Source organism: Thalassotalea agarivorans (genome assembly GCF_030295955.1).
GTDB lineage: Bacteria > Pseudomonadota > Gammaproteobacteria > Enterobacterales > Alteromonadaceae > Thalassotalea_D > Thalassotalea_D agarivorans.
The window spans coordinates 57672-115342 of sequence record NZ_AP027363.1; the positions used below are offsets into that span (position 1 = coordinate 57672).

49 protein-coding genes (1 of these 49 only partly in view) are annotated in these 57671 nt (G+C 42.7%); 28 read left to right on the top strand and 21 right to left on the bottom strand.

From position 1 onward, the window contains the following. The 5 genes in view from tatB to hemB are tightly spaced (at most 9 nt apart) and all read left to right on the top strand, a layout consistent with a single transcriptional unit that may run on beyond the window. Positions 1-89, top strand: partial view of a Sec-independent protein translocase protein TatB gene (gene tatB / locus QUD85_RS00300; RefSeq protein WP_093329392.1) — the 3' end only. It extends 265 nt beyond the left edge of the window; 89 of the gene's 354 nt are visible here — the last part of the coding sequence; the start codon falls outside the window, past its left edge; the stop codon is at positions 87-89. After that, positions 70-828, top strand: a complete 759-nt coding sequence (gene tatC, locus QUD85_RS00305; RefSeq protein ID WP_093329391.1) for a twin-arginine translocase subunit TatC — start codon at positions 70-72, stop codon at positions 826-828. Before tatB ends, tatC begins: the two co-directional genes overlap by 20 nt. 5 nt (positions 829-833) lie before the next feature. After that, positions 834-1625, top strand: a complete 792-nt coding sequence (locus tag QUD85_RS00310) for a TatD family hydrolase (protein WP_093329390.1) — start codon at positions 834-836, stop codon at positions 1623-1625. Then, the gene (locus tag QUD85_RS00315) at positions 1622-3454 is read left to right on the top strand and encodes a sensor domain-containing diguanylate cyclase (RefSeq protein WP_093329388.1); all 1833 of its coding nucleotides are present in this window, start codon (positions 1622-1624) and stop codon (positions 3452-3454) included. The genes QUD85_RS00310 and QUD85_RS00315 overlap by 4 nt, the downstream gene beginning before the upstream one ends. Positions 3455-3463: 9 nt before the next feature. Beyond that, the gene (gene hemB, locus QUD85_RS00320) at positions 3464-4474 is read left to right on the top strand and encodes a porphobilinogen synthase (protein ID WP_093329386.1); all 1011 of its coding nucleotides are present in this window, start codon (positions 3464-3466) and stop codon (positions 4472-4474) included. Positions 4475-4527: 53 nt separating this feature from the next. Here hemB and QUD85_RS00325 read toward each other — a convergent pair whose 3' ends face one another. Together QUD85_RS00325 and rhlB are read right to left on the bottom strand one after the other, a co-directional pair. Next, positions 4528-6012, bottom strand: a complete 1485-nt coding sequence (locus QUD85_RS00325; RefSeq protein WP_093329384.1) for a Ppx/GppA phosphatase family protein — start codon at positions 6010-6012, stop codon at positions 4528-4530. 6 nt (positions 6013-6018) lie between these two features. Further along, positions 6019-7272: an ATP-dependent RNA helicase RhlB gene (gene rhlB, locus QUD85_RS00330; RefSeq protein WP_093329383.1), complete on the bottom strand. Its 1254-nt coding sequence runs from the start codon at positions 7270-7272 to the stop codon at positions 6019-6021. 231 nt (positions 7273-7503) lie between these two features. Here rhlB and trxA point away from each other — a divergent pair, with 231 nt between their 5' ends. From trxA to fre, 4 genes are all read left to right on the top strand, one after another. Next, a complete protein-coding gene (trxA, locus tag QUD85_RS00335) occupies positions 7504-7830 on the top strand; it encodes a thioredoxin TrxA (RefSeq protein ID WP_093329381.1) in 327 nt (108 codons plus the stop codon). 165 nt (positions 7831-7995) lie between these two features. Beyond that, positions 7996-9255 (top strand): transcription termination factor Rho, encoded by a 1260-nt coding sequence (rho, locus tag QUD85_RS00340; RefSeq protein ID WP_093329379.1) that lies wholly within the window; start codon positions 7996-7998, stop codon positions 9253-9255. A gap of 59 nt (positions 9256-9314) precedes the next feature. After that, positions 9315-10790 (top strand): 4-hydroxy-3-polyprenylbenzoate decarboxylase, encoded by a 1476-nt coding sequence (gene ubiD, locus QUD85_RS00345; RefSeq protein WP_093329377.1) that lies wholly within the window; start codon positions 9315-9317, stop codon positions 10788-10790. 134 nt (positions 10791-10924) lie between these two features. Next, positions 10925-11620, top strand: coding sequence for an NAD(P)H-flavin reductase (gene fre, locus QUD85_RS00350; protein ID WP_093329376.1), 696 nt, complete (start codon positions 10925-10927; stop codon positions 11618-11620). A gap of 56 nt (positions 11621-11676) precedes the next feature. Here fre and QUD85_RS00355 read toward each other — a convergent pair whose 3' ends face one another. Next, positions 11677-12519, bottom strand: coding sequence for a peptidylprolyl isomerase (locus QUD85_RS00355; RefSeq protein WP_093329374.1), 843 nt, complete (start codon positions 12517-12519; stop codon positions 11677-11679). A 105-nt stretch (positions 12520-12624) separates the two neighbouring features. On the opposite strand from QUD85_RS00355, the gene QUD85_RS00360 reads away from it, so the two are divergent. The 8 genes from QUD85_RS00360 (at position 12625) to recG (ending at position 21384) form a co-directional block, all read left to right on the top strand. Next, positions 12625-13335, top strand: a complete 711-nt coding sequence (locus QUD85_RS00360; RefSeq protein ID WP_093329372.1) for a DUF445 family protein — start codon at positions 12625-12627, stop codon at positions 13333-13335. 194 nt (positions 13336-13529) lie between these two features. Next, complete coding sequence (locus QUD85_RS00365; protein WP_093329370.1) at positions 13530-14720, top strand: amino acid aminotransferase; 1191 nt, start codon at positions 13530-13532, stop codon at positions 14718-14720. Between the two features lie 153 nt (positions 14721-14873). Beyond that, positions 14874-15497 carry a guanylate kinase gene (gene gmk, locus QUD85_RS00370; protein WP_093329368.1) on the top strand — a complete coding sequence of 208 codons (624 nt, stop codon included), beginning with the start codon at positions 14874-14876 and terminating at the stop codon, positions 15495-15497. A gap of 63 nt (positions 15498-15560) precedes the next feature. After that, positions 15561-15836, top strand: coding sequence for a DNA-directed RNA polymerase subunit omega (rpoZ, locus tag QUD85_RS00375; protein ID WP_093329367.1), 276 nt, complete (start codon positions 15561-15563; stop codon positions 15834-15836). Positions 15837-16008: 172 nt separating this feature from the next. Continuing rightward, a complete protein-coding gene (spoT, locus tag QUD85_RS00380) occupies positions 16009-18114 on the top strand; it encodes a bifunctional GTP diphosphokinase/guanosine-3',5'-bis pyrophosphate 3'-pyrophosphohydrolase (protein WP_093329365.1) in 2106 nt (701 codons plus the stop codon). A 32-nt stretch (positions 18115-18146) separates the two neighbouring features. After that, the gene (locus tag QUD85_RS00385; RefSeq protein ID WP_093329363.1) at positions 18147-18536 is read left to right on the top strand and encodes a RidA family protein; all 390 of its coding nucleotides are present in this window, start codon (positions 18147-18149) and stop codon (positions 18534-18536) included. 16 nt (positions 18537-18552) lie between these two features. After that, on the top strand, positions 18553-19260 hold the full coding sequence (gene trmH, locus QUD85_RS00390) for a tRNA (guanosine(18)-2'-O)-methyltransferase TrmH (RefSeq protein WP_093329361.1): 708 nt from the start codon (positions 18553-18555) through the stop codon (positions 19258-19260). A gap of 36 nt (positions 19261-19296) precedes the next feature. Next, positions 19297-21384 (top strand): ATP-dependent DNA helicase RecG, encoded by a 2088-nt coding sequence (gene recG, locus QUD85_RS00395; protein WP_407705091.1) that lies wholly within the window; start codon positions 19297-19299, stop codon positions 21382-21384. Here the strand turns inward: recG and QUD85_RS00400 are convergent. Continuing rightward, the gene (locus tag QUD85_RS00400; RefSeq protein WP_177168889.1) at positions 21374-23380 is read right to left on the bottom strand and encodes an acyltransferase family protein; all 2007 of its coding nucleotides are present in this window, start codon (positions 23378-23380) and stop codon (positions 21374-21376) included. The genes recG and QUD85_RS00400 overlap by 11 nt on opposite strands. A 141-nt stretch (positions 23381-23521) precedes the next feature. Between QUD85_RS00400 and wecB the strand changes: the two genes are divergently transcribed. Further along, positions 23522-24637: a non-hydrolyzing UDP-N-acetylglucosamine 2-epimerase gene (wecB, locus tag QUD85_RS00405; protein ID WP_218139594.1), complete on the top strand. Its 1116-nt coding sequence runs from the start codon at positions 23522-23524 to the stop codon at positions 24635-24637. Positions 24638-24666: 29 nt separating this feature from the next. On the opposite strand, the gene QUD85_RS00410 is transcribed toward wecB, so the two are convergent. From QUD85_RS00410 to QUD85_RS00430, 5 genes are all read right to left on the bottom strand, one after another. Beyond that, the gene (locus tag QUD85_RS00410; RefSeq protein WP_093329354.1) at positions 24667-26250 is read right to left on the bottom strand and encodes a hypothetical protein; all 1584 of its coding nucleotides are present in this window, start codon (positions 26248-26250) and stop codon (positions 24667-24669) included. Positions 26251-26437: 187 nt separating this feature from the next. Continuing rightward, a complete protein-coding gene (locus QUD85_RS00415; RefSeq protein WP_093329352.1) occupies positions 26438-27253 on the bottom strand; it encodes a GT-D fold domain-containing protein in 816 nt (271 codons plus the stop codon). Between the two features lie 20 nt (positions 27254-27273). Further along, a complete protein-coding gene (locus tag QUD85_RS00420) occupies positions 27274-28185 on the bottom strand; it encodes a glycosyltransferase family 2 protein (RefSeq protein ID WP_093329351.1) in 912 nt (303 codons plus the stop codon). Between the two features lie 28 nt (positions 28186-28213). After that, positions 28214-30169, bottom strand: coding sequence for an acyltransferase family protein (locus QUD85_RS00425; protein ID WP_093329349.1), 1956 nt, complete (start codon positions 30167-30169; stop codon positions 28214-28216). Positions 30170-30184: 15 nt separating this feature from the next. Then, positions 30185-31078: a glycosyltransferase family 2 protein gene (locus QUD85_RS00430; RefSeq protein WP_093329347.1), complete on the bottom strand. Its 894-nt coding sequence runs from the start codon at positions 31076-31078 to the stop codon at positions 30185-30187. Positions 31079-31212: 134 nt separating this feature from the next. Here QUD85_RS00430 and ubiE point away from each other — a divergent pair, with 134 nt between their 5' ends. The 3 genes from ubiE to ubiB are packed head-to-tail and all read left to right on the top strand — an operon-like array spanning position 31213 to position 34283. Beyond that, positions 31213-31995 carry a bifunctional demethylmenaquinone methyltransferase/2-methoxy-6-polyprenyl-1,4-benzoquinol methylase UbiE gene (gene ubiE, locus QUD85_RS00435; RefSeq protein WP_093329345.1) on the top strand — a complete coding sequence of 261 codons (783 nt, stop codon included), beginning with the start codon at positions 31213-31215 and terminating at the stop codon, positions 31993-31995. A gap of 3 nt (positions 31996-31998) precedes the next feature. After that, a complete protein-coding gene (locus QUD85_RS00440; RefSeq protein ID WP_093329343.1) occupies positions 31999-32631 on the top strand; it encodes a ubiquinone biosynthesis accessory factor UbiJ in 633 nt (210 codons plus the stop codon). Positions 32632-32633: 2 nt separating this feature from the next. Continuing rightward, the gene (gene ubiB / locus QUD85_RS00445) at positions 32634-34283 is read left to right on the top strand and encodes a ubiquinone biosynthesis regulatory protein kinase UbiB (RefSeq protein WP_093329341.1); all 1650 of its coding nucleotides are present in this window, start codon (positions 32634-32636) and stop codon (positions 34281-34283) included. Here the strand turns inward: ubiB and QUD85_RS00450 are convergent. Next, positions 34252-34866, bottom strand: a complete 615-nt coding sequence (locus QUD85_RS00450; RefSeq protein ID WP_093329339.1) for a GNAT family N-acetyltransferase — start codon at positions 34864-34866, stop codon at positions 34252-34254. The genes ubiB and QUD85_RS00450 overlap by 32 nt on opposite strands. A 160-nt stretch (positions 34867-35026) precedes the next feature. Here QUD85_RS00450 and QUD85_RS00455 point away from each other — a divergent pair, with 160 nt between their 5' ends. Beyond that, the gene (locus tag QUD85_RS00455) at positions 35027-35593 is read left to right on the top strand and encodes a hypothetical protein (RefSeq protein ID WP_093329337.1); all 567 of its coding nucleotides are present in this window, start codon (positions 35027-35029) and stop codon (positions 35591-35593) included. 125 nt (positions 35594-35718) lie between these two features. Then, complete coding sequence (locus QUD85_RS00460) at positions 35719-36762, top strand: bifunctional transcriptional activator/DNA repair enzyme AdaA (RefSeq protein ID WP_093329335.1); 1044 nt, start codon at positions 35719-35721, stop codon at positions 36760-36762. A gap of 15 nt (positions 36763-36777) precedes the next feature. Here the strand turns inward: QUD85_RS00460 and QUD85_RS00465 are convergent, their stop codons facing one another. After that, on the bottom strand, positions 36778-37206 hold the full coding sequence (locus QUD85_RS00465; RefSeq protein ID WP_093329333.1) for a hypothetical protein: 429 nt from the start codon (positions 37204-37206) through the stop codon (positions 36778-36780). After that, entirely contained in the window at positions 37206-37796 is a 591-nt protein-coding gene (locus QUD85_RS00470) for a CPBP family intramembrane glutamic endopeptidase (protein ID WP_093329332.1), read from the bottom strand. Before QUD85_RS00470 ends, QUD85_RS00465 begins: the two co-directional genes overlap by 1 nt. Before the next feature lie 135 nt (positions 37797-37931). Here QUD85_RS00470 and QUD85_RS00475 point away from each other — a divergent pair, with 135 nt between their 5' ends. Both QUD85_RS00475 and QUD85_RS00480 read left to right on the top strand, forming a co-directional pair. Further along, positions 37932-38855, top strand: a complete 924-nt coding sequence (locus tag QUD85_RS00475; RefSeq protein WP_093329330.1) for a DUF808 domain-containing protein — start codon at positions 37932-37934, stop codon at positions 38853-38855. Positions 38856-38883: 28 nt separating this feature from the next. Next, positions 38884-39930, top strand: coding sequence for a DUF2235 domain-containing protein (locus QUD85_RS00480; RefSeq protein WP_093329329.1), 1047 nt, complete (start codon positions 38884-38886; stop codon positions 39928-39930). Here QUD85_RS00480 and QUD85_RS00485 read toward each other — a convergent pair. After that, positions 39922-40914: a 2-hydroxyacid dehydrogenase gene (locus tag QUD85_RS00485; protein WP_093329327.1), complete on the bottom strand. Its 993-nt coding sequence runs from the start codon at positions 40912-40914 to the stop codon at positions 39922-39924. The two genes, QUD85_RS00480 and QUD85_RS00485, sit on opposite strands and share 9 nt — an antisense overlap. A 586-nt stretch (positions 40915-41500) precedes the next feature. On the opposite strand from QUD85_RS00485, the gene QUD85_RS00490 reads away from it, so the two are divergent. Beyond that, a complete protein-coding gene (locus QUD85_RS00490; protein ID WP_143047946.1) occupies positions 41501-42256 on the top strand; it encodes a hypothetical protein in 756 nt (251 codons plus the stop codon). A gap of 93 nt (positions 42257-42349) precedes the next feature. Here the strand turns inward: QUD85_RS00490 and QUD85_RS00495 are convergent, their stop codons facing one another. Together QUD85_RS00495 and QUD85_RS00500 are read right to left on the bottom strand one after the other, a co-directional pair. Next, complete coding sequence (locus tag QUD85_RS00495) at positions 42350-42748, bottom strand: hypothetical protein (RefSeq protein ID WP_093329324.1); 399 nt, start codon at positions 42746-42748, stop codon at positions 42350-42352. A gap of 140 nt (positions 42749-42888) precedes the next feature. Next, positions 42889-45165: a S9 family peptidase gene (locus QUD85_RS00500; protein WP_218139593.1), complete on the bottom strand. Its 2277-nt coding sequence runs from the start codon at positions 45163-45165 to the stop codon at positions 42889-42891. A 286-nt stretch (positions 45166-45451) separates the two neighbouring features. Between QUD85_RS00500 and QUD85_RS00505 the strand changes: the two genes are divergently transcribed. Together QUD85_RS00505 and QUD85_RS00510 are read left to right on the top strand one after the other, a co-directional pair. Beyond that, entirely contained in the window at positions 45452-47614 is a 2163-nt protein-coding gene (locus tag QUD85_RS00505) for a prolyl oligopeptidase family serine peptidase (RefSeq protein WP_093329323.1), read from the top strand. 91 nt (positions 47615-47705) lie between these two features. Beyond that, entirely contained in the window at positions 47706-50555 is a 2850-nt protein-coding gene (locus tag QUD85_RS00510) for a M16 family metallopeptidase (protein WP_093329321.1), read from the top strand. 280 nt (positions 50556-50835) lie between these two features. Here QUD85_RS00510 and QUD85_RS00515 read toward each other — a convergent pair whose 3' ends face one another. The 6 genes from QUD85_RS00515 to ilvG form a co-directional block, all read right to left on the bottom strand. Then, positions 50836-51105: a hypothetical protein gene (locus QUD85_RS00515; RefSeq protein ID WP_093329320.1), complete on the bottom strand. Its 270-nt coding sequence runs from the start codon at positions 51103-51105 to the stop codon at positions 50836-50838. 7 nt (positions 51106-51112) lie between these two features. After that, the gene (gene ilvA, locus QUD85_RS00520; RefSeq protein ID WP_093329318.1) at positions 51113-52672 is read right to left on the bottom strand and encodes a threonine ammonia-lyase, biosynthetic; all 1560 of its coding nucleotides are present in this window, start codon (positions 52670-52672) and stop codon (positions 51113-51115) included. Then, positions 52672-54525 (bottom strand): dihydroxy-acid dehydratase, encoded by a 1854-nt coding sequence (gene ilvD / locus QUD85_RS00525; protein WP_093329316.1) that lies wholly within the window; start codon positions 54523-54525, stop codon positions 52672-52674. Before ilvD ends, ilvA begins: the two co-directional genes overlap by 1 nt. A 49-nt stretch (positions 54526-54574) precedes the next feature. After that, entirely contained in the window at positions 54575-55504 is a 930-nt protein-coding gene (locus tag QUD85_RS00530; protein ID WP_093329315.1) for a branched-chain amino acid transaminase, read from the bottom strand. Between the two features lie 109 nt (positions 55505-55613). Continuing rightward, positions 55614-55838, bottom strand: coding sequence for an acetolactate synthase 2 small subunit (ilvM, locus tag QUD85_RS00535; protein WP_093329313.1), 225 nt, complete (start codon positions 55836-55838; stop codon positions 55614-55616). Beyond that, positions 55838-57493 (bottom strand): acetolactate synthase 2 catalytic subunit, encoded by a 1656-nt coding sequence (gene ilvG / locus QUD85_RS00540; RefSeq protein ID WP_322787119.1) that lies wholly within the window; start codon positions 57491-57493, stop codon positions 55838-55840. The genes ilvM and ilvG overlap by 1 nt, the downstream gene beginning before the upstream one ends. Between the last annotated feature and the right edge of the window lie 178 nt (positions 57494-57671).

The window sequence follows — 57671 nt, forward strand, 5'->3', positions numbered from 1 at the left end:
CCCAGATGGTCAATCAGCCTTACGCCAAAAAACCTGCTAGCGATAGCAGTGACAATTCAGAATCCAGCGATGACAAACCAGCAAAATAACGGCCACTATACCTTATTTGATCACTTACTCGAGTTGCGTAATCGTTTACTCAAAGCGATTCTATGTGTGCTCATTCTGTTTTTGCCACTGGCTTATTTTTCTGAACCTTTATATTTGTTTCTTTCACAGCCTTTAGTGGCTGTTCTGCCAGAAGGAACGCAAATGATTGCAACGGATGTTGCATCACCGTTCTTCACTCAAATTAAATTGGCAATAGTGGCCGCTATCTTTTTAGCGATACCTTATATTCTGTATCAAGTGTGGGCGTTTATCGCACCTGGTTTGTATCAGAATGAGAAGAAGCTTATTGCGCCATTGATGTTTGGTAGTTCGTTATTGTTCTATTTTGGCGTCGCTTTTGCTTACTACGTGGTGTTTCCCTTAGCGTTCAATTTCTTTACCAACGCAGCACCAGAAGGCGTAGCAATTGCTACTGATATCAGTAATTACCTTGATTTTGTACTTAAACTCTTTTTTGCTTTTGGCTTTGCCTTTGAGATCCCGATTATCATCATTTTGATGGTGTGGACAGGCGCCACTACTGTTGAAAGCCTTAAAATAAAGCGCCCATATATTATTGTTACCGCATTTGTGGTCGGCATGTTGTTAACACCACCAGATCCAATTTCTCAAACCATGTTAGCGGTGCCTATGTTGCTACTCTTTGAGTTAGGTCTGTTAATCGCTGGCTTGTATCAAGCTAAAGATGAATCACAAGAGACTGAGGAAGGTAGCTAACTCACGTGATAGATATTGGCGTTAACCTGACTAACAACCGCTTTCTTAAAGACTTACCAGATGTTGTTGCTCGAGCACAATCTTCGGGCGTTAAAGCACAACTTGTTACTGGCACCAATGAAGCAGAAAGTACGGCAGCATTGTCACTTTGTCAGCAGTATCCAACCTATTTATATTCTACTGCCGGCGTTCACCCCCATGACGCTGACAATGTTTCTCAACAGTTTGAACAAGTGCTTAAAGGACTTGCGCAAAATACCTGTGTGAAAGCGATAGGTGAGTGCGGTTTAGATTATAATCGAAACTTTTCGACGCCAGAAAACCAGCGCCGCGTGTTTGAATGCCAAGTTAATTTGGCGGCAGACTTAAGCATGCCGTTATTTTTGCATCAAAGAGATGCCTTTGATGACTGGATGTCGATATTGCAACCTTATTTAAATAAAGTACCCAATATGGTGTCTCATTGTTTTACAGATGATACCGCTACATTGGAAAAAGTGCTTGATGCAGGCATGTTTGTAGGCATAACTGGTTGGGTTTGTGACGATAAGCGTGGGCAAGCGCTACAAGATGCAGTAAAGTATCTACCTTTAGACCGATTACTTATTGAAACGGATGCGCCTTATTTAACACCTAAGACCATTCGACCAAGACCAAAAAGTAGTCGAAATGAACCAGCTTATTTACCCTATGTTGTTGAAAAGATAGCGCAAATCAAGCAATGTTCAGTAGAAGAAATAATAACAAGAAGCACTGAAAACGCAGTACGGGTTTTCGGCCTGGAGGATGTAGGTTGAAAAATGTAGTCTTTTTCTTTTTGTTGGTTATGTCGGCGCTTTCAGGACACACATATGCCGCCAAGCCGCAACAATCAGAAAATAAGTTGTTTGATATTGAGCAAGCGAAATCTCGTGGTGAACAGGTTTTTGACCTGGGTATTGTTGAGTGGCAGGGATACAAAAATCGTCGTCAAAGTTTGTTTATTCCTGAAGGGCGCAATTGGATCTATATGGATATGCGTTCTATCGCTACACGTGATATGTCACTTGAACTTGCCATAGAAAGTAGTGTGCAAATATCTAGTGCGACGGTCTATATCAAAGACGGTACGGGCAGTTGGCAGGAAATGCCTGTACAGGTGTATAAGAATAACGTTCAATCTGCACAATTGGTGCTGCTTCGTGATCAAAGTTTAGAAATCTTCCTTAATGTTAATGCCATTACTGATGCTAGGCTACCGATTAACATTATGCCATCTAGCCAATTTTTTGATTGGATAAATCAAGACCTTTATTACCATGGTGTTGCCCTTGGCGGCATGGTGTTTTTGTCGTTTAGTGTCTTCCTTTTATTTTTTGCTAGTCGTCAAAAAAGCGTCATTTTGCTGTTTGGTTACATTGCAACGCGCACCTTGCTACTGTCGGTGTTAATTGGCGGTAGTCTTACATATTATTTTCCAGAAGCAACCGGCTTAAGAGGCTCTGATTTCCCTATCTTTGGCGCATTATCGGCGGCATTCCTTACTTGGTTTACCATGGAGTTTTTCTCGATGCGTAAGCAGCACTATAGCTTGTATGTTTGGATGCGCTGGTTCGCTATTACACTTTTGTTTTACATTCCGTGCAGTTTGTTTTTAACGATCAACGAAAACTACGCGATCAGCTATGGCGTGCATGCCGCTACAGCGATGGTGCTATTTGTGACGGGTATACATTTAGTTAAGCGCGATGTGCGTTTGTCACGCATGTTCACCCTGATTATCGCGTTGCAATTCCTGCTGGGCTTTGTCAATTTGGTATTTACCTACTGGGGTGGTATGGGCACCTTTAAGAATGATGCGTTTATGTATAGTGCAGCGTTCTGGCTTAATGGCTTTTTAATTATCTTCTTAGTCTCGCGTCAATATTACTACCAGGTAAAAGACAGACAAGAAGCGCAGCAGCAATCGCTAGAAAGCATTCGCCAAATGAAAAAAGCGCAAGAAGAGTTAATGGACTTACAGCAAGTGACTCAAGCCAAACTTGAAGCACGTGTAGAAGAAAGAACTACCGACTTAAACAATGCGCTAGAAGCCCTTGAAACGTTAAACAGAGAATTAGAAGCTAAGTCGACGATTGATGAATTGTCAGGCTTGTATAACCGCCGTTCTTATGACGAGCATATCGCTTCAGAATTTAGACGCGCACAACGTAATGCAAGTCCACTTAGTGTGATCATTATTGATATCGATCACTTTAAGAACATTAATGATACCTACGGACATTTAGTGGGTGATTTTTGTATTACCTGGATGGCAGATCGTCTGTTAAAATACTTACGCCGTAGCGCCGATAAAGGCTTTAGGTACGGTGGTGAAGAATTTTGTATGATTCTACCTGAAACAGATGAAGAAGGTGCTTACGCCATTGCTAATGAATTGAGAGCTGGCGTAGAACAAGCCTTTTTAGAAGTTCACGGCCATAGACTCAAAATTACAGTGAGTTGTGGTGTGACAACTTACCATCAACATCCAAATGTACGGGTAGAAGATATTTTTGCCACAGCAGACAAAGCGCTTTATGTTGCTAAGCAAAGCGGCAGAAATCAAGTACAAGCGAAAAGCTTGTACAATATAGAACGTACATAGAGGCAAACTATGAATAGTGGTTTTGGACAATTTCCAGGACGTCGCTTGCGCCGCATGCGCAAAGACGATTTTTCACGTCGTCTAATGGCTGAAAATCAGCTGACAGTAAACGATCTTATCTATCCTGTTTTTGTACTCGAAGGAGAAAAACAGCGTGAAGCTGTGCCTTCTATGCCAGGCGTTGAACGCAAAAGCATTGATTTGTTATTAGAAGAAGCAGAAGAATTAGTTGCCCTTGGGATACCAGCTGTAGCTCTGTTCCCGGTAACACCTGCAGAAAGCAAATCATTAATGGCGGAAGAAGCCTACAACCCAGATGGTCTAGCACAACGTGCCGTTCGCGCACTTAAGGCTGCCTTTCCAGAGCTTGGCGTTATTACCGACGTTGCATTAGATCCATTTACTACGCATGGCCAAGACGGCATTATCGATGAAGATGGTTACGTGCTTAATGATGTTACCAAAGACATTTTAGTCAAGCAGGCGTTGTCTCATGCTGAGGCCGGTGCAGATGTTGTTGCGCCATCTGATATGATGGACGGCCGTATTGGTGCTATTCGAGAAGCGCTAGAGCAAGCAGGGCACATTAATACCAGAATTTTGGCTTATTCGGCAAAATATGCATCCAATTACTATGGCCCATTTAGGGATGCTGTTGGTAGCGCAGGCAATTTGAAAGGCGGTAATAAGTTTACTTATCAAATGGACCCTGCAAACAGTGATGAAGCCATGCAAGAGATAGCACAAGATCTTGGCGAAGGTGCTGATATGGTGATGGTGAAGCCAGGAATGCCGTATTTAGACATTGTACGCCGCGTTAAAGATACCTTTGCTGTGCCAACATATGCTTATCAAGTAAGCGGTGAATATGCCATGCATATGGCAGCGATTCAAAATGGTTGGTTAGCGGAAAAGCCTTGTGTAATGGAAGGGCTACTTGCTTTTAAACGGGCAGGGGCCGATGGCATTTTAACGTATTTTGCCAAATCAGTGGCACGTTGGTTGAAAGAAGAACAATAAAAAAAGCCTTGGTTTTCCAAGGCTTTTTCTTTTTATATCATCGCTAAATTTTCTTATTCTTGTTCGAGTAGTTGCAAAGAAATTCCCATAGGCGATATTTGCTGTTGCTCAGTCTCGATCTGTGCTTTTATCAATGGCGACACATTTTCTATCGCAATCGCAAGGTTTGCATCATCTTCAGCATATAGCTTAACTTTAGGTAGCAGCATGTTGTCTCGATGAACACTTAATTTGATCGCTAGTCTTAACAACACGGTAAGCAGTTTTGCTTGCGCAAGTGGTAGTTCGACTTGCTCGGTTAAAAGCTTTTCGTTAATTTTGCCACTTTGATTGGCAAGCAGGGCGCACAGCAACTGACGTTGGCTTACATTGAAACCTGCTAGCTCCATATGGTTAAGCAAATAGTAGGCATGGCGTTCATGATTCTTAAAGCCAATGCTTTTGCCTATTTCATGCATTTTACAGGCAGCAGACAATATCTCTCTAATATCATTGTCAGCCAGAATTTGCGTATATTGCTCACTCGAAGCAAGCTGCTGCACCAGCATTTCTACTCGTTGGCTTTGTTGAAGATCTAATGAAAAGCGAGCGGTGATTTGATTGCACGTTTTCATGCGCACCGGCATTGGCTTTTCGCCATTAATCATTTGATACAACAAGCCTTCGCGTATTGCGCCAGAAGACAACTGTATTTGTTCAAAGCCAAAGCTTTCAAAAGCCGCTGCTAAAATAGCTAATCCACTAACAAATACCGGTACGCGTTCGACCTGCAGCCCTGCAATATCTATATCTTCAAAATTATCGAATGACAAAACTTGCTGTTTCATCTCTTCGATAAAAGATTTATTGATAAATGCATTGTGGCCGCGATGTGCGAGAATTTCTGCTAGCGCTTGCATGGTGCCTGAGCCACCAAGGACACATTGCCAGCCAATGGTTTTGTAGCTATCGACAAATACAGTCAACTGTTTTTTGGCTGCTGCTACAGCATCATTGAAACGTTGTTCAGTGATACCACCGTCTTCAAAAAATTGTTTATTAAAGGTGACACACCCTAATGCAAGACTGGTTGCTTTAAGAACAGAATATTTATGCCCGATCACAAGTTCGGTGCTGGCACCACCAATATCAATGACAAACCTTTGGTCGGCACTACTGTTAGTGCGAGCGACGCCCTGATAAATATATTCGGCTTCTTTCTCACCAGAGAGCAGGGTAATTTCTCTGCCTAATATCGCTTCAGCTTGTTCAATAAAGTCTGGTGCATTTTTAGCTAGCCTTAATGTCGCTGTAGCGACAATTCTGACTTTATCAGCGGAGATAGTGGTGAGCCTGTCAGCAAATAAGGCGATGCAATCGAGCCCGCGTTGCATCGACTCTTGTGACAAGTTGTTGTTTTCGTCTAAGCCGGAAGCTAGTCGGACTTTACGTTTTATTTTGTCAACAACCTGCATGCCAGATAGTGTATTGCGGACAATGAGCATGTGAAAGCTGTTAGAACCTAAATCTATAATGGCAAACAAGGGTTGTTGGGACATAATACGTTAACGTCTTCTTCTCGATTGATTGTTATTGTTTTTATTAGTCGAATGAGGTTTATGTCGACGAGTTCTTGGTTTCGGTTTTGGTAAATCGTTTAACAGTGACGATGGGTCGTATTTGCTTACTGGTAACGAATGACCGATGTAGTCTTCTATCGCTGGTAAGTTAAATACATACTGTTCACACGCAAGGCTAATAGCATGACCCGTCGCGCCGGCTCTACCCGTGCGGCCAATACGATGGACATAATCTTCACAATCGTCAGGCAAATCATAATTAAACACGTGTGTTACCGCTGGTATATGTAAACCTCTAGCCGCAACATCGGTTGCAACTAACACATCCAACTGGCCTTTAGAAAACTGCTCTAATATTTTTAGTCGCTTATTCTGTGCAACATCGCCGGTTAATAAACCTACACGAATCTTGTCGGCACGTAAATGGGCGTAAATGTTTTCACAGGTATGCTTAGTATTGGCAAATACGATGGCTTTATCTGGCCACTCTTCTTCAAGTAAGGTTTGAAAAAGCGCCATTTTGTCATCGTTTGATGGGTAGAATAATTCCTCGGTGATGCGCACATTAGTTTTTTGTTCTGGCTCAACTTCTACACTAACTGGGCTATTCATATGCTCAAAAGCGAGCTCTTTAACGCGTAGTGACAAGGTGGCAGAAAACAGCATGCTAATACGCTTTTCCGCAGGAGGCATACGCTTGAACATATATCGAATGTCTTTGATAAAACCTAAATCAAACATTCTGTCTGCTTCATCTAGTACGACAACTTCAATATTATCAAGGCGATACACACCTTGTTTGTAGTAATCAATTAAACGACCGCAGGTACCTATTAAGATATCGACGCCTTTTTCTAGGGTCTGACGTTGACTTTCATAGCCTTCGCCCCCATATACAACAGCAAGACGCAATCCTGTGCTTTTCGCCATTTCGATGGCGTCGCGTTGAATTTGAATCGCAAGTTCACGCGTAGGTGCCATGATAATCGCTCTAGGCTGATTATGTTCTGGCGTTGGATTGTTTAATAATTGATGAAAGGTAGCGGCTAAAAAAGCGATTGTTTTGCCTTCACCAGTTTGCGCTTGACCCGCGATATCTTTACCTAGTAATAGTACTGGTAGAGACTTTGCTTGAATATTAGTACAGTTTTCAAAGCCTTTTGCAGCAAGCCCTGCAAGGACTTTTTCATCAAGTCCTAGCGCTGAGAATTTAATATCTGTTAAGTGTGTTTTGTTCATGGGGACTTAGCTTAACAGGTTCTATGTGCAATAAGAATGTTTAGTTTTTGGAAATTTTTATTATCTTGTAACGGTTTATAGCATTGATATAAAAAATATCGGCTATATATCAGCCAACACTAGCAAGGAATAAATAGTTATTTTCATTGCGAAAAAGTTACGTTTATAATGGCACTCGAAATCATTGCCATTGTTTAGATGGCCTATGGCCTAAATGTTTTGGAGAAAAAAATGAGCGATAAAATTGTTCAATTAACCGATGCTGGTTTTGACGCGGATGTTTTGAATGCGTCTGGTCCTGTTTTAGTAGACTTTTGGGCAGAGTGGTGTGGACCGTGTAAGATGATTGCACCGATCCTTAATGACGTTGCTGAAGAGTACGCTGGTCAGGTAACAATTGGTAAATTAAACATTGACCAAAACCCAGATACAGCACCTAAATACGGTGTGCGCGGCATCCCAACTTTAATCTTGTTTAAAGATGGCGCTGTTGTAGACACTAAGGTTGGCGCATTATCGAAGACTCAACTTAAAGAGTTTTTAGACGCGAATATTTAGTATTCTAAATAAGGCCTGCAAATTTGCAGGCCTTTATTTTAATTGACCTTTACCCAGCATATTTTTAGTGCTAAATTTACTACTCATATAATATACACATCAGAAGCGAACTTCTTTCGTATCTTTGCCAACAGGCATTAAACAATAACTTTTAGAATCCTCACTATGAATCTTACCGAACTTAAAGATAAATCAATCAATGAATTACTTGCTCTAGCAGAATCTATGAAGCTTGAGCATTTAGGGCGTAGCCGCAAGCAAGACATCATTTTTGCCATCTTAAAAGCACATGCTAAAAGTGGTGAAGATATCTTCGGCGGTGGCGTATTAGAAATACTACAAGATGGCTTTGGGTTCTTACGTTCTTCCGACTCCTCCTATTTGGCAGGTCCTGACGATATCTATGTATCGCCAAGCCAAATTCGCCGATTCAGTATGCGAACGGGTGATACGATTCAAGGTAAAATTCGTCCGCCAAAAGATGGTGAACGCTATTTTGCTTTGCTAAAAGTAAATGAAGTTAACTTCGACAAACCAGAAAATTCTCGCAATAAAGTCCTTTTTGAAAACTTAACACCGATCCATGCCAACAATCGTATCGTAATGGAACGTGGTAATGGCTCTACTGAAGACATTACTGCTCGTGTGTTAGATTTAGCTTCACCTATTGGTAAAGGTCAGCGTGGTTTGATAGTTGCACCGCCGAAAGCCGGTAAAACCTTGCTTCTGCAAAACATCGCACAAAGCATCGCGCACAACCATCCAGAGTGTGAGTTAATGGTGTTGTTAATCGATGAGCGTCCAGAAGAAGTTACTGAGATGCAGCGATTAGTTAAAGGTGAAGTCGTTGCTTCTACCTTCGACGAACCAGCAAGCCGTCACGTTCAGGTTGCTGAAATGGTGATTGAAAAAGCCAAGCGCTTAGTTGAACACAAGAAAGATGTGGTCATTCTATTAGATTCAATCACTCGTTTAGCACGTGCGTATAACACGGTTATACCTTCATCAGGTAAAATCCTAACCGGTGGTGTTGATGCGAATGCATTGCATCGTCCGAAACGCTTCTTTGGTGCAGCTCGTAATATTGAAGAAGGCGGTAGCTTAACGATTATTGCGACAGCATTGATTGAAACCGGCTCGAAAATGGATGAAGTTATCTATGAGGAGTTTAAAGGTACAGGTAACATGGAATTACACCTGTCTCGTAAGATAGCAGAAAAACGAGTTTTCCCTGCAATCCACTTTAACCGCAGTGGTACGCGTCGTGAAGAGCTACTGACAAAAGCGGATGAGCTACAGAAAATGTGGATATTGCGTAAGATTGTCCATGAAATGGGCGAAATCGACGCAATGGAGTTTATGATAGATAAACTGGCAATGACAAAGACCAATGATGAGTTCTTTGATGCAATGAAACGCAAATAGCGCTTCAAGATTTTCAAAAGCCAGCAATTTGCTGGCTTTTTATTACCTCAAAAGAAACGATGAAATATAAAGACTTAAGAGATTTTATTGATCAGCTAGAAAAGCTTGGTCAGTTAAAAAGAATCAAGCAACCGATTTCAACGCATTTGGCGATGACAGAAATCAGTGATCGTACTTTGCGTGCGCAAGGGCCAGCGTTGTTGTTTGAAAACCCTGAAGGTTTTGACACACCTGTACTGGCGAACTTGTTTGGCACACCCGAACGAGTTGCATTGGCAATGGGGCAAACCGAAGTAAGCGCGCTTCGAGATGTTGGTAAGCTGCTGGCGACGCTAAAAGAGCCTGAGCCACCAAAGGGTTTTAAAGACGCCATCGATAAACTGCCTTTGTTCAAACAAGTGTTGAACATGCCGGTAAAAACGGTACGTAAAGCGCCTTGCCAAAAAGTGGTATTAACAGGTGATGACGTTGATTTAACTAAGCTGCCAATTCAAACGTGTTGGCCTGGCGATGTTGCGCCGCTGATTACGTGGGGATTAACGATTACTAAAGGCCCTCACAAAAAGCGTCAGAACTTAGGTATTTATCGTCAGCAATTATTAGGTAAAAACAAAGTCATTATGCGCTGGCTATCGCATCGTGGTGGCGCTATCGACTTTTTCGAATTTAAAAAGCAATTTCCAGGCGAAAAATTTCCAGTATCTGTTGCGTTAGGCGCTGATCCGGCAACTATTTTAGGAGCAGTAACGCCAGTGCCAGACACCTTGTCTGAATACGCCTTTGCAGGTTTGTTGCGCGGTAGTAAAACAGAAGTGACTAAATGTGTAAGTAACGATCTGGAAGTGCCAGCTTCTGCTGAAATCGTGCTTGAAGGCTATATTGATCCAGATGAATTGGCGCCTGAAGGCCCGTATGGCGATCACACCGGTTACTACAACGAAGTGGATAACTTCCCAGTATTTACCGTGACTCACATGACCATGCGTGAAAACCCAATTTATCACAGTACTTATACCGGCAGGCCACCTGATGAACCTGCTATCTTAGGTGTTGCGCTAAATGAAGTATTTGTGCCTATTCTTCAAAAGCAGTTTCCTGAAATTGTCGACTTTTATCTGCCGCCAGAGGGCTGTTCTTATCGCTTAGCTGTGGTCACAATTAAGAAGCAATATCCGGGGCATGCCAAGCGCGTTATGCTCGGGGTATGGTCTTTCCTAAGGCAGTTCATGTACACCAAATTCGTTATTGTCTGTGACGATGATATCAATGCACGTGATTGGCAAGATGTGATTTGGGCTATGACCACGCGTATGGATCCGGCGCGTGATACTACGATGATTGAACATACGCCAATCGATTACCTCGACTTCGCCTCGCCAGTATCTGGTTTGGGCAGCAAGATGGGGATGGATGCCACCAATAAATGGCCGGGTGAAACCGACCGCGAATGGGGCGAACCTATCGTTATGGATGAATCGATTAAACGTTATGTTGATGATATCTGGGATGAGCTTGATATCTTCGGTGAACAATAAACCTATCGACTAAGTCGCTTTTACAGTTCATTTGCATAGTTTTATTAGCTGACTAAAAAAAAATCGGTTACAATGTCGCCCTTTTTGTGTCCGGGCTCAATGTAGCCGATTTAATTGAAGGTGATGGATAGGTCATGCAAGCGGTAAAGTGTCAGGTTGAATCGTTAAGCAATTTAACAGCTCATGTGTTCAAAGTGATGTTAAAGCCAAGTGAGAAAGTAAACTTTCTTGCTGGGCAGTATCTTAATTTTGTCATGAGTGAAGACGACAAACGTCCATTCTCTATTGCCAGCTCTCCAAACAGCGATCTAATCGAACTTCAAATTGGTGCATTTGGCGAAGACAGCTATGCGATGCAAGTGATTGACCGTATCCGTGAAAGTGACACTGTGACTGTTGAAGTAGCCAATGGTAATGCTTATTTACGTGAGGAAAGTGAGCGCCCACTTATACTTTTGGCCGGTGGGACAGGCTTCTCTTTCATTAAATCTATATTTGAATACTTAGTAGACACAAATTCATCACGCCCAGTAAAAGTGTATTGGGGCCTGCGTGACGAAAGTGCCGTATACGAATTGTCAGAAACTAAAACTGCGATAGAGTCACTTCCCAATGGTTCATTTGTGCCAGTGGTTGAGAACGCTTCAACACAGTGGCAAGGTAAAACAGGTTTAGTGCACAAAGCGGCAATGGCAGATTTTGATACTCTTGCTGGTTACGACATCTATCTTGCCGGTCGTTTTGATATGATCGGTGTGTTACGAGATGATTTTGTTGCACATGGCGCAGATATCGACCATATGTATGCCGATGCTTTTGCGTTTATCTAACGCAGCAATATCACAATATTGATAAAAAAAGGGCTGACGCCCTTTTTTTGTGCTCGCTATTTGCTTACCGGCGCTACTCTAGAATGCACTTGCACTTGGCATACATCCAATACCGCTGGTGGCGTGTGATAGAAGAATGGGTGTGTTCTGTTCGCGCGATTAAATAAACGCTTTGCGAAGGCATCAGTATCTGTGCGTTCAACTTCTATCGTTAGTTGTTTCTTTTGGGGCAAATCAGCCATTACGTCGAAAGATACAATGTCGGTAAAACCTTTTTCAGCAATAATATCATCACCTTTATAGTCTTTAGTTCTGGCAATACCTTGCACATTGTCCATGCCATAAATAACACGACCGAATATCGCCATGTTACGATCTAAATAGCGCGGCGCTTGACCGATGACAAAATAAAAGTGATGTGTGCCACTGTCTTTATCGGTCTCCCTTGCCAGTGCGATTGTTCCAGGGCAATGAGTTAACCAAGCTGATGATTTGTCCGCATCAAGTGCCACAGCAAAGCCGTCTTTAAAGCCTGTTTCAGCGGCGAACATATCTGTTTTTGATACAGAAGTGTATGGCCATTGCTTATCGATCTTAATGCTGTCTTCCATGGCAATAGTTTTACTTTCCGTTGGGTCTTCAAGAGGACCCGCCTGCGCAACAAAGCCATCTACAACACGATAGAACTTGCTTTGGTGATAGAACCCAGCACGCACTAGCGATTTAATATGGGCTACGTGATTTGGTGCGAACTCTGGGGCAAGCTCGATGACTACTAATCCATTAGCGAGGTTTAACAGCAACGTATTTTCTTTGTCTGGCGTGCGCCATAACGACTCACTTTCTGCGCTTTGGCTAGAAAAGGTCAGTAAAGTTAACAACACTAGCGTTAGTTTCATCTGTTTTTTCTATGTTTTGGTTTTACTGTATCGAACCATTTATTGGAGCGAATGGCAAGGGACTGGTATTATGCGGTCAAAAATATCGTCGAAAAGGATTGTCCCTTGAACAAAAGCTTAGCCACAAATCTTATTGCCTTGGCCGCGCTACTTGCAGGCTTTTTGCTAGAACAACACATTGTATTCACCGTTGGCTTATTCGCCCTTTCCGGGGCTGTGACTAATTGGATAGCCGTGCATATGCTATTTGAAAAAGTTCCGTTTTTGTATGGCTCTGGTGTCGTGCCAGCGCGCTTTGAAGAGTTTAAAGCCGGTATCAAACATTTGATGATGACCCAGTTCTTTACCGAGCAAAACATTGATCGATTCCTCTCTACAAAAAGTGGTGATGCCGCTGCTATTGACCTGCAAGGGATTATCCAAAAAGTAGACTTGTCGCCGGCTTTTGACAAACTGGTGGAGGTTATCGAAAACAGTAGCTTTGGCGGAATGTTAGCAATGTTTGGTGGTAGTGAAGCCTTGCAACCTATGCGTGAACCTTTTGTAGAAAAAATGCAACAGGCATTGGCTGAGATAACAGAAAAAGACGACTTTGCTGAACTTGTAAGAGCCGAATTAGAACAGCCTAATATACTTGATAATATGCAGCAAAAAGTCGCTGATATTATTGAGCAACGGTTAAACGAATTAACGCCGCAAATAGTGAAAGACATTGTGCAGGATATGATACGAAAACACTTAGGTTGGCTCGTTGTTTGGGGCGGCGTGTTTGGCGGTTTGATTGGCTTAATAGCGGCATTAACCACAGGCTTTTAATTGGTTTTTTTTATGGCTTAAAGACGTGTAAAGATCGAAGCGAGCTAAGTCATTTTAAAAAAGCATGAATAACTCGAAAAATTATCTGTTTCGGTATTACTTGTTACTCTGATTTGGGGTATGCTTTCGCTTTACGTCACACCGCAAGGCGTGGCCTTTTTTGAACACTTAATAAATGCAACAGGAAAACAATCATGTTTGGTAGTTTACAAGCGTTACCAGCAGACCCTATTTTAGGACTTTTGGCAAAATATCGTGAAGATACAAATCCGCAAAAAATCGACTTAGGTGTTGGTGTATATAAGGATGAATCTGGACACACAGCGATATTAGACTGCGTTAAAAAAGCAGAACAACATCGCTTGGAAACTGAAGACACTAAAGTTTACATTGGCCCAACAGGATCGCCATTGTTTAACCAAACAATGAGTGAGCTTATTTTTGGTGCAAGCCACCCTGTGCTTTTATCAAACCGTGCACGTACAGTTTCGGCGCCAGGTGGCACCGGTGCTTTGCGCGTAGCGGGTGAATTTATTAACAACGTAAAGTCTGGTGCAACGATTTGGGTGAGCAACCCAACGTGGGCAAACCACACAGGTTTGTTTGAAGCGGCTGGCTTAGAAGTTAAAACATACCCGTACTATGATTACGAGAACAAGTGTTTAGACTTCGACGGCATGCTGGCGCAATTGAAGCAGTTAAGCAGTGACGACGTTGTTTTATTACATGCATGTTGTCACAACCCTAGTGGCATGGATTTATCGCAAGAACAATGGCAACAAGTCGTTGAAGTAGCGAAATCAGTTGGTTTCTTACCTGTTATCGATATGGCATATCAAGGTTTTGGTGACGGCTTAGACGCTGACGCTTATGGCCTTCGTTTAATGGCTGAGTCTGTGGATGAACTCGTGATTTGTAGTTCTTGTTCGAAAAACTTCGGTTTGTACCGCGAACGTATTGGTGCGTGTACTGTTATTGCAGCAAGTGCAAGCGCAGCTGATGTTGCAAATTCTGTGCTGTTATCGACGGTACGTTGTATCTACTCTATGCCACCAGCGCATGGTGCAGCGATTGTAGAAACGATTCTAAGCAGCGAAGAATTAACGGCACAATGGCATCAAGAACTTGCTGAAATGCGTGATCGCATTAATGGCAATCGTAAGCTAATTGTAGACAAGCTTGTTGAAAACGGTGTAACACGCGACTTCTCATTTATTACGCGTCAAAAAGGGATGTTTTCATTCCTAGGTATTACCCCAGAGCAAGTACAGCAGCTACAAGACGAGTACTCAATTTATATGGTGGGTTCTAGCCGTATGAGTATTGCAGGTATCGCCAATAGCAATGTTGATTACCTAGCAGCGTCAATTGCCAAAGTATTGTAATCAACCAATAAGCTAAGTAAACGCCGGCGCTATTTAGTGCTGGCGTTTTTGTTTGTAGCCGTTAGCGTATACGCAACAAACCTAGAAATACCCAGTAAAATTGGGTATAGTGCGCGGCTATATTTACGTCCAAAATGTTTTTAGGAGCTCAACGTGACGGACAGTGGTAATTTATTTGTTTTGTCGGCACCAAGCGGTGCAGGTAAATCGAGTTTAATCGCAGCATTGCTGAAACAAGGTTCAAGCCGCCCTCTTCAGGTGTCGGTTTCAACAACAACGCGCGACGCTCGTCCGGGTGAAAATGATGGTGAGCACTATCATTTCGTATCAAAGCAGCAATTTGAGCAACAAATTGAAGACGGCGTGTTTTACGAATGGGCAGAAGTCTTTGGTAACTATTACGGCACTTCAGCTGCTGCGATAGATGAACAACTAGGGAAAGGCATCGATGTTTTTCTTGATATCGATTGGCAAGGCGCGCAGCAAGTGCGCATGAAAAAGCCAAATGTTACTACTATCTTTATAACACCACCGTCGAAGCAAATATTGGAAAAACGATTGCGTGATCGCGGACAAGACAGCGAAGAAGTGATCCTTGATCGTATGTCGAAAGCGCAAGCGGAAATATCGCACTATAATGAGTTCGATTACATCATTGTTAATGAAGACTTCGATACCGCCTTGTCAGAATTAACGACAATTGTTGAAAACCAGCGTTTAAAAAGAAGCCAGCAAGTACAAAAACATAAAGATCTCTTTGATCAATTACTTGCTTAAAACATAGGCTAAACGTAAAATAGCCTACTATTTTGTCATTTTTACTATATTTGGAGAAACCAAATGGCTCGCGTAACCGTACAAGGTGCAGTAGATAAAATCGGTAACCGTTTTGATTTAGTTCTGATATCAGCACGTCGTGCTCGTCAGATCGCAACAGGTGGTAAAGACCCATTGGTTGAAGTTGAAAACGACAAGCCAACAGTATTAGCGCTTCGTGAAATTGAAGAAGGTTTAATTACCACTGAAATCATGGACGAAACAGATCGCAACGAACAAGTTCAGCAAGAATCAGCTGAATTAGCAGCGGTTGCAGCCATTGTTGGTGGTCAAGGCTAATAAAACGTTAACGTTTTTATTCAAATTTTAAGAACGCGTAATAATTTTTTGTTATTACGCGTTTTTTCTATCCAAAATTTAGTATTATTCAGGTATAGCAAGATTTGACGCTATGATTCCTTGCCAAATAGTTGGCAGTAGTTGTACATCAGCGAAAATAAAGAGGTTATAGGTGTATCTATTTGAACCCCTAAAAGAACAGGTTTCGACTTATTTATCTAAAGTTCAAATTGATCTGTTAAAACAAGCATATGTGGTTGCACGCGATGCCCATGAAGGACAGATGCGCTCTTCAGGTGATCCTTATATCACCCACCCTGTTGCTGTTGCACAGAATCTTGCCAAAATGCACCTCGATCACGAAACTTTGATGGCCGCCCTACTCCATGATGTTATCGAAGACACCGAGGTCACCAAAGAAGATCTCGCTAATTTATTTGGTGATACCGTTGCTGAGCTTGTCGAAGGCGTAAGTAAACTCGACAAAATCAAATTTAATAGCAAAGAAGAAATGCAGGCGGAAAACTTCCGCAAGATGGTCCTTGCCATGGTGCAAGACATTCGCGTTATTTTAATCAAACTTGCTGATAGAACGCACAATATGCGCACGTTAGAATCATTACGCCCAGATAAAAGGCGACGTATTGCGCGAGAAACACTAGAGATTTATGCATCGATAGCTAACCGCTTGGGTATTCATGATATTAAGAATGAGCTAGAGGTTTTGGGTTTTGAAGCCCTGCATCCAATGCGAGCACGTGCACTTAAAAGTGCTGTTAAGCAAGCGCGCGGTAACCGCAAAGAAATCATCAATAATATTCAAACAGAGATTATTCAGCGCCTTGAAGAATCTTCTATTTCGGCGCAAGTTAACGGTCGTGAAAAGCATTTGTATTCTATCTACCGCAAGATGAAGAACAAAGAGCTAGTGTTCAATGAAGTCATGGACATCTATGCCTTTAGAATCATTGTCGATAACAAGCTTGACGACTGTTATCGTGCCTTGGGTGCAGTACATAACTTGTTTAAGCCCATTGAAACGCGCTTTAAAGACTATATCGCCATTCCAAAAACCAATGGTTATCAATCATTACATACCTCACTTATTGGTCCGCACGGTATTCCTGTAGAGATTCAAATTCGTACCAATGACATGGATCAAATGGCAGATAAAGGTGTTGCGGCGCACTGGTTATACAAACAAAGCGGTGACGACGGCGGAACAACCGCGCAAATGAAAGCACGTCGCTGGATGCAAAGTTTATTGGAACTGCAGCAAAGTGCCGGTAGCTCATTTGAGTTTATCGAAAACGTTAAAACAGAGCTGTTTCCAGACGAAATCTATGTGTTTACTCCCGATGGTAAAATTATCGAATTGCCAATGGGCGCTACCGCAGTAGATTTTGCTTATGCCGTACATACTGATGTAGGTAATTCTTGCGTGGGAGTGCGCGTTGATCGCAAACCTTATCCACTTAGTCAACCCCTTGATTCAGGGCAAACCATAGAGGTTGTTACCTCGTCTGCGGCAAGACCAAACGCTACTTGGTTGAACTTTGTTGTGACCGGTAAGGCGCGAATGCAGATTCGTTCTTACTTGCGCTCTCAAGAGCAAAATGAATCACTTGCGCTGGGTAAACGCTTGTTAAGCCACGCACTTGGTGACAAATCGCTGGAAGATATTGGCGAAGAGAAGATACAAGACGTATTGGTCAAAAGCGGTTATCAATCAAAAGACGAAATGTTCGTCAATATTGGTTTAGGTAATACATTGGCATTGGGTATCGCCAAGCTTTTAACTGACGAGTTTACCGAAGAAGAAGCATTTGAGCATAGCAAGAAAGCGAATATTGCTATCAAAGGCACTGAAGGCATGGTGGTTAATTTTGGTAAATGTTGCCGCCCTATTCCGGGCGATCATATCGTTGCCTACTTAAACCCAGGCAAAGGCATGATGGTGCATCAACAAGACTGCCGTAATATTAAGAATCATGAACAAGGCAGTGTTTTCCCGGTACGTTGGGATAATGATATCGATAGAGAGTTTATCGCTCGTCTGCGTATTGAGATCATCAACCACCAAGGTGCCTTAGCTGCACTAACCAACGTTGTGGCAAAAAGTGATTCCAATGTACATTCTTTGAATTCTGGTGAAAAAGAACCAGGTATTTACGCGATTGACGTTGAAATTGGCGTTCGCGACCGTATTCATTTAGCAGATATCATTAGAAAGATAAAAGTAATGGTAGATGTTCAAAAAGTATCAAGAAATAAGTAAAACAAACGATTACAACAAGGATTTACACTAGCATGAAATCAATCATCTCTACAGAACATGCGCCAAGTGCCATAGGCACTTATAGTCAGGCAGTTAAGGTTAACAACACCGTCTACTTGTCTGGTCAAATACCGCTTGTACCGGAAACCATGGAAGTGGTTAGTGATGACTTCGAGCAACAAGCTCATCAGGTGTTTAAAAATCTGTCTGCCGTATGTGAGGCAGCCGGTGGCAATATCAATGATATGGTCAAGGTTAATATTTTCATGATTGACTTATCTAACTTCGCGACAGTTAACGAAGTAATGAGTCAGTATTTCCAAGAACCTTATCCAGCTAGAGCCGCTATTCAAGTGTCGCGTTTACCTAAAGACGTAGCAATTGAAATAGATGGCGTCATGGAACTGCCAAACGTTTCTTAATTTTAAAGGTAATAGTATGACCCCAGAACGTTTTCAACGTATTAATGAAATGTTAGATCAGCGCCAACCTGATCTGACGGTCTGCATGGAAGGCGTGCACAAAAATCACAATCTTGCCGCTGTGGTAAGAACATGTGATGCCATTGGGGTTAGTGACGTGCATGCCGTTTGGAAAAACGAGCAAATGCGTGTTTCTGGTGGCAGTGCTGCGGGTAGCCAAAATTGGATTGACGTGCACAACTACTCATCGACAAAAGATGCAATATCTAAGCTAAAAGAACAAAACATGCAGGTATTAGTCACGAACTTGTCTGATACTGCTGTAGATTTTAGAGAAGTTGATTACACCAAACCTACTGCCATTATTTTAGGGCAAGAAAAATTCGGTGCATCTGAAACAGCGCTAGAGATGGCTGATCAAGATATCATTATCCCGATGGTCGGCATGGTGCAATCACTTAACGTTTCTGTTGCATGCGCGGTTGTACTGTACGAAGCGCAACGCCAGAGACAGCTAGCGGGCATGTACGATACACCGTCAATTGATGAAGAGCGTCGTCAACGTTTTCTGTTTGAAGGTGGTCATCCGATATTCGCTAAAGCGTGTAAACGCAAAGGACTACCTTACCCCGCTATAGACGAAGAGGGACATATTGTTGCATCTGATCAGTGGTGGCAAAAGATGCAAATGACACAAGAGTCTTGGGAAGAACTCGACCAATAGCATTAATATCACGTATTTTAAGGACATATTATCAACATATCTGCGCTTGAGAATTTAGCCAATACTAAAATTTCTGTGCTCAAAGGTGTGGGTCCTAGCATGGAGCAGAAGTTAGCCAAACTTGGATTATATAGTTTGCAGGACTTACTGTTTCACTTACCAACTCGGTATGAAGATCGCACGCGCATAACAGCGATTCGTGATCTTCAACCCAAAATATATACCAATGTCATAGGCGAGGTCGTCGCCAGTAATATCGTACATGGTCGCAAACGCATGATGTTAGTGACTATTAATGACGGCAGCGGTGTGCTTACCTTACGCTTTTTTCATTTTTCAGCGGCGCAAAAAAATAATCTATCACCTGGTACCGAAATTCGTTGTTATGGCGAAGTTAATCGTGGCCCGAAAGGTTATGAAATGGTGCATCCGGAGTACAAGGCTTTAGATAATGACCACGCATTAACGCCAGTGGAAGAAACTTTAACACCAGTGTACGCCACAACCGATGGACTAAGACAACTCACCCTACGACAGTTAACACAGCAGGCGCTTATTCGATTGCAACGTGGACAAGTACAAGATCTGTTGCCCGCGGATTTTGTCAATGAGCCTTTTACTCTAGCCGAAGCGCTTGCGTTTATTCATCGGCCAACGCCAGATACATCTACCGCAATGCTAGAAGAAGGTAAACATCCGGCGCAGCTGCGTCTGATAAAAGAAGAGCTACTAGCTTATAATTTGAGTATGTTAAAGCTGCGTCAAAGCGCTGATAAACACAACGCGGTGTCACTTGAGGTTACGCCAAGTTTGGAGCAAGCCTTTTTATCGCAATTACCGTTCTCGCCCACCAATGCACAGCAACGTGTTGTTAAAGAACTTAGGCAAGATATGTCTAAAAATGTGCCAATGATGCGGTTAGTGCAAGGGGATGTTGGTTCAGGTAAAACATTAGTTGCCGCGCTAGCTGCGCTAACCGCCATTAGCCAAGGATATCAAGTGGCGTTGATGGCGCCGACTGAAATATTGGCAGAGCAACATGCCATTAATTTTGATCGCTGGCTAAGTCCTTTGTCGATTAAAGTGGGTTGGCTTGCAGGTAAATCAAAGGCAAAGGAACGCAGAGAAGCATTAGCGGGTATGGAAAGTGGCGACTTGCAAATGCTTGTTGGCACACATGCGCTGTTTCAAGATGATGTTGTATTCAAAAAGCTAGCGTTAATCATCATTGATGAACAACATCGATTTGGCGTCCACCAAAGACTTACTTTACGAGAAAAAGGCGCCTTTGAGGGCAATTACCCGCATCAACTTATTATGACGGCTACGCCTATTCCGCGCACGTTAGCAATGACGGCGTACGCAGATCTAGACACCTCTGTGATTGACGAATTACCACCAGGGCGAACACCAATCACAACAGTAGCATTACCCGATTTACGCAGAGACGAAGTAATCGCCCGTATTGAACAAGCGTGCCAACAGGAAAACAGGCAGGCCTATTGGGTATGTACGCTGATTGAAGAATCAGAAGTGCTGCAGTGTCAGGCTGCAGAAGATACTGCGCTGTATCTGCAACAGCAATTGCCGGCGCTAAGCATAGGATTAGTGCATGGGCGCATGAAGGCGGCAGAAAAACAACAAGTGATGGATGCCTTCAAACAAGGTGAAGTAGACTTGTTAGTTGCTACCACAGTGATAGAAGTTGGCGTTGACGTTCCTAATGCCAGTTTAATGGTTATTGAGAATCCCGAACGCCTAGGTTTGGCGCAACTACATCAATTGCGCGGACGTGTTGGTAGAGGCAGTGTCGCATCACATTGTGTGCTGATGTATAAAACACCACTGTCGAAAACGGCTACTAAACGTTTAGCCGTGCTAAGAGACAGTAACGATGGATTTGTTATTGCACAAAAAGACCTAGAAATTAGAGGCCCTGGTGAAATGCTAGGCACTAAACAAACAGGTTTAGCAGAACTTAAAATAGCCGATTTAGTTAGAGATGGCGCGCTTGTACCGGAAGTGCAGCAGCACGCCTATTTGCTTTGGCAGAAATATCCAGATGCTGCACAAGCATTAATAAATCGTTGGCTTGGCAACAAAGAGGCATATTCTAATGCTTAAGCGAGCTAAGATATCGATCTAACGCTAACATCTCTGCGATTTTGATGTTAGTAGCAGGCATGAGGTTTCTTCTTAGATGGTGCTCATCTCGATATATCAGTTGATTGTTGATAATTGTTTTACATTGCCCTTCTGCACACAAGTGTTGCGAGGGAACGATCACTGAGACACGCGAGAAAGTATCAGCAACACTTATCAGCGCATTGTCGGTAATTTTGTGCCATTTGAGGACAGTATCGTAGTCTAAGTAATGATAATTTTGCTGGCATTGTTGCCTAAACAAAGACTGCTCCTCTGCAAATCTACATTCATTTAGATCCCTATTAGGTCTTGGTACGTCAGACAGCAGTAAAATAGGTAACTTTTTTATTTTTTGAATGGTTGCCGTCAACCCTTGAACGGTTAAATGAGCACCAATAGCTTGATCTTTGAGTTCATCAGCTATGTCTTGTTTGTTATTCGGAAATTCCTCGTTGTACAGCTTTAACGTTTGAATAGACCAAGCTGAGGCAAATATTACTGCGTCAATATCATCCGATTGATTTATCCATTCAATCGTATGCGTGTTACGCGTTTTACAGTCTTCATTAAACCTAGGGTATTTAGGGTAGTATGAGCGAACTAGCTGATTGTCGATATATGCGGGACATTTTCTAGGGGCTATAGCGATAGCTATGCTTTTTCCTGACGATACGCTATGTAAAATAGAAGCCCAGTGCTGAGAATGACTATCGCCCCAAATGACCACTCTTAAATCCGATGAATGCCAATCATCGCCAACCGTGCAAAATGTTTCATCAATTTGATCGATAAGTTTGAGTTGATTAGTGCAACTTATTTTTCTCATTTCACGCTTATCTGTGAAGCCTGCAACTCGGTCACTAAACCTTTCAGGTAAGCCTTTAGTAGAGAGTATTACTACACAAATAGACAATAAGCCGACATAGGCAAAGCCAGCATTTTTGTACACGGTTTTAACGCTGTATTGAGGTCGTCTAAAGCGCTCCTCTATGTATTTCCAAGATAAAAATGCGACTATCAAAGTAACACATGTCAAAGCTACTACTTCGTATACATTAAAAGCTCTTTGATTAATATAAATGCGATAAAAAACCACAATTGGCCAATGCCATAGATAGGCTGAATAGGATATTTTTCCAACAAATACCAGCGCCTTAAGCGATAGCAATCTTTTGATAATGTTTTCTTGGTGGCATGCTTGAATCAACAAAAACGTTGAAGCGGTAGGCAACAAAGCCAAATATCCAGGGTAAATATTGTTGTGATGAATAATAAAAAAACTTGTAACTAAAGTTATGGCAGATAGAGCTGCGACCCCGGTAGCTGTTTTCTTAGTTAACGTTAATGGATAAAAAACAATAAGGGCACCTAATGCTAATTCCCACGCTCTTGTGGGCAACATGTAAAACGCGAAATCAGGATAAAATTCAGACAACGCTACACTTGCAACAAATGACGTAGCAAACAGGGTCAAGAGAGCTAATTTCGCTTTGTTAATGCCAAAGCAGCGAGTCAAACATACGATAATAAACGGATGTATTATGTAAAATTGCTCTTCAATTGCTAAAGACCACATGTGCACTAATGGTGCTATTTGAGTCGATGTATCAAAGTAACCTGCGTTTTCCATAAACCAAAAATTGGCAATGAAAAAAATCGATGCGACGGCGCTTTTTGCTAATTCATAGTAGCTTGCAGGAGACAATATGAGCGAAAAGCTGGCTAGCGTCACCAATATTACAACTAGCGCAGCGGGCATCAGCCTTTTGATACGTCGCAAATAAAATTCAGAAAACGAAAAAGTCCCTTTTTCAGTATCCGATACTAGTATGCGGGTAATTAAATAGCCTGATATTACGTAAAAAACATCAACGCCAACAAAGCCACCTGAGAGGCTTTCCAAGCCAGCATGAAAAATGATGACACTGAGTACAGCTATTGCTCTCAATCCGTCTATTTCAGCTCTATACTGCAAATGATTTCCCTTTTGTTTTATGAACAGGCTTATCTTGTTTGTGTAAAGTATTGTTCGACCTAGAATAAGTTTGTCGACATAGCTTTATCCATCCGATTACTGGACGTATAATGATGTTAACTTGAATTAATGCGATATTCTATGAAAGTTCTTACGGTTTTTGGCACGCGGCCAGAAGCGATAAAAATGGCACCTTTGGTGCACGCATTGGCAAACAACCCAGCGATAGACGCTAAAGTGTGTGTAACAGCGCAGCATCGCGATATGTTGGACCAAGTGCTTGCATTGTTTGATATTACACCTGACTTTGACTTGAACGTAATGAAGCCGGGCCAAAGCTTAACCGACGTTACAACCAATATTATAACTGGTCTTGCGCCGGTGTTGGCCGACGTTAAACCTGACGTGGTGTTGGTGCATGGCGATACAGCAACAACCTTTGCCACTAGCCTAGCTGCCTATTACCAGCAAATAGATGTTGGTCATGTAGAAGCCGGGCTAAGAACAGGTAACATCTACTCACCATGGCCGGAAGAAGCAAACCGTAAACTGACAGGTGTATTGACCAAATATCACTTTGCGCCAACAGAACAATCGAAGCAAAATTTACTTGCTGAAGGCATTGCGGCGAGTGATGTAATTGTGACAGGCAATACCGTGATTGATGCCTTGTTTATGATGCGGGAGAAAATCAGCGCTAATCCTGCCCTTGCAGATGAACTAAGTGCACAGTTTCCGATGCTAGATGCAGACAAACGCCTCATACTAGTGACAGGGCATCGTCGAGAGAATTTTGGTGCAGGCTTTGAATCTATTTGTCAGTCATTAGTTGATATTGCAAAGAAGTACCCAGACTGCCAGATACTCTATCCGGTGCATTTAAACCCTAACGTTCGCGAGCCAGTAAATCGTTTGTTGCAGGGAATAGACAATGTGCTTCTGATTGAACCACAGCAATATTTGCCGTTTATTTACTTGATGAATCAGGCTCATATTATTTTGACTGATTCGGGTGGCATTCAAGAAGAAGCGCCGTCACTAGGAAAACCAGTGCTGGTGATGCGTGATACTACAGAGCGGCCAGAAGCAGTTAGTGCGGGCACGGTACAACTTGTCGGTACTGATCGCGATAAGATTTTAGCTGAAGTTAGCAAATTAATGGACGATAAAGCTGCCTATGAGCAAATGAGTTTTGCCCATAATCCATATGGAGATGGCACCGCTTGCCAACAAATTGTGGCGCATTTACTAGCATAAAAAAAGGAGCGTTTAAGATCCTTTTTTTATTACCAAACACAGCTGTGTTCTATTTGTTTGCTGTTACCTTTTAGATATCTTCTGGTTTTACCTAACGAAAAATACACGTCAAATACCGACCCTACATCTAGATAGGTATTGTTAGGAAAACGCTCGGTTAAGGTGCAAATTAGCATGTTACTAAGCGCACCCGAGCAAAAGATAAAGACTTCATTTTCCACTTGATTGGTTTCGATATAGTCAGCCATTTCAGCGATGGTTTTGTCGTAATCGTCAGCCCATGCATTCATGCCAACGCGAAAGTCTTTTTTGATGGGGAACGGCAAGTGTTCCAAGCGTGCTTTTTCGAAGCAAATCATGTTAAGTATGCGCCCTTGTAACGCTTTTAAGGTAACTTCCATAAAAGGTTTATAGTTAGCATTAATAAACACCGACGCCCAGGTTAACTGCGCTTGAGGAATACCCGCCGCTTCGATAATAGCATCACAATAATCATCACCAACACAGCAACGCCCCGGCACACCTACAAAATAGTTGGGGTTATCAAAGGTTAATGATTTATTTAAAATTATGCGATTACGCTCATGTTTCTCGTCACCAGGATTGTAGAAAAAGCGGGATGTTTTAATGGTTTCGCCTTTCACAATCTTCATTTCGCCGTCACCCACACGGATAACAGAAAAATTCTCATGATTAAGTAGTTTATCGGTAAAAAAGTATAGCTCTTCACGAAAGCTTCTACGCTCTTTTGATGCGGGTAATAGCGTTTTGATACGTGGCCAGTCAGCGCTGGTTTTGTCGGCTATCGAACGCAGTTCGCGTTGCCTGTATGTTTGGTTAAACTGAAGACGACTATGGTATAGGCTGTGTTCTACATCAGTAGCGGCTGAATGCACAAAAGGTGTGGCTAACACATCAATATTAATTTGCTGGGCAAATACGCCAAGTAGCACATCGGGGCTATATTGTTCTTTGTCAGACGCTGTCACGCTCGCCAAAAACGCAGAGGCTGTTTTGGTTGGCAATAAGGTTGCGTGTCTAACATAATCAACTGCTTCAAAGTTTGCTGTTTTTATACCATCCCAACCAACTATTTGATGTTCATCTTGCTGGGCTATAACGCCGCTGGCACCAAAAATAGCGGTTTTTTTATTGAGCTGATTAATGGTCGCACTGAGCCAACCTTTTTGAGGTAGCATGAAATGATCTAACCACAGTACTAAGTCTGTGCGCGCAAGGCCTGACAATGCAACTTTTTGCCACTGCGCGAAATCGGCATTAACCACAAAAGCAACGTCAACTTCATTTGATAAGTCGTAAAATGCTTTATCTTCGTTACTTTGGCAGATAACCCAAATGGTAGACGCTACCGTCGTTTGATGCTTGATGTTGTCAATAAGTGCCAATGTTGAGTCTTCATAAACAGTCGCATCGACAATAACAGTTACAACAGCATCGTCTTGCACAGATGACACTTTTCCTTGTGCATCTATATGCTTCAAACGCTTACTTTGCTTTTGAGTAGTTGTTTTTCTTGCAAGCACAAAGCGAAAAAATCGGACAATGTTGGTTTGATACCAGGTCTTAATAGATTGTTTTAAATTTTGTTTCATATAACTGCTTTAACTTGTTTTATGTAAGCTTTTACTTTTTTAGTATTGCCTACTAATTTACTGACAATATTGATTTCATATTGCTGTGTTTGCAGGCAACGATTAACCAATATTGTACTCGTGTTAAATATATAATTGAGTTTGCATCAAAACGGTTTTTAGAATGCAATTGCACCATGCATACAGTTTACCAGATACACACTTTCCTTAATCTTTTTCTGCTTCCTTTTAAGTACTTTCGCGTTTTCCCTAATTTCATCATTTCGTCAAAAACTGAACCAACGTCAATATACGTATTATTAGGGAAAGACTCAGTAAGCTTATAAATAAGCATATTGCTTAATACGCCAGCGCAAAAGATAAATACCTCGCCTTCAATATTGTTTTCATTTAAATAGTTAGTCATTTGAAGTAACAATTCGTCATAATCATCGACCCAAGCGTTAGCGCCTACACGGAAATCTTGATTGACAGAAAATGGCAGCCCAGACAGATCAGATTTTTCGTGACAAACCATATTAACTTTTTTGTCTTTTAGAATAGTTACTGTGTTAGACAAAAATCTGGGGTAATTGGAATTGACGAAAATATTGGCCCAGGTTAATTGCTGCTCGTCCTGCTTAGATTGCTCTCTAAGCTCGTTACAATGCTCATTGCCAACACAGCACCTGCAAGGTAGGCCTACGAAATATTGTGGGTGTTTAAACAATAAAGAAGACTCTAAAATATCGCGATAATGCTCATCTTTAGTGTTGTCAGGGGAATATTTGTGCTCGCCGTTATGCTTTGAAGATAAATCTATTGCCTGACCATTAATCACCATCATTTCTCCATCACCAAAGCGCACCAAAGAGAAGGGTTCATTGGTCTGAAGTTTTTTGTTGAAATCGTCTAGCTCACGATTAAATTGCTTACCATCGCCGCTGTCTGCAGTGAAACCAATGTAAGGAACAATATTGTTTCTGTACCATGATTTAACTGACTGCACTAGATTCTGTTTCATAAGGCCTGTTTACTTTTAGGTTATGGTTTAGTGTCTTGTTTAGCTACAACTTCCCAGCCATCTTCAGTATACGTATCAACAATCATAGAGCGCGTGTCTTTATGATCGACCGTTTTATACGTAGCTACTTTTAATCGGCCTACGGCCTTACCAAAGTCAGGTCGGCAGCTCCAGCCGCTCATGTCATCTTCAACATGCGGCGGCACATATGTTTTGATACCGCCATGCTTAAGCGCCATATAACTTAAATGAATGTCTTCACCGTTGTCCCAAGACGCAGGTTCTTCTCGCCACATGTAGTTGACGTATTCCTTGCGCATAAACCAAGCATGACCAACAAGGTCGACCGCAATGGGTTGTTCGCTGTGAACACCATTCCAGCCAGCTTTTGTTTTACTCGAATAACCACCTGTGGTCGGCAAGATAACACCAGAACCACCTAAAATACCATCATGGCCATTGGCTATGGTATTGAGACAATTCTCAAACCATTTAGGTTGCGGCAAAATATCATCGTCAAAAAAGGCGACATAACCTGTTCTAGCTAAGTTCGCTAGGGCAAATCGGCCCCAGAATAAATAGTTGGTGTTGGACACGACAACTCTATCGGCAAGATCAGAAACGTCGAGTAGCTCTTCTTCACTGCGGTTTGACCAAACCCAAATTTCTTTTGGTGGCACCGTTTGAGCGCGTAAAGCTTTGATTTGCTCTGCCAAATATTCAGCACGTCGATAGGCTGTCAGAATGACGGTAATGCCGTCATCTGTTGGTGCGGGCATCGGCTTAGCATCCTGATTAAATGAAACCGTGTCGGTATTCTTATTGACTGCGCGCTCTACGTGCCCTTTAACTTTGATGCGCCAAAAGCCAACTACGCGGGTATTCCACCACCATTTGATTGCTTGAGTTATTGTTTTCTTTTTCTTAACCATAAGTAATATTTCGTGTGATTAGACGTGCTTAATGTAATGGTATCAATGAAATGACAGCCTTTGCACCATCTAAGCTTAGATGATTATTGTCAAAGTACATCGATTTGTTTTTTAGTACCGCTGCGCAATGTGATTGCGAGCATAAAGCCTTGGTAGGCTTTAACGGTTTTAATTGCTCATCAAAGGGCAACGCTCTTAGCTTGGACAAAACAAAGGCATTTCTCTGTTCATAATAGCTTAGCGGCGTGGTTTTTGTGAGATCATAACTATAACTTCCACCAAAAATAGAAAATGGCGTTAGTATCGTATTAATGTCATCCGGGATTTCAGGCACGGGAAACAACACATAAACTTGTTTGCCGCTATCTAGCAATTTTTGTAGCGCTTTAACATAATCTTGCCAGTACATTTCTGCGGCTTGCTCGCTGGACAACTGGTGAAATTCATTTGTTAATCTGTGATTGGCATTTTCTGCAGGGATATGTGGATAGACTTTGTCGTGTTCTCCATATAAAAAACTGCTAGTTCTAAAGCCAAACAGCACGTGCTTGATTTGCTTGTTATTAACTAAAAACTCCAGAGATTCTCTAAACCAGCGATGGCAACCGGGTTTAATGACTTCAAATGATAGCGCTGGTGCACAGCCACTAAAGGTTAGGTGCAGCAGGCTTTGATCTTGCTCGTTAAGTCTATCGGCTAGGGCAAACCCAAGTTCAACTAAATGGCTATCGCCAAACAAGGCCCAGGTTGTTGTTCCTTGATTGTATTGGCAGGCCTTTTGGGCCGGAAGGTAATCTTCACTGAAGGTATGGCATTGTTTACGCATCGGGCTGGCAACAATTGAATCTTGATAGGCATTCTCAAAGCGCTGCGGGAAGCCTTTCCCAGCTAAAATAATGCCGGCAAGTATCATAACGCTTAGCAGTGCGACACCTGAACCTTTTAATATTGATAGCGACCCGACAGAGGTTTTACGACGAAAAGGTGTTTCCACGTATCGATAGCTTAAATAAGCCAATAAACCACTTAGTGCAATTGCAAAAACAAAGGCTTCAACACTTGGTTCTCCAAACGTTTTCATCCGCAAGAACGCAAAAATAGGTTGGTGCCAAAGGTACAAGGAATACGATAATAGCCCGACGTAAACGATGGCTTTGATGGAAAGCACTTTGCCAACAATATTGTTTTTATCTGCACAGCAGATAACAAGGCAAGTGCCCAAAACTGGCAAAATCGTGTAAATACTAGGAAATGGAGTGGCGTGATCAAACAAGACATAAGAGCCAATAATCATCACCAATCCCACTATAGCTAGCACTGACTTAACTGCTTTATGTGTTGAGGTTTTATCTAGGTGCCAGTAGGCAATGAGCGCACCAAAGAACAATTCCCAAGCGCGCGAAAAAATAAGATAAAAGTTGGCATCTACATAGTGTAATGTTGCTAACGTTTGTGCAAACAATAAAGAGCAAAGTGTTAAGCCTACCAGTACCCAACCAAGTTTACGTTTTTTGCTATACAAGGCGGCGAGTAAGAGAGGGAAGAACAAATAGTATTGTTCTTCAACAGCAAGGCTCCACGTGTGTAACAAAGGTTTTTGTTCAGCAGCTGTTGAAAAATAATCGCTAACGGCAAAAAAGTGAAAATTAGAGGTAAAAGTGAGAACAGCTAACACACTGTTCGCGTATGACTTAAGCAACTCTGTCGGCATTATGGCTAATGCAACTAGCGTCGTTACAATGACCATAGCTAAGAGTGCAGGTAATATTCTTCTGGCGCGGCGTTCGTAAAAGTTCACAAGACTATAACGACCCGCGTCCAAATCCTTTAGCAGGATAGAAGTAATTAAGTAACCGCTAATAACAAAGAAAACGTCAACGCCTGCGTAGCCGCCGCTAACGCCTAATAAACCGGCATGAAACAACACTACAGGGATTACAGCAAATGCACGTAATCCATCGATTTCAGGTCGATACGTTAACACCTATAAAGTCTCTTACTATTCTTGCATCCTACGGATTTTACTTCTTACCTTTGAAATACTTGAATCTTGCGCATAACGGCCTTTAGTGACATGGCGGATTTGATAAACGCCATCAACATCAATAGGAATACCTTCGCTACCAATCAGCCATTTAAACGCGGTATCTTCATAGGTTTTGCGCCAGCGTGTATCTTCTGTTTGAAACATTTTAAGCTTTTCACAGTATCCAATAGCGCGCGCAACATCAGCATGCACAATTTGAAAAGCGCCTTTGGCTTTATCACGAGAATGTTGAGAGAAATTCTCGGTAGAAATATCGACCACTTGAGGCTCACTTTCTTTACGGAGCATTGGGTCGTCATCCGTTAGCATCTCTGTCGTACATTCTGTGCGCGGGTAATACAAAATTTCTTGCTTACCTTGCAGTGCATCTGCCAGAGAGTCTATACAGTTTTCGTGGAAAATAATGTCGCAATCTGTAAACCAGAGCCAATCAGCGTTAGTAGACCGAGCCGCCATATTGCGACCAATACCACGTCGGAACAATTTCTCTTTAGAAATAGCGGTAAAATTCCATACCACGTTTTCAACAGCAATGTTATTGAAAAACTCGACCACGGCTTTTGTTTTTTCATCTTCTTCTGAATAAAACACAGTGACCGTCACTGTTGCTTTTGTCGGTGGGTTGTTCACAAATGAACTGAGCTGATAGGTCAGCATGTTACCGTAGCCCCAGCAATGACTGACAATTTCTAGATTTAAATGTCCGTCTAGCGCCTTTCTGTCTTCTTTTTTAGGAATCGCTTCTCTAAACCAAGAAGGTGGCAATATTTTTTCCATCACCAGTCGAAAAAACTGGATGGCATGCTGGTTGTAACGTCGAGGTGGGTATGTTTTTGTTATTTTCATGCTCAGGTCACATTAAGCTTAGGGAGTAAACACATAGAATAATACCATAGAGGTTGCATTTATTGGTATAAGCCTAGTTAATTATTTACAGAATTGGTATACACTAAGCGCAGAGATATTCACAGTAAACTGTTATGACATCAGCAAAAGATCAAAAGCCGGAGCAATCGGCATCAGATTCAACCACTCACTTTGGTTTTCAAACGGTAGATAAAGGCGATAAAGCGTCTATGGTTGCCGGCGTTTTTCATTCTGTCGCAAAACAATATGACATTATGAACGACCTTATGTCACTAGGTATTCACCGCTTATGGAAGCGTTTTACGATAGATGCTAGTGGTGTAAGGCCAGGTAATAAGGTGTTAGACCTTGCGGGTGGTACCGGAGATTTAACGGCAAAGTTTTCTAAAATTGTTGGCCAAGAAGGTAAAGTTATTCTAGCCGACATTAACAGTTCTATGCTCAATGTTGGCCGCGATAAACTGCGTGATAAAGGCCTAGTGCAAAATATCGAGTACGTGCAAGCTAATGCTGAAGCTTTGCCCTTTGAAGACAACTCATTTGATATCGTGACGATCGCTTTTGGCTTAAGAAACGTAACAGATAAAGATAAAGCGCTACGTTCTATTTACCGTGTACTAAAACCAGGTGGTCGTTTGTTGGTGTTAGAGTTTTCAAAACCTGAACACGAGATTTTAAACAAAGTATACGACTTTTATAGTTTCAATATACTGCCGAAAATGGGCGAGTTTGTTGCGAAAGACAGCGAAAGTTACCAATATTTAGCGGAATCTATTCGTATGCATCCAGATCAGGATACGTTAAAAGCGATGATGGACGACGCAGGTTTTGAACAAACGACCTATCACAATTTAACCGGTGGTATCGTTGCATTACATAAAGGCTTTAAGTTTTAAGCAATGGCGCAAACAATGTTCGTTCAGGGAATAACGCTTTTAATCGAAAAGGCGATAGCCAAAGTATTGGTGATGAATACAGCGGGCTATCCATTTGCGCAGCTAAAGGGTAAACAACTCGGGCTTGCGTTCAATGAACTTGAGCAATGCTTCTTGCTGTCCTTCAGCGAAAACGATGTTTCAGTGCACGCAGTTGATGCAACACAATTTGCGCAAACAGACTGCGCGGTGAAAACAAGCATTTCTGGTTTAAGTGAACTTAAGCAAGGGGCGCAAATTACCGATTTAATCAAGTCTGAACAAATTGTTGTTACTGGCGACATTAAAATCGCGCAGCAGTTAACCAGCGAAATCGATAAACTTAATATCGATTGGCAATCAGAAGTAGCCAAGCATATTGGTGATGTTGCAATGTATAAGCTGTGGCGAGGCAACAAGTTTATTGCCCAAAAGATTGGCTTTTTTGGTAAAACTGTAGCCGCTGACGCGTCTGAATATCTGCTACATGAGCAAAAGCTAGTGGTGTCTAGTTCAGAACTAACAGCGTTTAATGAACAAGTGGATTATACCGTCAAGCTACTTCAAGACATTGAACAACGCATTGTCGCGATAGATCAAAAAATTAAGGGACAGTAACAGTGAGTTTTGCTCGTTTGTTTCGCATTTTTAGCACGTTTTTGCAGTTTGGTTTAGACAAACTCATTCCTGCACGATTTTTACCTTGGTATGCCAAGGTGTTTCGCATGTGTTTCTTTTGGATAGGTAACAAACACAAAGATAAAACGCCCGCCCAACGCTTTCGTTTAGCTATTGAATCACTTGGCCCTGTATTTATTAAATTTGGTCAAATGCTCTCTACTCGCCGTGATCTATTGCCAGAAGACTTCGCCAACGAACTAGCTTTGCTACAAGATCAAGTTGAGCCCTTTTCAGGTGAACAAGCAGAAAAAATCGTTAGAAAGGCGATTGGAGAAAGTCTGTATAACGAACATTTCGCAGAATTTGATACCAACCCATTGGCATCTGCGTCTATTGCGCAAGTACATGCCGCCTCGATGACTTTAGATGGTGAAACACATCAAATCGTCGTTAAAGTGCTTAGGCCTGGCATCGAAAAAATTATTCGCGCTGATATTAAACTGATGTCGGTTATTGCATCGCTAGTTGCTAAATGGTTGCCAGACGGTAAACGTTTGCGCCCTGTTGAGGTAGTTAAAGAATATGAAAGAACTATCATCGACGAACTAGATTTAATGCGTGAAGGCGCCAATGCCATTCAACTAAAACGCAATTTTTCACAAGGTGATGCCAGCGACAAGATTCTTTATGTGCCAGAAGTGTACAGCAAGTTTTGCCACAAAAATGTGCTGGTAATGGAACGTATTTATGGCATTGGCGTGGGTGAGGTTGAAAAACTGAAAAGCCTTAACGTCAACATGAAAGTGCTTGCTGATAGGGGCGTGGAAGTCTTTTTTACTCAGGTTTTTCGAGATAGCTTTTTTCATGCGGACATGCATCCAGGCAACGTCTTTGTGGATGTGACCAACCCTGACGATCCAACGTGGATAGCGATAGACTGCGGTATCGTAGGTACGCTAAACCGCGAAGATAAACGCTACTTAGCAGAAAACTTTGTCGCCTTTTTCAATCGTGATTATCGAAAAGTCGCGGAGCTTCATGTAGATTCAGGTTGGGTGCCTGCCAATACCAGCGTAGATGAGTTCGAGTTTGCTATTCGCACGGTTTGCGAGCCCATTTTCAATAAACCACTAGCCGAAATTTCATTTGGCCAAGTATTGGTGAATCTGTTCAATACCGCCCGTCGATTTAATATGGAAGTGCAGCCGCAACTGGTGTTGTTGCAAAAAACCTTACTTTATATCGAAGGTCTGGGTCGTCAGTTGTATCCACAACTGGATTTATGGCAAACAGCTAAGCCTTACCTAGAATCATGGGTCAAAGAGCAAATGGGTGTGAAGGCGGTGTTTGAAAAAATCAAAGATAACCTGCCGTTTTGGAACGAAAAACTGCCTGAAATACCAGATCTTGTTTACGATTACTTGCGCGTAGGTAAACAGGCGCATGAAACGCAAAAAGAGCTCATCAACCAAGCGTTGGCCAAGCAAGACAGCCAACATAAACAACTGCTTAATAGTGTTATTGGAGCAGGCTTTGTTGTTAGTGCAGCGCTGCTGGCGGTGGCTAAACTACCGATTATTGCGGCAATTACCGGTGTTGTCGGTGGTGTTTTTGTGATTAAAGCTTTAACTGCATCAACTCGTGACTAACACCACGGCCAAAACGATTTTGTAAACGCCCTGTTTTAGCATCAATGACCTGATAGCCTTGCCTCAAATACAAAGCTTTCGCTTTTGGGTTTGTCTCTGCAACATCTAACACCACAGCGCTGTAACCTTGTTGTTTCGCTTTTTCAGCGACCATAGTCATCATGCGCGCACCTATACCTTGGCCACGGACGCTATTGCTTACCCCAAAGTTATGCAAGCACGCTGTATTTTTAGGTGGTGGCGGTACAATTTTTTCAAATGCTAGTCCACGTTTAATAACCTTGAGGCCGCTTAAAAGGCCGTAATAGACAAAAATACGTTTGATAGCAGATAGTGTGTATCGCAAGTTGTCCTGGGCGGGTCGATAGCCTACTAGCCCAACAACTTCACCGTTAATTTCAGCAACGAAATGATCCTGATAACCGAACTCACCGTCACCTTTTTTATAGGCATAACTTAAAAACTCTATCGATTGACTCTCATGGGTCACAGAAAACACATAGTTAAATGCTTCAGGGCCAGATGAGTACATTAAGGGGATTGCTTGTTTTATGTCGTCAGGTGTCGCAGGGCGAATAAGCATCTAAAAATTCCGTTGTGTAAGTCCATGATTAAGTGTAACTTTAGTTTGTATTGTCTCAATCATAAATCGATACGAATTCTTTAAAATACCGATGTATTTTAAAAATAAAGCGCTCATCTAGATGAAGTGCGTATTAACAATAAATATTAGGGAAAATTTGATGAAGTCTATTTTAACAGGGTTGGCGCTCACTGCGCTTTTATTCTCGTTTCAATCCTCTGCAGAAGAATACGAAGATGCCGTATTTGGTAAACACGCCACTTTAGGTGCAGGTTATTATGTGCTTGAAGTTAATGCAGATAGTGAAGATTTTGGCGACGACCAATTCACCGGCTACGTGTTGTCGGGTGGTTACGCATTTAGCAACGAAGTTGGCGTTCGCGTTAATTACTATATGACCGAGCATTCGGATTTAAGCAGTCTTGAAAATGACGGTTTTGATCTGCTTGGTTTATGGGGTTCAGGCCTAACAGAAGAAGGTTTTAAAGCTTACATTGGCGGTGGTTTCTATAGTGAAAAGTGGGAATTATCTGAGTTGAGCTTCAGCGAATCATTTTCTGGCTTGCAGCTTGCTGGCGGTTTAGGTTATTCGTGGGAAGCGTTCACGCTTGATGGTATTTTAACATTGCGTGAAACCAGCAAATATGAAGATTTCTTTGAAGATGCAGGTATTAATGCTGATGCATCTGCTGTGACCTTTGCTTTGGTAGCGTCTATTCGTTTCTAAGGCTTGTCACCATAGATAAAAAGGCCACTGATGTGGCCTTTTTTAATTGCTTGTTCAAATTTCGGTTGTTGCCGTATCGTCTATATTTCACAATGGGATTATCAGTTGTTAGTTAACGATAAAACATGTGGATTACTCAACCTCAGCTTATAGAAGAATATTACCAAGCCCTTGTTGCTAAGGATTCACACTACCTTGGCACTTTTTATGTAGGCGTTACATCAACGGGCATATTCTGCATTCCTACCTGCACGGCTAGAAAGCCTAAGTTAGCCAATGTTAAATTTTACAGTGAGTTAAAAGATGCACTAGATGAGGGGTTTAGGCCTTGCAAGGTTTGTAACCCTGGACAAAATGCATTTTCTGCACCCGAGGCGGTTACTGCTGCAATGTCGTTAGTAAAAGCAAACCCGCAAATTAAAGTAGGCGACAGTATGCTGCGACAGCATAACATTGCGCCAGAAAAGGTGCGTCGATGGTTTAACAAGCATTACGGTATGACGTTTCAAGCATATCAACGGATGTCACGCATTAACCAAGCTTTTCAACAAGTACAAGCGGGCGAAAAAACGGCGGATCTGGCGATGGATAGTGGCTATGATTCGTTAAGTGGTTTTGGTTATACCTTCAAGAAGTTAGTAGGAAAATCGCCACAAAAAAATCGCAAAAATCGCTTGCTTCTTGATCGATTTGATACACCCCTAGGTCCAATGTTTGTGTGTGCTTCTGACGACGGCATTTGCTTACTTGAGTTTGTTGACAGGAGAGGATTAGAGAATGAATTTAAAGATATTCAGCGCAAACTTGATGCGGTTATATTGGCGGGAGAAAACAACCATATTCAGCAATGCAAGCAAGAGCTAGCACAATACTTTGCGCATAAGCGCCAATCATTTTCAGTAGCGCTTGATGCGCCTGGTAGCGAATTTCAGCAAAGAGTATGGTACCAGTTGCAACAGATCCCTTATGGTCAAACGCGCAGTTATCAACAACAGGCGGAGCATATCGGGCAACCTACGGCGACTCGAGCGGTGGCCAATGCCAACGGCCATAATCGCATTGCCATTATTATTCCTTGCCACCGCGTTATAGGGAAAGACGGTTCGCTTACTGGATATGGCGGCGGACTAGCTCGTAAGCAATGGTTGTTAAACCTAGAGCAGGGCTAGCCCATAGTATTGGTGTTAGTTAATGCTTTTAGGGGGTTGTTTGGGTTTTGCTGGCTGTTGTCCTGCGCCGCTAGGACAGCTGGTTTTTTCAAAGCCTAAACCTCTTTCTTGTAACGTGCCAACTGGCTTGAAGCCTGCTTCAGTTGCTTTGTCCAAATTGACCGATTTTATTTGATGCACGTGAATAATACCCGTTTCTGCACCGCACATGCTTATATAGCTGATGCCGGTTACCATGGCGCAACTAGAGGTTGAAACAAGTACCTCTTGTTCGGTTAACAGCGCTTTAGATTGTGCTAGCGTCATGCCGTCATTGTTACATTGCGTTTGGCCAGACGAGATATAGACTTGTACGTCACTTGGCATTGTTTTATCTGCACTTGCACAGGCGGTAAACAGGGCCGTGGCTGCGGCGGCTAAAAAAAATGAGGATTTTATATTCATTATGCTTCCTTTTGCATGTCGGCACCCAACAAATGAGGCTTTTTAACGATCACCGTTAGCGCGATAAAATCGTAAACGGCGTGCCAAACGGCTACTAGCAATAAGCTATCACTATAAATATAGCCTAGCCCAAGCAATAACCCGATAAAAAACGTTAACGCGAAATAAACAAAATTAAGCGCATGCATAGCGCCAAAAATGAGGGAAGTGATTAATATTGCTGGCCACATCCCAAGCTTCTCGGTGAGAGGCGACTGCATAACGCCTCGAAACAATAACTCTTCAGAAATACCTGCCAACAACGAAATAACGGCAATAGCGGGCCATTGCAGTCCTTTAAACATCGGCACTAATGAATTAGTCAGCGCGGAAATAGGTTTTTGCAATGGATTAGGAATTTTGACCAGTGCCGCAAAAAACAAATAGGTAAGCACAGCTAGTCCAACCCCTGCTGTTACATCAAAACTTAAGCTCGACGAATAAAGATCCATTTCTATGCTGAATACAACCGCTAACGTTAAGGCAATAACGGTTAAGATAATCTGACTGATAATTATATGATGAGCTTTTAGTTGTTTGCTTGAATCCATAAATCTACAACCGATAAAACGAATAGTTTTAATCTACCCTATTGTTCACTAAATCCCTATTATTTTTCGTTGGTCATTCAAGCAATTATCTTGTTACACTTTTTGCTATTAGCAATTGCATAAAAAGGAAATGAGATGGCAGGTGCGAGTTTACTGACCCTACTAGATGATATAGCAACGATGATGGATGATGTTGCCGCAATGTCGAAAGTCGCTGCACGAAAAACTGCGGGTGTATTGGGCGATGATCTGGCATTAAACGCGCAACAGGTCTCTGGTGTGAAAGCTGATAGGGAACTTCCCGTGGTATGGGCGGTAACCAAAGGCTCATTTCTTAATAAGCTCATTTTAGTACCGGCAGCTTTGTTAATTAGCGCGGTTTATCCGCCCCTGATCACTGTGCTTTTGGTTATTGGTGGTTTGTTTCTCTGCTTCGAAGGAGCCGAGAAAGTTATTGAAAAAGTACATGGCAAAAAACATCACACGCCGCAAGCAACAACACAAACAAGTACCCCAGAGGCGATTACAGCGCTAGAACAAACCAAGATAAAAGGGGCAATTAGAACCGACTTTATTTTATCCGCAGAAATTGTCGTCATTATCCTAGGTACGGTAGCGAGTGAATCGTTTCAAATGCAGGTAATGGTACTGTCTTCCATGGCTGTACTGTTTACCATTGGCGTTTACGGTTTAGTTGCTGCCATCGTGAAACTCGATGATCTAGGTCTATATCTGCTCAAAAAATCATTTACTGGTCAGTTTAATCGATTCCAGTTATATACGGGTCGCGCTATTTTAGTTACCGCGCCTTGGCTGATGAAGACGCTGGCATTTGTCGGTACTTTAGCGATGTTTTTAGTTGGTGGCGGCATATTAACGCACAGCTTTCATAGCCTAGCTGAAGTATCTGGGCAGGTTACTGCGGCATTGTTGCCGATAGTAGGTGAATGGAGCCATTGGTTATTACCTATTTTGTTTGATGGCATCATAGGGTTAATCGCTGGCTTAATTGTGGTTGCGATGTTTATCTTTGCTACTAAGCTAGTTAAAAAACGCTAAAACTAATAACAAAACAATGGAGTGAACCATGGCAAAGCGAATTGTGATTTGTTGTGACGGTACCTGGAATAGACCCGAGCGCTTAAACAAAAACGATCACCCAACCAATGTTTTAAAGTTTGCACGTGCAATCTCACCTGAGGATAGCCATGGCAACAAACAAGTAGTGTTTTATGATTGGGGTATTGGTTCGTATCATAATAAATTGCTTGGTGGTGCAATTGGTGCGGGCTTAGATAAAAACATTAAAGACGCATACCGTTTCTTGGTGCACAACTATAGTGAGGGTGATGAAATCTTTTTGTTTGGTTTTAGTCGTGGCGCCTATACTGTGCGCAGTTTGTGCGGCATGCTGAATAATTGCGGTATTTTAAAGAGTGTTCATGGCAATAAAATTGAGCAAGCTTTTGAGTTATACAAAACCAAGAAATACAAGCCGTCTTCAGATTATGCCAAGCAATGGCGAAGCCAATATGCGATAGCAGTAGATAGTAAAGTTGACTTTGTCGGTGTGTTTGACACCGTTGGTGCAATGGGTCTGCCGTTTACCATTTTTGGTTTAATCGACGATAAAGACTTATTCTACGATCGTAAACTGGGTGGCAATATTAAGGTGGCGCGACATGCATTGTCGCTTGATGAACTGCGAAGTGATTTTGAACCGACAGTTTGGCTACCAAGAGAAGGCGTCGACCTGCAACAGGTATGGTTTACCGGTAGTCATTCAGATATTGGTGGTGGCTATGCACCAGACAAAGATGACAGTGTTTTGTCGGACATTCCAATGCGATGGATGCAATCGCAAGCAAACGCTCATGGTCTGCAATTTGACCCTTATCTAACAAACGTCAGTTCCAATACGTTTGCCTCGATTCACAACGAATACAAAGGTAAGTTTAAATTAATGGGAAAACTGGTGCGCGAAATCCCCGCGCAACATAAGATTCCTACGAGCATTCATGCTAGTGTGTTTGAGCGTATGCAACAAAGCGATTACAACAATGAATCAGTTCAAAAATACAAGCAGCGCTATGGCGACCTGCCGCCTATTGCTGAAGACGAGCCATCACAATAGGTTTTCGCACGGTTGCTTGTTAAACAGCTGATGCAAGTTACCTAAGGTTGTTTCTGCAATGGTGGTTAGCGCTTCCTCAGTAAAGAAACCTTGATGACCGGTGATCAAAACGTTAGGGAAGGTGAGTAGTCGCTGAAACACGTCATCATCAATAACTTCTGAAGATAAGTCTTCAAAAAAGAGTTCGCTTTCTAGTTCATACACATCCAAACCCAAATAACCGAGTTGCTTATCTTTTAGCGCAGAAATTACCGCTTCACTATCAATTAAGCCACCACGACTAGTGTTAATTAGCATAGCACCACGTTTCATTTGAGTGAGTGTAGCCTTATTGATCATATATTGCGTTTGTGGCATTAACGGGCAATGCAAACTAATAATGTCGGCACATTGCAACAAATCTGTTAGGTCGAGATACTCAGCACCTAGCGCAATAGCTTGTTCATTTTGATATGGGTCATAGCATACTAGTTTGCAACCAAACCCCTTGAAGATTCGCATTGTGGCAATGCCGATTTTACCTGTGCCGATAATGCCAACGGTTTTATTGTGAAAGTTAAAACCGCGCAAGCCTGATAATGAAAAGTTGTTTTCACGCACACGATTATAGGCTTTATGAAATTTTCGACTTAAGGTTAGCGCTAGGCCTACCGCATGTTCTGCAACAGCTTCTGGCGAGTACTCGGGCACACGGCAAACAGCTATATCTAGCGCTTTCGCTTTTTGTAGATCTAGGTTGTTAAACCCAGCGCAGCGCAGTGCTATCACGTTGACATTAAAACTGGCGAGTTTTTCTAATACGAAGGCATCGACTTCATCATTAACAAAAATACAGACCGCGTCAAAGCCATTGGCTAGCTCAACAGTTTCTCGGCTGAGTTTGCTTTCAAAAAACGTTAACGCAATAGCATCGTTTTTGTTATATCGGGTTAAAAAGCGCTCGTCATACTTCTTCGAACTAAACACCGCAACCTTGTGACCCATGATTTTCCCTTAATAATCAGACGCATTGATGAAAGTAAAGATAGCACGGAAGTTCCACTATTTGAAAACAGATTCCGTGTCAGTCACGGAATGATGGAGATGTTTGATTATTGAGCTATAAGCTTCAGGGCTAAAAGCCATAAAGTAAAAATTGCATAAACCTTCTTCCTTTGCTACTCAACATTTAGCCAACACAACGAGCATTGCAACATGACCGATTCCCCATTGAGGTTTGCCGCTAGTGTTTTTTGATGATCACGCATAAGTTCTTCATGGACGAAGAACAAGGTGAAATAGGACAGGGATGTGCTATTGAGACGGTGCGTCGACATCATTAAAAAACAATAGCGGGGTTTTCAAATCGAATTTGGGGCGTGGGGGTATGTCCTAGGGGTGTCACGCAACACCCCTGGACTATTACTCCTTTAGGAGTGATAGATAAATTGCAGATCAAACCGTGAAATTTAAAACAGATTTCGTGTCTGGCACAGAATGACGATAATCAAACTATCCCTTTTCCCCATACAAAGAATTTGTGTATGGTAGAAACCCTATGGATTCAAATTATTATAATTGGACAATGTTTATGAAGTTTTTTGTTTTTTTGACGGCATTTTTATCATTTCAGTCATATGCCTATGACGCTAACAATCAAAACTGTTATTCAGTGGGTAAGTATTTTGATGCGGTGGTTAACCCTGTGCTGGGTGACGATGCATGGCCAAGCAAAGCTGCCATGCAATTGTCGAGCAGAGGCAACAGTAGTTTAGATAATTGGTTGCGTAAGAATATAGGTAAAAACACCAGCGAATTTAGTCGAAAGTTCCAGTCTTCAAGCCTATCGTCAGCGGATCAGAAAGCGTTAGACAAGTTTATTAAGCTGAAAGAAGGTTGCGAAGATTTAATTCGTGATGTCGAGCAACAAAAAACAATGGGTAAACCTCATTCCGATACAACACGTGGACAAGTAGTTGCAGAGCAAGCACTGGGTGATATCTTTTTCCAAGGTTCAAAGAAGAAAAGTGACTCAACAGTATGGCTAGGCACAAATCGCAACTACCGCATCGTTGGACAAATGGCACCCTATTGTGATGATTATTACGACCAAAGTTTAATAGGATCTAATTGTGGCCAAGGCTTTCATTTTTTATCCAACCAACGAACGGCAGAGCAAGTGTGTTGGCAATTTGCTAAGCGCTCTAATGCTAAAGTTATCACCAACATTGAACACAGTGACAGCGCGAAAAGTACTATGCTGTGGTCTTATGAAGGCGGCAAAAAATGGGTGTTAAGATCTTATAGCGATGCAGCGATTAAAATCTTAGCGTTAAAATGTTCTTAAACATCTAAACAAATGAAAAAACCAGTTGATTTATATCAACTGGCTTTTTTATCTAACGGGAAGCGATAAACCCCTTCCTTTCAGAAGATTGTACTAACTTGCAACTAAATGGATTGCTGTAGGCATTACAAAAGCTATTACTGAAAATAGTAAAAAGCCATGAAAGGTAATAATAAAAAAGAGCTTAGCTACTTTTGCAAAAGGCTTAGACACCGCATCAAATAAAGAGGACGAAATCACTTTTTCAAGGAGTGGAGTGGAGGCGTTTTGTTCAGATTTCTCGCGGTAATGATGAGCGGATGCGAATCCTGCTAACACTATTGATACAATAGCCATTCCGTTAAAAAATACCAATTCACCTAAAAACTGAGACTTTGAACCAGCGATAGAACTCGCAATCGCTACACAAAAAAGTAGTCCAAATAGTTTTATGTGTGCATAAGAAGTATAGGGAGAGAACTTTTTTGCAAATAACTTAGGTAAAAATTCCATTTTTATTCCTTCGCTTAGTCTGTAGCAAAATCAAATAGATTTAGTGCTTCATTTTGCCAGTTGATTTACATCAACTGGCTTTTTTATGAGATACCGTGTCGCAGCACGGAATGACGAATCGATAAAAGACTCGCCTTCAATTATTCACCAAACGAAAACTCTTTCGGTGGATTAACGCCCATCAAATGCTGTACAAAATAATCCCAACGTTTACGCATCATATACGGTTCGTTAGCAAAGCCGTGACCACGGTTTGGCAGCATCAGCATATCAAAATCTTTATTGGCAGCAATTAATGCATCTACCACAAGCAAACTACTGTAATGCGGTACGTTTGTGTCTAATGTGCCATGAGCAATCAACAGTTTACCTTTAAGGTTTTTAGCAATTAATTGGTTGGCTTGGCTGTCATAGTTGGTCGTGCCGTCTTCGTTGTTCACTAGCATGCCATGCCATTTCTCACCCCACTCATCAGCGTAGTTTCTGTTGTCATGGTTACCCGCTTGAGATACTGCCACTTTAAAGAAATCAGGGAAGAGCAAAAGTGCGCGTGTAGAGGCAAAGCCACCACCTGAATGGCCCCAAATACCAACGCGGTTTAGGTCCATGTATGGACGCTCTTTAGCAAGTTGCTTAATGGCTGCAACTTGATCTGGAATACCGCTATCGCCCATGTTGCCATAGTAGAATTCATGGAAGCTTTTACTGCGCCCCGGTGTGCCGAGCGCATCAAGTACAACCACAACAAAACCGAGTTCCGCTAGCGCTTGATGGTCGCGACGCGCAATATTAAAGTGACGACCACGCACTGAACCCACTTGCGGGCCTGGGTATAAATAATTGACCACAGGATAAGATTTGCTGGCGTCAAAGTTATGTGGTTTGAACACAAGACCATATAAATCGAAGTTACCGTCTCTGTCTTTTACCACAAAGTTCTCGGGTGCTTTCCAACCTGTTGCGGTTAATGCACTAATATCCATTTCGGCGATAGTGCCAACAGTTTTACCGCTGATGTGTCTAAGTTTAACCACTTCAGGTAGCTGTGGCGTTGACATGCGGTCAACGAAATAACCTGTTTCTTTGTTCAGAACCACACGGTGATGTAGCTTTTCAGGTGTTAAAAGGGTGAGGTTGTCACCTGATTTGTTTACTTTGTATAGGTACTGATAGTAAGGGTCGCCGCCTTCTTTACCCGCACCAGTGAAGACGATATCGCCTGAAGCTTGGTCAACATGCAACACTTCACGAACAGTCCATTCACCTTGTGTGATTTGGCGCTTCAACTTACCTGATTTAGCGTCAAACAAGTATAAGTGGCCCCAGTCATCCCGTTGTGAAAACCATAAGATTTCGTCGGATTTGTCTAAGTAACGCCAGCTTATGCCATCTACGCCTGACTCAAAAAAGGTCTCTTCGGTTTCAGTAAATAAAGTCGTTACTTTTCCGGTATTGGCGTTAGCAAGGCGTAATGTCGCTTTTTTGTGATCTCTGCTAGACGATACAAAGGCAAAGCCTGCGCTGTCTTGTGCCCAATAGACATCTAAAAATTCACCACCCCAACCAGCAACATGGTCTGTAATTGTGCTGCGATGGTCGTCTGCTGGCATGTCTAGCTTAGTGACTTTGGCGTTAGTAACGTCAACCACAACGCGGGTAATTTTAAAGATATGTTCGTCACCAGGCAGTGGATATTTCCAATGGTGCAAAGTAGGGTGGCCGACATTAGTTGAAGCCATCGACATCGTCCCAACGTTTCTGCTATCGTGTTTAAATGTGGCGATTTTGCTAGAATCCGGCGACCATAAAAGCACCGGCTTTTCACTGGTTATCCAACCGGCATTGTTAGTGCCATAGCCAAAGTCTTCAATGCCATCACGGGTTAACTGAACTTCTTTATTGTCAGCGAGTGTGCGCATCCAAAGATTATGTTCGCGAATGAAAACGGCTTTTTTACCATCAGGTGATAAAAATTCTTTCTTGCTGACAGCGTTACCGTCTTTCGCACATTGATAGGCGCTGGTGTCACAAATGAAACGAGTGCCAGTAATGCTAAGCGCTACGTTGGTGTTATCAATAAAATCAGCGTATCGCGCTGGGATTTTATCTGCAGCAATGTCTTTTTCTGCCGCTTTTGCTAATGCAGTTGCAAGCTTTTGATGATCAAACGCAAGCTGTTTTACACCAGTGTTTACATCGACGGTATAAAACCTTTGTTGCGCTTGTTCTTGCATTTTTAGCGTTAGTACACCATTTTTAGACCAATGTGCATTTAACACTTGTTGGTCGACGTACTTAGATAGTTTGCTATTTAATTGATTTTCAGCGCGTTTATAGTCTTCTACGGTTAAGTCTTTGGCAACCGCGTGGGCCGCTATAAACGAGGCAAGTGCCGTTACATAAAGTTGTTTCAACACAATGGAATTCCTTGATTTATTTTGCTGACTGAAAGGTATCACATTCGCAGTGGCTTAAAAAGTTAGCCTTGTTATTAGCTTGTAAAAAACACGCATTGGCGAAGAAATGTGTCGCTTTATACATATTTCTTTACAAATTCCTTTGTGTCGTTGTGTACAAATTATTTCAATGTCAGTTTCATTTGTTAGAATCAGTATGTTAATGCTTGTGGTAATTGGCTGATAATGATTAGAAAAATCATCGGTCTAAAGCAAAAAGAAATAATAACCTCAGGAATAGTCAAAAATGAAGAAAACCCCTACTTTAGTTGCTGCCGGTGTATTGGCAACTATGCTGATGGGCTGTAATAGCGATTCAGCATCGAAGCAATCTAGCGCAGCCGAACTAGCAACGGACGTAATTACAGTGCAGTACCCTCAAACCAGAAAAGACGACACAGTAGATACCTATTTTGGCGACCAAGTTGCCGACCCATATCGTTGGTTAGAAGACGATATGAGTGACGAAACTGCAGCTTGGGTAAAAGCAGAGAATGCGGTTACTTTTGGCTACCTTGATCAAATTCCTTATAGAGACGCGTTAAAAGACAAGTTAACCGATATTTGGAACTACGAAAAAGTAGGCGCGCCATTCAAAGAAGGCAAATATACCTATTTTTATAAGAACGATGGCCTACAAAACCAATACGTCGTTTATCGCCAGCTTGACGGTGGCGAACCAGAAGTCTTTTTAGATCCAAACAAGTTTAGTGAAGATGGCACGACATCGTTAGCGGGTTTAAGCTTTTCAAAAGATGGCTCGCTTGCTGCGTATAGTATTTCTGAAGGTGGTAGTGACTGGCGTAAAATCATTGTGATTAATGCCGAAACCAAAGAACAAATTGAAGATACGTTAGTTGACGTAAAATTCTCTGGCATTTCATGGCAAGGTACAGAAGGTTTTTACTATTCTAGCTACGACAAGCCAGAAGGTAGTGAGCTTTCCGCTAAAACAGACCAACACAAGCTGTACTTCCATAAGCTAGGTACCAAACAAAGCGACGACAAAGTTATTTTTGGTGGTACTGATGCAGAGAAACACCGTTATGTAGGTGGTTACTTAACAGAAGATGAAAAATTCCTTGTCGTTACTGCTTCTGTATCGACATCAGGTAACAAGTTATTCATCAAAGACTTGTCGAAACCAGGCAGCAAGTTAGTGACTGTGCTAGACCATACAAATTCAGATACGTATGTGTTTGATCATCAAGACGGCAAGCTCATGCTTGTGACCAACTTAGACGCGCCAAATAAAAAGATGGTGATTGTGGATGCAGCTGCGCCGGGCGTTGAAAACTGGACTGATTTTATTGCTGAAACAGAGCATGTGTTGAGCGCATCAGGTGGCGCAGGCTACATTTTTGCAGAATATATGGTTGACGCTATTTCTAAAGTGTATCAATACGACTATAGCGGCAAGAAAGTAAGAGAAATTGCCTTACCAGGTGTTGGTAGTTCAAGTGCCATTTCAGGTAAGAAAGAAGCAACGACGCTTTACTACTCGTTCACTAACTACAAAACACCGGGCACTATATATGCGTTTGAACCAAAAGCGGGTGAATCAAGCGTATATCGTAAATCTGGTGCAAAGTTTGATGCTGACAAGTTCGAGTCTAAGCAAGTGTTCTACACGTCAAAAGACGGCACTAAAGTACCGATGATTATTACCCATAAGAAAGGGTTAAAGCTTGACGGTACCAACCCAACAATTTTATACGGCTATGGTGGTTTCAATGTCAGCTTAACGCCTTCATTTAGCGTTACTCGCGCCGTTTGGATGGAAGCGGGTGGTATTTATGCTGTTGCAAACCTTCGTGGTGGCGGTGAATACGGTAAGAAATGGCACAATGCTGGCACACAAATGAACAAACAAAATGTGTTTGACGATTTCATTGCAGCAGCAGAGTACCTAATTGCTGAAAACTACACGTCTAGCGATTACTTAGCGACTATGGGTGGTTCTAACGGTGGTTTATTAGTGGGTGCGGTTATGACACAGCGCCCTGAACTTCAACGTGTTGCCCTGCCAGCTGTTGGTGTACTAGATATGTTGCGTTACCACACCTTTACTGCTGGTGCAGGTTGGGCATATGACTACGGCACGTCAGAGCAAAGCAAAGAAATGTATGAGTACCTAAAAGGTTATTCGCCACTGCACAACGTTAAAGCGGGTGTAAGCTACCCTGCTACTATGATCACTACAGGTGATCACGATGACCGTGTAGTACCGGCACATTCATTTAAATTTGCTGCAGAACTTCAGGCAAAACAAGCTGGTCCATTACCAACATTGATTCGTATAGAAACCAATGCTGGTCATGGCGCGGGTACGCCAGTGTCGAAAACTATCGACCAGTACGCCGACATATTTGCCTTTACACTGTGGAATATGGGTGTTAAAAATTTGTAAATAAAGCGAGGTTCCCATAGTGGAACCTCATTTTTATCGAAAATAGCGACAAGCAATGTGTCGCTCTTTTTTATTATTCTTGGAGAATTTTATGAAGAAATGGACGGTGGCTTTATTGCTCACAGGCGTTGTGGCTTGTCAGCAATCGCCTTCAACAGACGAATCAAACCCAGCACAAAACATTGCTGGCGTGTCATTTGTTGAAGAAGTAAAAGCGCAAGCGGGAAAAACAGTCATTCCTTACCAAAAATATGTGTTAGACAATGGCTTAACAGTTATTCTACATCAAGATATGTCTGATCCATTGGCACACGTTGACGTGACTTATCACGTTGGTAGTGCGCGTGAAGACATTGGTAAATCGGGTTTTGCTCACTTTTTTGAACACATGATGTTCCAAGGTAGTGAAAACGTAGCAGACGAAGAGCATTTCAAAATCATCACCGAAGCAGGTGGTACCTTAAACGGTACAACTAATACTGACCGTACTAACTACTTCGAAACAGTACCTTCAAATCAACTTGAAAAAATGTTGTGGCTAGAAGCGGACCGCATGGGTTTCTTACTTGATGCGGTAACTGAGAAGAAATTCGAAAACCAACGTGAAACTGTAAAGAACGAACGTGGTCAGCGTGTTGATAACCGCCCATATGGTCGCCTTTGGGAAACGGTAAGTGCGGCAATGTACCCAGAAGGGCATCCATATTCTTGGCCTGTCATTGGTTACATGGATGATCTAAACCGCGCCAATGTGAACGACATGAAAGCCTTCTTTTCGCGCTGGTATGGTCCAAACAATGCAACGCTAACGATTGGTGGTGACATTGATGTTGAACAAACACTGGTACTAGTGAACAAGTACTTCGGCACAATTCCTCGTGGCCCAGAAGTCGTTGACCAAGAACCACAACCAGCTGTGTTAGAAGCAGACCGTTATGTATCTTTTGAAGATAATATTCACTTACCACTTATCTACATGAGCTTCCCAACAGTGAGCCTTCGTGACGAAGACGAAGCGCCATTGGACGTGTTAGCGAGTATTTTAGGTGGCGGTAAAACATCACTGTTATACAAAAACTTAGTGAAGAACCAATTAGCGGTTCAAGCGTCTACCAACCATCCATGTGCTGAATTAGCATGTACCTTTACTTTACTTGCATTGCCTCATCCGGCATCAGGTAAGTCGTTAGCGGATATGGAAAAAGTTATCCGTGACACCTTAGTTGAATTTGAACAACGTGGTGTTGAAGACGACGATCTACTTAAAGTAAAAGCAGAGATGGAGTCTAACTTTATCTTTGGTTTACAAAGTGTGAGTGGCAAAGTGAGCCAACTTGCGGCAAACGAGACCTTCTCAAAAGATCCTAACTATATCGAAAAAGATATCGCGCGTTACAACAACGTAACCAAAGAAGATGTTATGCGTGTGTATAACACTTACATCAAAGATAAATCAGCGGTTATCGTAAGTGTAGTGCCTAACGGCAAGCCAGAAACAGCGGCTAAAGCAGACAACTGGGAAATCAAGCCTCGCACGATTCCAGAGTACGCAGAAACAAAAGCTGACGACGTTGTGATTCGCCGTGCAAAAGATACGTTCGACCGCAGTGTAATGCCTCAAGCGGGCGTAGCTAAAGCGGTATCTGTACCGGTAATGTGGAACCAAAAACTAAGCAATGGCATTAAAGTGCTTGGTACACAAAGTCTTGAAACACCAACGACTAGCTTACTGATTAAACTACCAGCGGGTAACTACTACCAAGATAAATCACAAGCGGGTATTGCTAGCTTAACTGCACAAATGTTGAATGAATCAACAACAGAGCGCAGCGCCGAAGATATGTCTAAGGAATTACGTAAGTTAGGTAGTTCTGTAAACATCAGCGCATCAGCTAACTACCTCAACATTAACATTAATGCATTAACCAAAAACCTTGATGCAACCTTAGCGTTAGTGAATGAGAAGCTACAAAAGCCAGCGTTTAAAGCAGATGAATTCGCTCGCCTTCAAGGCCAAACGATTCAGGGCATTATCAACAACAAGAAAGATGCAGGTTACTTAGCATCTCGCGCTTACGACGCATTACTTAATGCAGACAACATTGCAGCACTACCTTCTTCAGGTACGCAAGCAACAGTAAGCGCACTTAAAGTTGAAGACGCTAAAGCGTATTACGACAAGTTTGTTAAGCCAGCCAATGGTCAAATCATTGCTGTATCAGACTTAACGCAAGCGCAATTAGTGGTAAGCCTTAAGTCAATGGAAAGCTGGCAAGGTGAAGGTCCGGCATTAGACATTACGTTGCCGGCGTCAGACGCTAAAACAGGCGTTATTTACCTAGTGAACAAAGACGGTGCTGCACAGTCAGCCATTCGTATTGGTAAGCGCTCATTAACACGTGACTTCACGGGTGAATTCTACAAATCTTACTTAATGAACTTCCCATTAGGTGGTGCGTTTAACAGCCGTATCAACTTAAATCTACGTGAAGATAAAGGCTACACTTACGGTGCAGGCGCTTACTTCTCGGGTGATAAAGAGGCCGGTCGTTACACAGCATACGGTGAAGTACGCGCAGACGCGACTGATGCTTCTATCGTAGAGTTTGTGAAAGAAATCGATAACTATGCAGCAAACGGTATTACCGACGAAGAGCTAAGTTTTATGCGCGCTGCGGTTAACCAACGTGATGCACGTAAGTATGAAACGCCGCGCGCTAAATTAGGTTTCTTAGGCCAAATTTTAGAATATGACCTATCACCAAGTTTTGTTGCAGAACAAGCTAAAATCGTTGAAACCATCTCTAAAGATGAAATCAATGGCCTAGCGAAGAAGCATCTTAATTTGAAAGAAATGGTGTTTGTTGTAGTTGGTGACGCGAAGACGTTGAGACCACAACTTGAAGCACTTGGTTATGAAGTGATTGATTATAAGATTTAATCTTTGCTTCACATGTTAAAAAGCACCTTCGGGTGCTTTTTTTGTGTTTGGAAGCAGCTTAGCTGCAGGGAAAGAGGTACGCTTCATTGACGTAAATGGATTTACTAATACTGCGAAAGATGGATGCGTAGCAGCAGTGAAAGGGGCGCAGCACTATCGTTTTCTAGGTATGCGGGATCTCGTTTTATATATATCACCCCTAAAGGGGTAATAAGAAGGGCAGCTCGACTGCGCGTCCCTTGTTCTTGTTCCTAGGCACGTCAGTAACGAGTCCCCATAATCACGCACGGAATGACGTGATGAAACGCTTTAACAAACGCGAGGTTATAAACGCAAGCACGATAGCAACAATAAAATTAAAGGCGACAAGATAGGGCGTTTTATCCCACACATAAATCTCACCATTAGCTAACAAACAATGACCTTGTTCATAGTCAAAAGAGCCACCTTGTTCTAAACAGCGATCGACTATAGTGAAGTCGTTAAGCACGAGTATCACGATGATGGCGACAATAGCGCCAACAAATAAAGGTAGCGTATTTTTGTTCATGCGATGGTTAATCTAAAAACGCTTGATAGGCTAGGTTGTCAGTTTCTTCGCTATAAACATAACCTAGTGAAGCGAGATGTTCGAAGAACTGGCTGTGATCGCTATCGTCTAATTCAAAACCTGCAAGTACTTGTCCAAAGGCAGCGCCATGGTTGCGATAATGAAATAGGGTAATGTTCCAATGTTCACCTAGCATGTCGAGAAAGTTTTCGAGCGCACCCGGGTATTCTGGAAATTGAAAACGGAATATACGTTCATTCAAAGCACTTGGGCTGTGACCACCAATCATGTAACGTACATGCAGTTTTGCCAGTTCGTTGTCGGTAAAATCTCTAACAAAAAAGCTTGAAGATAAACTTTCAACAAGGGCATGTCGCTGCTGGCTATCGGCTACGCGCACGCCAACAAAGATATTAGCGCTCGCATTCTTTTCAGCCGACTGCTGGTTATAACGATAGTTAAATTCGGTAATCACCTTACCGCCAAGCGACTTACAAAAGCGCCTAAAGCTGCCTTTTTGCTCTGGAATAGTGACTGCGAGTACCGCTTCTTTTTGCTCACCTAATTCACAACGTTCACTGACGTAACGTAAGCTATGAAAATTCATGTTAGCGCCAGATAAAATAGCCACTAAATTTTCTTGGCCAGCGCTATTAGCACAATATTTTTGTAGACCTGCAAGTGAAAGCGCACCAGCGGGCTCGGCAATCACACGCGTTTGTTCAAAAATGTCTTTGATTGAGGCACAGATTTCGTCGATATTGACGGTAATAACATCGTCACAGTAACGCTCAATTAGGCCAAAGGTGGTTTCACCAATACGCTTAACCGCGACGCCATCGGCAAATAGGCCAACTTGCGCTAGGTCGGTCGGTTGTCCTGCTTCTAATGCTGCTTTTAAACAAGCGGAATCTTCGGCTTCTACACCAATCACACGAACGTGTGGTGCCATTTGTTTCAAATACACCGCCATACCAGCAAGCAATCCGCCGCCGCCAACCGGGACAAAAACAACATCCGCATTAGGATTTTGCTGCAAAATCTCTTTCGCTACCGTCCCTTGTCCAACAAGCACATCTTCATCGTCAAAAGGATGAATGACGGTCTTACCTTCTTTTTTGGCAACATCATGCATCGCGGCTTGCGCTTCGTTGTAGCTTTTGCCTATAAGTCTAACGTCAGCGCCATAACGGCGAACGTTATCCACTTTTATATCAGGCGTTGTAATTGGCATCACGATAGTTGCCGCAATATTGAGCTTTTTAGCGGCGAGTGCTAGCCCTTGCGCGTGGTTACCTGCAGATGCTGCAACCACACCTTGCTGTTTAGACTGTTCATCGAGCATCGACAATTTATTATAGGCACCACGCAGTTTAAACGAATGCACGGGTTGCTGATCTTCGCGCTTGAGCCAAATGTCATTGTTTAACTTATCTGACAATTTGGTTAATGGCGTTAAATCAGACTCAACCGCTACATCGTATACCGGTGATGTCATAATACTGCGCAGATAAGACAAAGCTTTGTCTTTTTCTGCCAGTAATTGTTCGCGCTCGGCTTCGGTCATTAGCCTTCTCCATCTAGGAGTTTACGGTTTCTTACAGCCCCTTTGTCGGCACTTGTTGCCAGCATCGCATAATTTTTTAATGCATAGCTGATAGGGCGAACACGATCAGCAGGCTGCCATTTTGCTGGTTTTGCATCCATGGCTGCGCGTCGCTCAGCAAGCACTTCATCGCTAACTTGTAGCTCGATAACGCGTTTTGGAATGTCGATATGAATGATATCGCCTTGCTCTACTAATCCGATGGCACCACCATCTGCTGCTTCAGGCGAAATATGACCAATCGATAAACCAGACGTACCGCCAGAAAAACGGCCATCGGTGATCAAGGCGCACTTAGTGCCCAAGCCCATCGATTTAAGGTAAGTGGTTGGGTAAAGCATTTCTTGCATACCTGGGCCACCTTTAGGGCCTTCATAGCGAATAACAACAACTTCACCCGCCACGACTTTGCCGGACAAAATGCCGTCAACCGCATCGTCTTGGCTTTCGAAAATATGGGCAGGTCCGGTAAAGGTTAGGTTTTCTTCTGCAACGCCGGCAGTTTTAACAATACAACCATCTAGTGCGACGTTACCTGATAACACCGCTAAGCCACCGTCTTGAGAAAAGGCGTGTTCTTTACTTCGAATACAGCCATTTTCGCGGTCGTCATCGAGCGTATCCCATCGTGTATCTTGGCTAAAGGCTTGTGTTGTGCGAATACCCGCTGGGCCTGCACGATAAAAGGTTTTAACGTCTTCGTCTTCGGTTACTTTAACGTCGTAGCGCGAAAGATGTTCAGCAAGCGATGTTCCCAGTACGTTTTTAACACTGGTATCAAGCAAGTTTGCACGTGCTAACTCACCTAAAATACCGATAACACCACCAGCGCGATGGACATCTTCCATATGATATTTTTGCGTAGACGGTGCCACTTTACATAAATGAGGAACGATGCGAGATAAACGGTCGATATCGTCCATAGTAAAATCTATACCAGCTTCTTGTGCTGCGGCTAATAAATGCAATACCGTGTTGGTTGAACCGCCCATGGCGATATCCAAGCACATCGCGTTTTCAAACGCAGCTTTACTAGCAATATTGCGAGGCAGGGCAGACTCGTCTTCGTCTTGATAATAACGCTTAGTTAGCTTAACGATTTCGTCACCTGCTTTAAGGAAAAGCTGTTTACGATCCGCATGGGTTGCCAACATTGAGCCGTTACCCGGTAACGCAATCCCTAATGCTTCAGCCAAGCAGTTCATCGAGTTTGCGGTGAACATACCAGAACATGAACCACAGGTTGGGCAAGCACTGCGTTCTACTTGTGCGGCTTGCTCGTCTGATACGTTTGGATCGGCACCTTGAATCATGGCATCAACAAGGTCTAATTTGATGATTTGATCCGATAGCTTGGTTTTACCCGCTTCCATTGGGCCACCTGAAACAAAAATCACCGGTATGTTTAATCGCATTGCCGCCATCATCATACCCGGCGTGATTTTGTCACAGTTGGAAATACACACCATAGCATCAGCACAGTGCGCATTGACCATGTATTCCACTGAATCAGCAATAAGATCGCGAGAAGGTAAGCTATACAACATACCGCTATGGCCCATTGCAATGCCATCGTCAACAGCAATGGTATTAAACTCTTTTGCTACGCCGCCTGCTTCTTCAATCGCACCAGCAACGAGTTGCCCCATATCTTTCAAGTGAACGTGACCTGGAACAAACTGTGTAAACGAGTTTACAACCGCAATAATCGGCTTGCCAAAGTCGCCATCGGTCATGCCGGTGGCTCGCCACAGTGCACGTGCACCTGCCATATTACGGCCTTGCGTTGATGTGGCTGATCTTAATTTTGGCATTATATAACTTCCTTCTATCTAACTTTTTTGCTTGTTTTTAGGGCGCTCGTTAGTCGTTAACTGACTCTAACCAGCCCCATTTGTCTTCTGTACTGCCGTCGAAAATACCGAAAAAGGCTTCTTGCAACGCTTTAGTTACAGGGCCTCTGCTGCCAGTACCTACGGCAATACCATCTACTGATTTCACTGGCACGATTTCAGTTGCTGTACCTGTCATGAAAAATTCATCGGCAAGGTATAGTGATTCGCGTGAAATCGGCTCTTCTCTTACTTCGTACCCTAGATCGCGTGCAAGCGTAATTACTGTGTCGCGCGTTAAACCTGGCAGAATTGATGCCGTGCTAAATGGCGTGTAGATCACACCCTTGCGCACTAGGAATAAGTTTTGACCCGCTCCTTCACTGACCATGTTGTTAACATCGAGTGCGATACCTTCAGTGTAACCGTGGCGCGCAGCTTCCATAGAGATAAGCTGTGACGATAAATAGTTTCCGCCTGCTTTAGCCGCTGTAGGCATAGTGTTTGGTGCTAGGCGATTCCAACTTGATACGCCAACTTCAACGCCACCTTCAATCGCATCTGCGCCTAAATAAGCTTCCCAGCCAAAAGCCGCGACCATTAGGTCTGCTTTTGCATCTAGCGGTGGACGAAGTCCCATACCAATATCACCAAGAAATGCTAACGGGCGAAGGTAAGCGGCATTTAGCTTGTTTTTTACCACAGCGTCTTTACACGCTTGCTTTACTTCTTCGTTAGTGAAAGGGATATCCATACGATAAACTTTTGCTGAATCAAACAAACGATCGATGTGTTCTTGTAGTCTGAAAATGCAGGTGCCTTTGTGCGTGTTGTATGCGCGAATACCTTCAAAAACAGAAGAACCGTAATGCAGGGCGTGGCTCATCACATGAACTGTTGCATTCTCCCAAGGCATGAGCTCACCATTGAACCAAATTAAATCTGCATGTACTTTAGCCATAATATGTTTCCTAAAATGTATTGAATCTAACGCCGAAGCGTTTTCGTTACGCCTGTGTGTGGCGTAAAAAGTGCAAAAATTATCCCTTAGCGCCAGTAAAAATAAAAGGTTAAAAGCGCTCTATTTGCTCAATATCGACAATCTTTTGCAGTTGTGTTGTTAATTTAGAAAGACACTTATCGCTTTCTAATACTAATTTTATCTGCCAATGGCTATTTTCAAGCGTCATATCGGCGCCAACGACGTCAAACCCACGATAGCGAGAGACCTGTAAAATACGTTCTAAAACAGTGCTTTCCTGCGCTGCTTGAATGTTTAGCTGATAACTATTCATTAGGTACTCTCCAACATTTTGTCGTTTGCGGTTTCAGGTGGTACTAGTGGCCAAACATTTTCTAGGGCGTCGATACACACTTGTAATAAATATGGTCCTTTATGCGCCAACATGTCGTCGATTGCGTCTTCTACTTCGACTTTTTCGGTTACGCGTTTTGCTTGCATGCCAAACGCTTGCGCTAGCGCGACAAAGTCGGGGTTATCCGACAGGTCGGTTTCGCTGTAGCGTTGGTCAAAAAATAGTTGTTGCCACTGCCTAACCATGCCAAGTCGTTCGTTATCTATCAGCACAATTTTTACCGGTAAATTAAAGCGTTTTATGGTGCTTAGTTCTTGTACGTTCATCATGAACGAACCGTCGCCAGTAACAGCAATAACCGTGTCATTTGGGCGCGATACTTGAGCACCAATCGCTGCTGGCAAACCAAAGCCCATAGTGCCAAGGCCACCGCTAGTTAAGAAGTTTTTAGGGTTAGTAAAAAGCATGTGCTGTGCTGCCCACATTTGGTGTTGGCCAACATCAGTCGTTACTACTGCATTTTCGCCCATTTTAATGCTAAGTTGCTTCAACATAGCAGGAGCAAAAATGCCTTTATGTGGCGTTTCATATTGCCACTTAAAATCACGCTTATATTGTTCGCAACGCTCACGCCAGTCGTTGATATCTAGCGGGATCGCTAACGCGTTTAAATTGACCTTTAAATCGCCCAACATGCTGGCGTCAGCTACACGGCGTTTGTTCACTTCAGCAGGGTCGATATCAAGGTGAATTATTTTGGCATTTGGCGCAAATTCTGCCAATTTTCCAGTAACTCGATCATCAAATCGCGCGCCGACAGCAAGCAGTAAGTCCGCCTCTTGTACCGCTAAATTTGCTGCTTTGGTGCCATGCATCCCTAACATGCCCAAGTAATATGGACAAAATGGATTGGCGGTGCCAAGCCCTTTCAATGTAGATACGCTAGGCATGTTGGTGGTTTTCATAAAAGCGCGCAATTCTGGTACCGCTTCAGCCATTCCCACGCCGCCGCCGACATACAAAATTGGCTTCTTCGCTTGTGCCAGTAAAGCCAGTGCTTTGCCTGCATTTGCTGGCTCTTTACTTTGTTTTTGAGCATGACCTAAAGGAAACGCTGGAGCGTCAAATTTAGCGATTTGTAAATCTTTTGGAATATCAATCAACACCGGACCTTGGCGACCGCTAGTCGCTATTTCAAACGCTTTGGCTACGATGCTTGGAATGTCTTCGGCGCGTTTTACTTGGAAACAATGTTTGGTGCAGGCAAGTGATAAGCCGATAATATCAACTTCCTGAAAGGCGTCGCCGCCCATTGCTGCGGTGGCTACTTGGCCAGTTATGGCGATAACTGGAATAGAATCGGCCATAGCATCTGCAAGGCCCGTGATTAGGTTGGTAGCACCTGGGCCTGATGTGGCGAAACAAACACCGACTTTACCGCTAGCTCTGGCATAACCCACCGCAGAAAATGACGCACCTTGTTCGTGGCGACACAAAAAATGTTTGATCTCACTGTCGTAGAGCGCATCGTAGATTGGCATGATAGCGCCGCCGGGATAACCGAATACGTGCGCAACACCATGATGCTGCAATGCTTTTAATAGAGCCTGACTTCCTGTGATTTGCTGTGCCATTTTTGTTGCCTTTAAGAACTAAAAAACCCCCGGTCCTTTGTGGAGCGAGGGTTTATCGAATATGCTTTTTCTTTAGCTCGAAAACATCCCTCGCGTTGATTTAATAATCACCACGACAAGAATGTTAATAATAATGAGGCTAAAGTTTTTCATTGTTTCTCTGTTTGTTTCTTGGTCA

Coding starts and splice junctions, on each gene's coding strand:
- QUD85_RS00450 (WP_093329339.1), bottom strand. CDS start 34,866: ATGCTTATTCGCCCTGCGACACCTGACGACATAAAACAAGCAATCCCC.
- QUD85_RS00505 (WP_093329323.1), top strand. CDS start 45,452: ATGAAGAAAACCCCTACTTTAGTTGCTGCCGGTGTATTGGCAACTATG.
- trxA (WP_093329381.1), top strand. CDS start 7,504: ATGAGCGATAAAATTGTTCAATTAACCGATGCTGGTTTTGACGCGGAT.
- QUD85_RS00420 (WP_093329351.1), bottom strand. CDS start 28,185: ATGGTTAAGAAAAAGAAAACAATAACTCAAGCAATCAAATGGTGGTGG.
- QUD85_RS00475 (WP_093329330.1), top strand. CDS start 37,932: ATGGCAGGTGCGAGTTTACTGACCCTACTAGATGATATAGCAACGATG.
- ubiD (WP_093329377.1), top strand. CDS start 9,315: ATGAAATATAAAGACTTAAGAGATTTTATTGATCAGCTAGAAAAGCTT.
- QUD85_RS00365 (WP_093329370.1), top strand. CDS start 13,530: ATGTTTGGTAGTTTACAAGCGTTACCAGCAGACCCTATTTTAGGACTT.
- rhlB (WP_093329383.1), bottom strand. CDS start 7,272: ATGAACAAAACACACTTAACAGATATTAAATTCTCAGCGCTAGGACTT.
- QUD85_RS00530 (WP_093329315.1), bottom strand. CDS start 55,504: ATGGCTAAAGTACATGCAGATTTAATTTGGTTCAATGGTGAGCTCATG.
- QUD85_RS00470 (WP_093329332.1), bottom strand. CDS start 37,796: ATGGATTCAAGCAAACAACTAAAAGCTCATCATATAATTATCAGTCAG.
- rho (WP_093329379.1), top strand. CDS start 7,996: ATGAATCTTACCGAACTTAAAGATAAATCAATCAATGAATTACTTGCT.
- trmH (WP_093329361.1), top strand. CDS start 18,553: ATGACCCCAGAACGTTTTCAACGTATTAATGAAATGTTAGATCAGCGC.
- QUD85_RS00480 (WP_093329329.1), top strand. CDS start 38,884: ATGGCAAAGCGAATTGTGATTTGTTGTGACGGTACCTGGAATAGACCC.
- QUD85_RS00455 (WP_093329337.1), top strand. CDS start 35,027: ATGAAGTCTATTTTAACAGGGTTGGCGCTCACTGCGCTTTTATTCTCG.
- ilvD (WP_093329316.1), bottom strand. CDS start 54,525: ATGCCAAAATTAAGATCAGCCACATCAACGCAAGGCCGTAATATGGCA.
- QUD85_RS00430 (WP_093329347.1), bottom strand. CDS start 31,078: ATGAAAATAACAAAAACATACCCACCTCGACGTTACAACCAGCATGCC.
- tatC (WP_093329391.1), top strand. CDS start 70: ATGACAAACCAGCAAAATAACGGCCACTATACCTTATTTGATCACTTA.
- hemB (WP_093329386.1), top strand. CDS start 3,464: ATGAATAGTGGTTTTGGACAATTTCCAGGACGTCGCTTGCGCCGCATG.
- ubiE (WP_093329345.1), top strand. CDS start 31,213: ATGACATCAGCAAAAGATCAAAAGCCGGAGCAATCGGCATCAGATTCA.
- QUD85_RS00460 (WP_093329335.1), top strand. CDS start 35,719: ATGTGGATTACTCAACCTCAGCTTATAGAAGAATATTACCAAGCCCTT.
- fre (WP_093329376.1), top strand. CDS start 10,925: ATGCAAGCGGTAAAGTGTCAGGTTGAATCGTTAAGCAATTTAACAGCT.
- ilvG (WP_322787119.1), bottom strand. CDS start 57,493: ATGGCACAGCAAATCACAGGAAGTCAGGCTCTATTAAAAGCATTGCAG.
- QUD85_RS00495 (WP_093329324.1), bottom strand. CDS start 42,748: ATGGAATTTTTACCTAAGTTATTTGCAAAAAAGTTCTCTCCCTATACT.
- QUD85_RS00515 (WP_093329320.1), bottom strand. CDS start 51,105: ATGAACAAAAATACGCTACCTTTATTTGTTGGCGCTATTGTCGCCATC.
- QUD85_RS00415 (WP_093329352.1), bottom strand. CDS start 27,253: ATGAAACAGAATCTAGTGCAGTCAGTTAAATCATGGTACAGAAACAAT.
- ilvM (WP_093329313.1), bottom strand. CDS start 55,838: ATGAATAGTTATCAGCTAAACATTCAAGCAGCGCAGGAAAGCACTGTT.
- QUD85_RS00490 (WP_143047946.1), top strand. CDS start 41,501: ATGAAGTTTTTTGTTTTTTTGACGGCATTTTTATCATTTCAGTCATAT.
- QUD85_RS00410 (WP_093329354.1), bottom strand. CDS start 26,250: ATGAAACAAAATTTAAAACAATCTATTAAGACCTGGTATCAAACCAAC.
- QUD85_RS00510 (WP_093329321.1), top strand. CDS start 47,706: ATGAAGAAATGGACGGTGGCTTTATTGCTCACAGGCGTTGTGGCTTGT.
- rpoZ (WP_093329367.1), top strand. CDS start 15,561: ATGGCTCGCGTAACCGTACAAGGTGCAGTAGATAAAATCGGTAACCGT.
- QUD85_RS00385 (WP_093329363.1), top strand. CDS start 18,147: ATGAAATCAATCATCTCTACAGAACATGCGCCAAGTGCCATAGGCACT.
- QUD85_RS00485 (WP_093329327.1), bottom strand. CDS start 40,914: ATGGGTCACAAGGTTGCGGTGTTTAGTTCGAAGAAGTATGACGAGCGC.
- QUD85_RS00325 (WP_093329384.1), bottom strand. CDS start 6,012: ATGTCCCAACAACCCTTGTTTGCCATTATAGATTTAGGTTCTAACAGC.
- QUD85_RS00465 (WP_093329333.1), bottom strand. CDS start 37,206: ATGAATATAAAATCCTCATTTTTTTTAGCCGCCGCAGCCACGGCCCTG.
- wecB (WP_218139594.1), top strand. CDS start 23,522: ATGAAAGTTCTTACGGTTTTTGGCACGCGGCCAGAAGCGATAAAAATG.
- ilvA (WP_093329318.1), bottom strand. CDS start 52,672: ATGACCGAAGCCGAGCGCGAACAATTACTGGCAGAAAAAGACAAAGCT.
- QUD85_RS00440 (WP_093329343.1), top strand. CDS start 31,999: ATGGCGCAAACAATGTTCGTTCAGGGAATAACGCTTTTAATCGAAAAG.
- QUD85_RS00355 (WP_093329374.1), bottom strand. CDS start 12,519: ATGAAACTAACGCTAGTGTTGTTAACTTTACTGACCTTTTCTAGCCAA.